Below are 55,953 nucleotides of genomic sequence, written 5' to 3' on the forward strand. Positions count from 1 at the left end.
GCCAATGTGCCTGTATTGATCGATCCAAAAGGGACTGACTTTGAACGCTACCGTGGAGCCACTTTATTAACGCCGAATATGTCCGAATTTGAGGCTGTGGTGGGAAAATGCCACAGCGAAAAAGATATTATTGAAAAAGGCTTAAAGCTGATTTCTGATATTAATTTAACCGCACTTTTAGTCACACGTTCAGAAAAAGGCATGACCTTATTACGCCCAAATCAACCAGCTTATCACTTACCAACCGTGGCCAAAGAAGTGTTTGATGTCACCGGTGCTGGTGATACCGTCATCAGTGTGCTTGCTACCGCTCTCGCAGATGGCCGTTCTTTTGAAGAATCTTGTTATTTAGCCAATATTTCTGCCGGTATCGTGGTGGGAAAACTCGGTACTTCTACAGTATCAACGGTGGAATTAGAAAATGCGATTCATGGCAGAACTTCTACTGGCTTTGGCATTATGAATGAAAGCGAACTCAAAACGGCAGTGCAATTAGCCAAAGATCGTGGCGAAAAAATTGTGATGACCAACGGTTGTTTCGACATTTTGCACCCTGGTCATGTTTCCTACTTAGAAAACGCCAGAAAACTCGGCGATCGCTTAATCGTTGCCGTGAACACCGATCATTCCGTTAAACGCTTAAAAGGCGAAACACGCCCAATCAATGATTTAGCCGGTCGCATGGCGGTACTCGCCGGCTTATCTTCTGTGGACTGGCTGGTTGCCTTTGATGAGGACACGCCACAACGTTTAATTGCTGAAATCTTACCTGATTTATTAGTTAAAGGTGGGGATTACAATCCTGAAGATATTGCGGGCGCCAAAGAAGTCTGGGCCAATGGCGGTGACGTTCAAGTCTTGAATTTTGAAAATGGTTGCTCCACCAGTAACGTCATTCAAAAGATCCAAGCGTTGAAAGATTAAGCAATTGAAAAGTGCGGTGAAAAAAGAACTTGTTTTTCACAAAATCTTTCTATATTATTACCGCACTTTTGAGAACAATCTCATTTTTCATATTTCAAATATGCGACTATAGCTCAGTTGGTTAGAGCACCACCTTGACATGGTGGGGGTCACTGGTTCGAGTCCAGCTAGTCGCACCATTTAACCCATTCATAACTCACCGTAACTAATCAAAAAACACAAATAAGCCCTTATTCAACGAGCTATTTCGTCGATTTAGATTATCGTAATCGCTCGGAATTGGTATTAACCATATCTAATCATGGATTTTAGTAGAATCTTTCTATTACTGCAAAAAATGCGTACTACTAAAAACAGGGAAAAGCCTTATCCTTTGTTCTTTAACAGCTCAATCACCTCTTTTAAAGCATTTATTTCACTGTCTTTTTGTTCCAGTAGTTTGTTATTTTGAACTAGAATTTCTTGACTATGTGATAACGATAATTTTAATTTCTCTATCTCAATCTGTAATAATGTTTCATTGACCCCCTGATATATTGATCCTAAAGGCGATTCAATTTGAAAACAGATATTCTTTTCTCCAGATGAAATCAGTTCAACAACATCAATGTCAAGAATTTGAGCTATTTTTTCTAATTTATCCAAGTAGAGTTTAGTTTCACCACGTTCAATTTTGGCATAACCATTTAAAGACATTTCCATTTTTTCAGCCATTTGTTCCTGTGACCAATCTTTTAACTCTCTGATTTTACGTATTTTTTCATTAACATTCATTATATACTCACTTTTAGGTTAATTAGCTCTACAAATCGTTGTGATAATGTACATTTTTTGTTGCTAGAATTCAATAAAATTTATATCTATAATAGCCAATAACTACAAATTCATTTATGGAGATTTCTTATGAGAGCACTTGCTAATGTCTTGTGGCACATTCCTTTTTTGGGCTTTCTAGACGCATTATTTTGTTTTTTTATTGGTTCTATTCTAACTATTACAGTTGTTGGGGCACCAATTGGTTTAGGGCTTATTCAATATTCTAAATTTTTATTATTGCCGTTCAAGTATGAAATGATCAAAAAATCGGATACTGATCTTGAATCAAATAAAGCGTGGAAGTTATATGGATTTTTGTTAAAAATCATCTACGTTCCATTTATTGGCTTACCTTTACTTTTAATCAGTATCATTCAAATTATAGCTTTGATCTTTTCAATTATTGGTATTCCTTGTGCTATTGTCCTTGCAAAATCATTAAGCACAATTTTTCAACCTGTTGAAAAAATTTGTGTTCCACGTTTGGTTGCTAATGCTATTCATCAGCATAATGCAGAAGAACAAATGAAAAAATATATCAAGGAGAAATAAATGAAAATCGTAAGATTAATTTTAACTGGTTTGTTTTTAATATCTATTTCATCAACTTCTATTGCCACAAGTTACCTTTCCGTCTTCAAATACGCAGTTTTAGAAAAAGCGACACCCGAAGATAGCAAAGAACTAACAAATCAAGTTAAAATTGAAGTAAAAGTTAAAAACACATCAAATTATCACGTGACTGGGCGTTGGGGTGCAACATATTATCCAGGTAGAGCGGAAAAATATATCAATGATTTTGATCGTTGTATGATTAAATTTGTCGCTAATTTTGCGGCTACAATGGATGACGCAATTTATGGTATTCGTGAATGTCAAATTAAAACCAATCAATTACCCCATCTAAATGCAAGATTTGAATAGGAGAATTTCAATGAAAAAATTAATTTTAGTCTCTACTTTGTTATCTACTGTTGCTATTCAAGCACATTCAAAATCCATTGATTTTGATAATAGTATGAATGGTGATTCTTTTTCTATCTCATATCCTAATGGGCTATTTTCTGACAAAGTTGAAAAATGTTTACGTGATGATGTGCAATATGATCCACCGCTAGATACCATGATTATTTCCACATTTAAGCATTGCGAAAAGAAAACTAAAGAAAATTTAACCAATGTTAAAAATAATAAAAACTTGAAGAGCGTAATTATTGTTACCCATTATTCCAATGAATCTGATGAAGAAACACCCCAATGTGCAGATTGGTGTACAAAAGCAATCACACTTCCACAGTTGCTTAAACAATAATATTTGGTCATAAAGTCTGCCCCCTACTTAATTGGTATTAGCCTAACTATTTAGGGGGCAGATCATCACCTCACGTTTTTATTCAATAGAATAATTAAGAACGTTTAACGCCTAACACAATATGTGAGGCTTTAATTAACGCACGTACTGGAGAACCCACCACAAGCCCAAGATTCTTGAGGCTAGTTTCAGTGATAATAGCCGTCAGTTCTACTCCACCTGCGGTTTTTACCGTCACTTCCGCATTCACTGCGCCATCGGTAACTTGTTGCACCACTGCATCAAATTGGTTGCGTGAAGATAAGATCAAATCGTTGTCAGTGGATAACATCACTGAGGGGGCTTTGAAAATCGCCACCACATCAGAGCCAACTTGTAAACCAAGATGCTGAGTACTTTCCGAGGTAATTGACGCCACTAATTTTTCGCCACTGGCTAAAGCCAGTTCGATCACATCCGTGGTGACGCCTGTTTTAATTTCTTGAACGGTTGCTTGAAGTTGGTTTCTTGCACTAATTGCCATAATTTTCCTTGTTAAATTAAAATAATAAATCACAAATTTCATTATAACGGAAAAATTTCACTTGAACATTATATATAAAAATATATAATGAATAAAAGATAATAAATTAGGTAGTAAAGTTTTGCGAGCTTCGTCCCACGTTGCTCGCTTTTTTTCTGCGGTTTAGCATTCGTGAACCATATTCACTTTAACGCTCAATCGCAAAACCTGAAAATGCTCGCTCGCCCTCATAAGCCTGGGTTAGCACACGACTAACCTCAGAAGAGGGTGAACCTTGATGGAGCCATTGCGCCATATCTTCAATCTGCTCTGGATTACCCTCTGCAACCACTAAAACGGCGCCATCAGATAAATTTTTCACATAGCCCCTAATGCCTAATTTCTGCGCTTGTAACAATGTATAAAAACGAAATCCCACACCTTGCACTCGTCCATAGACAGTAAATTGTATTTTTTCCATATATCCCTCTGTTATTTTTACAAAATATCAATTTTTTTGCATTCTGCTATTTCCATTTTAGCAAAATTAGCATAGCATATTAACAGTTACTTTAACCCATCCTATTTATTGAAAGGAGTAAATATGAAATTTCGTCTTGCGACCCTTACAGCCGTCGCATTATTCGCCAGTTCTGCCAGTTTCGCTGGCGTAGTGACGACCTCATCTAATCTGGATTTTCTCGCCATTGATGGGCAAAAAGCCAGTAAATCATTATTGAAAGATGTGCGTTCGTTTACAATTAACGATAACAATACCCATCAAGTGGTGGTGAGAGTATCGGAAATTGTGCGTGAGGGATCTGATCGTAGTTTATTTGAAAGCGATCCTATTGTGGTGACGTTCCAAGGTAGCAACGAAGATATTCAAATTTCTGCACCGCACTTAGGCACAGATCGTGATGCGGAACAATTTAAACAAAATCCAAGCATTACGGTAAAAACCGCCTCAGGTAAAGCCTTAACAGTGAAACAGGACTATTTAAAACAAGAAGGCTTTTTACCAGGCGTAAACTTAGTGGAGAATTTGTCTGAATACAATTCCTCTGGTGCTGTTGCTGCGGTGCCTGCCTTAGCCACCGCCACCTTGCCAGCCACCGTTGCTACTGTGGGTACAAATGGTAAAGTGCAAAAAGGTAAAGTAACCGTACAAGGTGAAAATGCGGCAGAGCAAATGTTGCAATATTGGTATCAACAAGCCGATAAAGAAACCCAACAACGTTTCTTAAATTGGGTGAAAAACCAAAAATAATCTTGCCTTGCGCATCTTCTCTCGCCCTGTACTTTCGTACGGGGCATTTGTCTTTGTTTACAGGAAAGCATTATGGCGTTTATCTTAAATATTCTCAATTTCGTCCTCGGTGGCTTTGCGGTGACACTCGGTTGGTTGGTGGCTACGGTGATCAGTGCGATATTGATTGTCACCTTGCCTTATACCCGTAGCTGTTGGGAAATCACCAAAATGTCTTTGGTGCCTTTTGGCAATGATATTGTGCATGTGAAATATTTAGAGCCTGCTCATTCTGGATCAGAGGTATTAGGTAAAGTCTTAAATATTGTATGGTTTGTGTTCTGCGGTTGGTGGCTATGTTTAATGCACATTTTTGTGGGCATTGGCCAATGTGTCAGTTTAGTTAGCATTCCAACTGGCCTAGCGCATTTTAAATTAGCGCCGATTTCCTTGTTCCCCGTCGGACAACGGGTGGTCAGCAAAGAATTAGCAGCGTTTGCTCGTCAGCAAGCAGCAGAGCGGGAATTTACCTTACGCCGTAATGCCTAAGGACAATAAGCGAACAAGGCGATCCTATGCAAAAAAAGGGACTTCAACTCAACAGTAAAATCATTGCCATCTTGCCGATTGCCATTGCGGTCAATCTGGCTTGTGTGTTGATCTGGTTATTGCAGATTACCGACCAAAGCATGCCGTTAATTTTAGGCGTGATTGCGGCCAGTTTGGTGGATTTAGATCACCGTTTATCTGGTCGCTTAAAGAATATTTTTTATACACTGATTGCCTTTTCCATTTCTTCCTTAGTCACCCAATATTTTCTCAATCAGGGCATTTGGTTTGTCCTCTCCATGACCGCCATGACCTTTGTATTCACCATGATTGGCGCAGTAGGACAACGTTATAGCACCATTGCGTTTGGCACTTTGGTGGTATCGCTTTACACCACCCTCGCTTATATACCAGACACGCCTTGGTATATTAATCCGTTAATGATTTTAGCCGGTACCCTGTTATATAGTGTAATTACCGTCACGGTACATCTTTGCTTTCCACACCGTCCCTTGCAAGAAAAAGTCAGTCGGGCATTTGTCGCCTTGGGGGCCTATTTGGATGCCAAAGCGGCATTTTTTGATCCTGATGATATTGAGCAGTTGGCAAACAAACAATTAACTTTAACCATGAAAAATAGCCAGTTAATTCAGGTGTTTAATGAATGTCGCACCGCACTATTTTATCGTATGCGAGATAATCACCGCTATTCTTACACCAGTAAAATGTGCCGTTATTATATGGCGGCGCAAGAAATCCACGAATGCGCCAATTCAAGCCATTTTGACTATAAAACCTTGGCCGAACAGCTTAAAAATGCCGATCTGATTTTTCGCATTCAACGCCTGTTAGAATTGCAAGCACAAGCCTGTCGAGACATTGCCCATGCCTTGCAAAAAGCCCAAGATTATCAACCACAAGCCCGTTTGGAACGCGCCATACAGGGGATCAGTCAATCCTTTGAATTATATGCGCAACAGCACCAAGATAATTCAGCATTACATCATATTAAAACATTGCTCGATAACTTGCATAATATTCATTGCCAACTGCAATCCCTTTCGCAACCTATACAAACACCTGAAACCCGCACGATTTACACCGAAAATATCACGGGGCTACGTCAAATTGTACGCCATATTGGCCGTCATTTTACCTTTCAATCCCAACTGTTCCGCCATGCCATGCGCTTGTCCTTGGTGGTGTTTTTCTGCTGTGCGTTGGTGGAATATTTTCACTTACAAGCGGATCGGGGCTATTGGATTTTGCTGACCATTATTTTTGTTTGTCAGCCCAATTATTCCGCCACCAAACTACGCCTGAAACAACGGATTATCGGCACCATTTTAGGGGTGATTGTGGGATCGCTATTGCCTTATATGACCTCAACTTTGGAGGCTAAATTGGCGGTGGTAGTGATCGCCAGTACGCTGTTTTATTTCTTCCGTAGCAATAATTACAGTTTCTCAACCTTTTTTATTACCATTCAAGTGTTGGCCAGCTTTGATATTATGGGATTCGATCTGTATGCCGCCTTGTTGCCTCGCTTAATTGATACCCTGATTGGTACTGCGTTGGCATGGTTTGCCGTGAGTTATTTGTGGTCGGATTGGAAATATTTGCAACTTGATCAGGTCAGCCAACAGGTGATCAAAAGCCAAGCTAATTATCTATTGCATATTATTAGCCATTTACAATTTGGCCGTGGCGACGATTTGAAATACCGTATTGTACGACGTGAGGCCCATGACAACTCAACAAGATTAAGCACCACCATCAGCAATATGAACAATGAGCCGAAAAAATACGCTCGCCATTTGCAACAAGGCTTTGAATTATTAAAATTAAACACCGCACTTTTAGGCTATATTTCTGCCTTGGGTGCCTATCGTGAGCAAATGCAAAAGCTCACGCAAGATGTCCTGTTTCTCAGTGAATTTTACCCTATTGCTAAGAAAATTATTCAGCTATTAGATAATTTGCCTAGCCTAAGTGCGGTACAATTTGAGGCACTTTTTCAGCAAATCGATCAAGGCATTAAAAACAGTCTGGCACAAACCAACGACACGCCAAGCCGTGCGGTATTTAATATGCCAATGCAACAGCTCAATTTAATGGCACAACTGTTGCCACCGCTTTATCACCTTGTACAAACACCGACAAATCAGGATCGCCCCAATGAAATTACTGCCGTTTAAACTAGTCTTATTCGGATTATACTTCAGCTTACCTCTTTTGGCTCATGCTGATTTGGCAGAACAACGTCAAATACAACGTGAAATCTATGGTAAAATTAATGAAATATTGAACCAGTCTAGCAGTCAACCGACCCAACAACTGGCGCAACAACTGCTAGAGCAAATTCAAGATTACCCGCTGTTCCCTTATGCGGAATATCGCTTATTGCAAGCCAACAAAACGCAATTAACTTTGGCACAAATTGAGGCATATCAGCCCCATCAACCCAATCCCAACTTTGCCGAACACTTAAAAAGCGACTGGTTAAAACAGCGTATCGCCAAACAAGAGTGGACAGAAATTTTAGCTCATGCGGATTCATTGCCGCAAGATACCGCAACACAATGTGTACTGTTACAAGCAGAAAATGCCACATCCTCTCAAATACAAACAACAGATAAAACTCACGAAAAAAACACCACACTTTCAGCACCAACCTTGCCCCAAAACAAACTCACAGCCCTCTGGCTTACAGGCAAATCCTTGCCTAGCCTATGCGATCCAATATTAGCCCAATGGCATGCGCAAGGCGGCTTAACTCCCGATTTAGCCAAGCAACGAGCGGTATTGGCTTTTGAGCAAGGTAATATCAATTTACTTAAACATTTGCAACAACAATTAACCGACGAGGCCAACCAACAATGGGTGGCGGGTTTAGTGTCATTACGCAACAATCCATTGGCATTCACCGATCCTCATGCAATGTTTGCGGTGCAAAACTTATCACCTGACAATGGGTTACATACACAAATTTTACTCGTGGCGGTGCCAGCTTATATTAAAAAATTGCCCGCCAACTCACTTGATCTCAGCCAACAATTATCCCAATTTGAAAAATGGGCAACTGCGTTTCAGCTTAATGGCAGCCAACTGACCGACTGGCAAAAAGCCTATTTAAGCCAATTTTTTGACAGTGAGAATGCAGAATTTCAACACTGGCGAGATACGCAGTTAACCCAATGGAAAGACGATAAACTCACTGAACGCCGCATTCGTCTGGCCATTCGTGAAAAAGCCGATCTTGCTCCTTGGCTAAATTTGCTTTCGGTATCTAGTCAACAAAAAGAAGAATGGCAATATTGGATTGCCCAACAAGCGGATCCTGAAAAAAAACAGCACATTTTAACCGCACTTTCTACCCAACGGAGCTTTTATGCCATGCTCGCAGCACAGGAATTGGGCATTCCTTACCAACCAGAAATGTTACACTTTACCTTAAATGTAGAAGAACCAACCCCCGTCACTACAAAGAAAACAAACGGTAAAGCCAAACAGGGAAAAGACGCAGCTACGCAACAGGTGGCAGAAAATCAAACCGTGGAAAAACGTTTCGCTAAGGTATTGGCTCGCATTACCGAACTGCGTTATTTTCATGATGACCGTAATATGAACAGCGAATGGGCGAATTTGTTAAAGCCGCTGTCACAAAACGACCAATTAGCCTTAGCCGATTATGCTGCCAAACAAGGTTGGTACGATCTCAGTGTGGAGGCGACCATTCAAGCCAAGGCTTGGGGCTATTTATCGCTACGCTTGCCTAATGCTTATCGTCAATGGTTTGATTTACACTTAAACGGCAAACAGATCAAGCGCACCTTTGCCATGGCCATTGCTCGTCAAGAAAGTGCTTGGCGCCCGAATGTCAGCTCCAGTGCCAATGCACGAGGATTAATGCAGTTATTGCCCACCACGGCCAAACTGACCGCACAACAAACCCAGTTGCCATATGGCGATGAACAGCAATTATTTGATCCTTTTTATAATATCATGCTCGGCACTGCGCATTTGCAGCAACTGTATGATAAATATGGTGATAATCGTATTTTGATTGCTGCCGCTTACAATGCAGGCGCCAACCGAGTAGATCGTTGGTTAGAAAAATCCAACGGCACCTTGACCATGGCAGAATTTGTGGCCGCCATTCCTTTTTATGAAACCCGAGGCTATGTACAAAATGTGTTGGCTTACGACAGCTATTACCAAATTTTGCAGCAACAACCCCAAATTTTGTTTTCCCAAACTGAGCAAGATCGTTTATACTAATATGCACTAGTTTAATAGTGTGGGAGTATAACATGTATATTAGCCGAAATATGGATCAGTGGCGTACCTTTATTCACACCTTGCGTCATGCGGTGGCACAAGGTAAGGACGAAGAATTACTCACCCTGTTGCTCACGGCGGACGAACGGGATGCGGTGGGATTACGTTTACAAATTGTCGCTCAATTACTGGATAAAAACATTCCACAACGGGAAATTCAGCAAAATCTCAATACTAGCGCCGCCACTATCACCCGTGGCTCCAATATGCTAAAATTAATGGATCAAGATTTCTTAGACTGGGTGAAACAACAAATTGATGAGCAACATCCTTAATCGATTATTTTCCCGCAAAAAATACCGCACCTCCCGCCCCACCTTATGCCAAAAGTGCGGTGGCTTTTTGTGGCGTTTTTTACTTGGCTTTCTCCTCCTCACCCTGTTATTACGTGTGATCCCGATTCCCACTTCGGCTTATATGCTCCAACAAAAATTGGGCCATTGGTTACATCTGGATTTTGATTATTCTGTTCAACAACATTGGGTCAGTCTTGAGGAGATTTCCCCCTATATGCAATTAGCCGTGATTGCAGCGGAAGATCAGCGTTTTCCCGATCATTATGGTTTTGATTTAAACGCCATTGAAAAGGCCATTGACCACAATCAAAGCTCCAATAAAATTCGTGGAGCCTCCACTATTTCGCAACAAACCGCCAAAAATCTGTATTTATGGCATGGCCAAAGTTGGATCCGCAAAGGCTTAGAAGTACCTGTAACGCTGACCTTAGAAACCCTGTGGTCAAAAAAACGAATTCTCGAAGTGTATTTAAATATTGCCGAATTGGGCGAGGGAATTTTTGGGGTGGAGGCCGCCAGTCAATATTATTTTAAAAAATCCGCAAAAAAATTAAGTAAAGAAGAGGCCGCTTTATTAGCCGCTGTGCTACCGAATCCCATTAGCTTTAAAGTGTTAAAACCGGGTCGCATGACCAAACGTAAACAAGTTTGGATTTTAAAGCAAATGAATGCTCTCGGAACAGGCTATTTGAAGAAATTGGATTAAAAAAATCTGGCCGTTCTGAGGAGCGGCCAGATTTTTAATAACATGAAAAAACTAAGCGTTGCAGCTTTCGCAAGCGGCTTTTAACATCCAAATGGTTTTTTCTTGTGTGCTGATATAGTCGCCCATTAATGCGACGGTACCTTCATCTTCAGCGTCGCCCGCTAAAGCTAAAATTTCACGTTGTTGTTGTAACAAAGTTTGAAACCCTTTTAATGTCCCTTGCAACGTGTCTTGTGCAGAGGTGGCATTTTTGTGTTCTTGAATGCGTGATTGGCTCAAGTATTCGCTGAACACATGCACTGGCGTATAGCCTAAAGTTAAAATACGTTCTGCGATTTCATCTACTTTTTCCACTAAATCATCATAGTATTCTTCAAATTTTTCGTGTAATGAGAAGAATTGTACCCCTTTGATATTCCAGTGATAGCCACGTACATTCATGTAAAATACTTGATAAGTGGCTAATAAGTTATTTAATTCTTGTGCAATTTTCGCTGAAGTTGCTTTATCTAAACCGATACTGTTTGTCATATTATTTTCCTTTTGTTAAGTGAATATTGATTGGTTGATGTGTGCATTATAGTTAGGATCAATAGATAGCACAAATCAATATAACAAATTAGTGTGATTATTTTTAACTATCAAAAATGAACATTCAATCGTTTAAATTAATTAATCTTGATAACCCACATCCTCTAAACTCGGATTTTCCGCCCCTTGGCGGGCCAATTCATCACAGATTTCATTCTCTCTATGTCCTGCGTGGCCTTTTACCCAACGCCATTGAATTTGATGTCGTTGAATAGCCTGATCTAATAATACCCATAAATCTTTATTCTTCACTGGCTTGCCTGTACTGGCTTTCCAATTGTTTTTTTTCCAATTAAAAATCCATTCGGTAATCCCCTTTTTCATATATTGACTGTCGCTCGCAATAATCACCGAGCAAGGTTCTTTCAAGCTATTCAACGCCTCAATCACCGCACGCAGCTCCATGCGGTTATTGGTGGTATTAAAATAGCCTTTCGACAGGGTTTTCTCATGCTGTTTATAACGCAACAAAACGCCAATGCCACCTGCACCCGGATTGCCTAAGCAAGAACCATCCGTAAAAATTTCAATTTGTTTTTGCATAAATCTGTTAAAATAAATCAATAAGAGCCAATATTCTAACAAAGATACAGAAATTATGACAATGAACATTGATACCAATCGCCAAATTGTACTGGATACCGAAACCACAGGGATGAACGAATTTGGTGCGCATTACGAGGGACATTGCATTATTGAAATCGGTGCCGTGGAAATGATTAACCGCCGTTTTACTGGACGCAAACTACATTTATACATTAAACCTGATCGTCCCGTGGATCCTGAGGCCATCAAAGTTCATGGCATTACTGATGATGACCTGAAAGATAAACCAGATTTCAACGCCGTTGCGCAAGAATTTATTGATTTTATTCGCGGTGCCGAATTGTTAATTCACAATGCCCCCTTTGATGTGGGCTTTATGGATTATGAATTTCGCAAACATCATTTAAATATCAAAACCGACGACATTTGTTTGGTCACCGACACCCTGCAATTAGCACGCAAACAATACCCAGGCAAACGCAACGGCTTAGACGCTCTCTGTGATCGTTTAAATATCGACAACAGCAAACGTACCTTGCACGGCGCCTTACTGGATGCGGAAATTCTAGGTGATGTTTATCTGGCCATGACAGGGGGGCAAAAAAATCTATTTGATGATGTGGAGAACGACAACCAGAACAATGTTCTCAATACCGCACAACAAACAAAAAGTGCGGTGAATATTCGGCAAGATTTGCCTGTTTTAATGCTGACAGAAGATGAAATTCAAGCCCATCAAGATTACATTAAGTTGATTAATAAAAAGAGCAAAGACAACTGCCTTTGGGTTAAACGGTTAAACCCTAGCCTAGAAAGTCCAGAAACCGTGCATTAATTAAGCAAGCAAATCAAAGATTGCAAAAAAGGGTTGACGGAACATTCATTCGCTATTATTATGCGTTTCACCAGTGCGGAGTGGTAGTTCAGCTGGTTAGAATACCTGCCTGTCACGCAGGGGGTCGCGGGTTCGAGTCCCGTCCATTCCGCCAACAAATTTTATTTTCATTTTAACTCCTATGATGCGGAGTGGTAGTTCAGCTGGTTAGAATACCTGCCTGTCACGCAGGGGGTCGCGGGTTCGAGTCCCGTCCATTCCGCCAACCTTTTAAGCACCTAGTTTTTTTAGGTGCTTTTTTATTGCTTATTTCTCATCTGTAATAAAATCCGCTATAATGTCAATAAATATAAAGACTCTCGTAGAGGCGGGCATATGTGTCCGCCCTTACAAATTCATATATTATTTAAGGTTTTTATGACTATAACAACAGAAATTACCCAACCCACTCCCGTGATCGCCCTTGTCGGTCGCCCAAATGTGGGCAAATCCACCCTATTTAACCGCCTTACTCGCACCCGTGACGCTTTAGTGGCAGATTTCCCCGGTTTAACTCGAGATCGCAAATACGGGCAAGCCCATGTGGCGGGCTTTGATTTTATTGTGATTGACACGGGCGGTATTGACGGCACAGAAGAGGGCGTGGAAGAAAAAATGGCCGAGCAATCGTTACTCGCCATTGAAGAGGCCGATATTGTGCTGTTTTTAGTGGATGCTCGAGCGGGTTTAACGCCAGCAGATATTGGCATTGCCCAATATTTACGCCAACGCCAAAACAAAACCACCGTGGTGGTTGCCAACAAAACCGACGGCATTGATGCGGATTCCCATTGTGCCGAATTTTATCAATTAGGACTAGGCGAAATAGCCCAAATTGCCGCCTCACAAGGTCGGGGCGTAACCCAATTAATTGAAGATGTACTTGCCCCATTCGCTGCTCAATTTAACGCCACCGAAACTGCGGTGGAAAATGACGAAGATACTGAAACAGAAAAAGACGAATGGGATAACGAATTTGATTTTTCTGATGAAAATGACACCGCACTTTTAGATGAAGCCCTTGAAGAAGAAAGCGAACAGCCTGAAAATAAAAACATCAAAATCGCCATTGTGGGTCGTCCAAATGTCGGCAAATCCACGCTAACTAACCGCATTTTAGGCGAAGATCGGGTGGTGGTGTATGATTTACCGGGTACCACAAGGGACAGTATTTATATCCCAATGGAGCGTGACGGGCAACATTACACCATTATCGACACCGCCGGCGTACGCAAGCGGGGCAAAGTGCATTTAACCGTGGAAAAATTCTCGGTGATCAAAACCTTACAAGCGATTCAAGACGCCAATGTCGTGTTGCTTACCATTGATGCTAGAGAGGGCATTTCCGATCAAGATTTATCGTTATTGGGCTTTATTTTAAATGCAGGTCGCTCATTGGTGATTGTGGTGAATAAATGGGACGGCTTAGATCAAGAAGTCAAAGATCGGGTCAAATCCGAACTGGATCGTCGTTTAGATTTTATTGATTTCGCCCGTGTACATTTTATTTCTGCCTTACACGGCAGTGGTGTAGGCAATTTATTTGAATCGGTGCAAGAGGCTTACGCTTGTGCCACCCAAAAAATGACCACTTCCCTACTCACTCGTATTTTACAAATGGCAACGGAAGAACACCAACCACCACTGGCAAATGGTCGCCGTATTAAACTCAAATACGCTCACCCTGGTGGCTACAATCCACCAATTATTGTGGTACACGGCAACCAAATGGATAAACTGGCTGACAGTTACAAACGCTATTTATCCAACTATTACCGCCGTAGCCTAAAAATTATCGGCAGCCCAATTCGGATTCAATTCCAAGAGGGCAATAACCCCTTTGCAGGCAAACGCAATACACTCACGCCGACCCAATTACGCAAACGGAAACGGTTGATGAAGTTTATTAAGAAGTCAAAACGGTAGGGAAACAAAAAAGTGCGGTGCAAAAAATTGACGTTTTTTGCACCGCACTTTTATCCAATCCACTTCACTTCACTCCTCCCTTTGCCGTGCGGCAATCCCATACATCAACAAACTCAACACATCTTTTAAAAATTGCTGTTCTTTGCCTTGATAACATTCGGCGAGTTCGGAATCACGTTTTAGTTCGTCCACTTTGCGGATAAAGACTTCTATCAGTAACACGGGGAAATCATCACGAATAATGCGATTTTTCTGTAATTGGGCGAAGAAATAGTGCATAAATTGGTATTTTTGCTGTTCTAGTTGAGCAAAAAATTCGGTGAGTTCTTTGTCCTTATGATGTTGCAAATCATACACCATGGGTTGCGAATAGAGTTTTGTCATGGCTTGTTTTTGCATGTCGAGCATGGCATGAATCACTTGATCGAGGGGCAATTTATCCACAATTAACTGTTCAAATTGTTGATTCATTTCAACAATTTGATCTAAGAAAAGTTGCTTGATTAACTCTCTTTTATTTTTGAAATATTTATAAAATGTCACTCGGCTAATGCCTGCTTGTTGGCAAATATCCCCTACGGAAACACGCTCCCAGCCATATTGAGAAAAAAGTCTTATTGTACAATTTTTAATCAAATCTTGTTTATCCATTTCCCCACCCTATTTGAAATATCACTGTTCCAATAAAAAAACATATAAATGATATAAATTATCATTTGCAAAATTACAAAATTTGTATTAAGTTTACAATATTCGTAATTATAAACGAAATTTGTAAACGTTAAATCTCAGATCAACTTTTCAGAAGGAACTTTAATTATGAGTAGATCATCTAAAACACATCCAATATTGCTTGTTGGTGTCTGTTCTATGGCGTTTAATCATACCGCACTTGGGGCAGAAAAGACAGTCAGCAATGAAAATCAATTAGAGCAAATTGTGGTGTCGGGCGAAAAATTTGAACGCTCTACCCACGAAACAAGCTCAAGCCTTGCGGTGCATACCGATAAAGATTTCAAAGAAAAAGCCAATCAAATTTCCATTGCCTCGTTATTGCAAAAAACGGCTAATATTTTAGATACGGGCGTAGGCAATGAGTTGCCGACCATTCGGGGGATTAACAGTGCTGGCGAAGCCACGGGCGGCGTGGCGTTTTTCGGTGGTTCTCGTCCACGTTTGAATGTGTCTATTGACGGGCGTTCTACCAATTACAACGAATTGGCGTTCGGTACAAAATCCTTGTGGGATATGAAACAGGTGGAAATTTATCGTGGTCCGCAAAGCTATGCACAAGGGCGGAATGCCATTGCAGGGGCAGTGATTATGACCTCCAACGATCCAACCAATGAATTTGAGGGAGCTGCCAAACTGAGTTTCGGTAATCAAAATTACCGCCAATATGCGTTGATGTTGTCAGGTCCATTGGTGAAAGATGAATTGTTATTCCGTTTGTCGGCGGAACGTCAAGGGCGGACGAGTTTTGCGGATATGCCGAGTTATGCCGAAGCTGGCGACCCACGCAAATTTAAAACCGATACCATTCGTGCCAAATTATTGTGGCTGCCGTCTGCTTTCCCTGATTTTTATGCAAAATTGACCTACAACTACATTGATTCTCGCTCACCGCAAGCCGAGGGAGCAAGTGGCACAGGGGAAATGCCGGTGTGGGAAAATTCATCACATCATTTTAGTTTAGACACAGGATTACAACTATCCGACAGTTGGAAATGGGAAAATAAAGTGTTATACACCAAATACACTAATGACCGCCTATCCGCTCCGCCAACACGACGAGGCAACCCTGCTTACCTTGAAGGACACGATATTCAAATTGAACCTGTATTCAAATTTAAATCTCCAGACAACCCTTATTCTGGTTTGATTGGGGCCTATTATTTCCAATCCAAACATGATGAATGGGTAGATATGCACCCACTTTATGGCGGCAGACATAACTTTGACGACAAAAGCACCACCAAAGCGGTTTTCGGCGAAATCACCTATTCGCAAGATTGGTTTGATGCCACCCTATCCGCTCGTTATGAACAAGAACACCATACTCGCCACGGCGGTAACAATCCGTTTGTGATTAATCGTGATAAAACTGATAAAGTCTTTTTACCGAAAATTGATGTGGCATGGAAACCAAACTCACAACATCGTTTAGGCGTGAAAGTGGGACGTGGCTATAACCCGGGCGGTGCGGCAGTTACCTTTTTCCCGCCGATTGTCAGCTATCAATACGATCCTGAATATGTGTGGAACTACGAGCTTTATCACCGTTGGTTAAGTTCTGATAAACGCTTTGAACTCAACACTAATGTCTTCTACAACCGCTATAAAGATATGCAATTACTCTATGGTAGCCAAATTGATAATGCTGAAAAAGCGATCACTTACGGGGCAGAAATGAGTTTAAATTGGCACGCCACTGAAAATTGGGATCTTTACGCCTCACTCGGTTTGTTAAGAACCAAAATTAAACAATATAGCCAACATCAAGCCTATGAGGGCAACAAATTAAGCCGTTCACCAAATTACACCTTGAGCCTAGGCACAAAATATACCTTGCCGAAAGGTTGGGAAATGGGCGTAGATGCACGTTTTACCGACGGTTATTACTCCAACACTAGCAACACGGCAACAGGTAAAGTGTCATCTTACGCCCATACTGATGCTTATCTAGCCTATAACTTCAAGCTAGGACGAGTGATGTTATTTGCTAATAATATCTTTAACGATCACTCCACTGTTTTTGTAGATCAATACACGGGAGCAAAACAATTACAACCCCGTTTATATGGTATTTCCACCGAATTACGCTTTTAACTAAGGGGAAAAAATGAGCATAAAACACGCGGAAATTTGCCGTCCAGTGGAAAAACAACTGCGTATTTCCATGCTATTGGCGAGCCTCGCCCAACTGATGAAATTATTAATTTGGTTGTTAATGATTGGCATTGTGTACGACGTGGGACAGCAACAATTTCCGCTGTTTTATTTGCTCGGTTTGTTTGTGCTGACGGTATTACATTACAGTTGTAAAATCAAAGCTCACGATCAATCTCATTATTCGGCGTTCCAACTGGAAAAAATCTTGCGTGAACGTTTATCCCAAAAAATCGGTAGCCTGCCATTGGGCGAAGTGCAAACCATGGGATCGGGGGCATTATCCAAAGTCTTAATTGATGATGTGCAAGCACTACATGCTTTTGTCGCTGATGCACCGCCCTTAAAAGCGGAAGCCTACAGCACGCCGATTTTTGTCTTGCTCGCCCTCAGTTGGCTGAACTGGCAATTTGCCTTGTCGGTATTATTGTTCTGTTTAGCCATGTTGTTCATTTTGAAACTCATGATGTCCCGTAGCCAACCTTTTCGCCGTCAATATGGATTGGCGTTAACCCAAGTGAATCGTGCCATTATTGAATATGTGCAAGGCATGGCAACGGTTCGCACCTTTGATGCGGGCGAAAGTTCCTACGGACGTTTTCAACAGTCGCTGATTCACTTTAATCAGGTCATCCAAACCTGGTTGCAGTCCATGAAATGGGCGGCTCGCCTCAACCGTATTTTGTTTACACCCATGCCAATTATGATTTTCCTGCTCGCTTTCGGCACAATGTTATATTGGCAAGGCGTGATTTCCATTTTTACTTTGTTTGCCTTTTTTGTGCTAGCCACGGGCTTAATTGAAACCATGCACCCTTATATGGGCTTGTTTCATTTAATGGAAAAATCCCGTGCCTCCATTGAACGGATTAACGACATTGAAACTATGGCAAGTTTACCCGTGAGTGATAATCCACAATTACCGAGCCACTTTGATATTGCGTTTAAAGGGGTTAATTTTGCTTATGAAACAGAAAAAACTCTCGAAAAAAACACCGCACTTTTAAATAATATGAGCTTTTCCGTGCCACAAAATAGCTTTACGGCGATTATCGGCGAATCGGGTTCAGGCAAAACCACCTTGCTTAGTTTATTGTTACGATTTTGGGATGTCAGCAGTGGTGAAATCTGTATTGGTGGCGTGAATATTAAACAAATTGCCCCTGAACAATTAATGTCGCTGTGTTCCGTGGTGTTTCAGGATAATTTTTTATTTTCAGGCACGATTGCGGAAAATATTTGTTACGGCTTAGACAAGGTGTCGGAACAGGACATGATCAACGCTGCCCAACAAGCCCATATTCACGATTTTATTATGAGCCTGCCACAAGGTTATCAAACCTCCGTAGGCGAACGTGGGCAACTGCTGTCAGGCGGACAAAAACAGCGTTTGACCATTGCCCGTGCCTTTTTGCAAAATCGCCCGATTTTGCTGTTAGACGAACCCACTGCGTATTCTGATGTGGAAAATGAACTCAAATTAATGCAAGCGTTTAAAAACTTAATGCACAACAAAACCGTGATCATGGTGGCACATCGGTTAAATAATGTGGTCAACGCCGATCAAATTATTTATCTGCAAAAAGGGCAAATTGTGGCACAGGGAACACATCAAGATTTGCTTGAGCAATCTGCCGTTTATCAGCAATTATGGCAATCTTACCAACAAGCCAGCCATTGGGTTTTAGGGGCGAGTTTGGAGGCAACCCCATGAAATTAGACCATTACATTAACCAAGACACCTTTCACAGCAAAGATCTGCGAACCTCTTTGTTGCATTTATTGAATAGCGCTGCGGATCAAAAAGGAAAACTACTTATCGGCTTGGGCTTAACCGCCATTTCCGCCTTACTGTTTGGGGTAGCCATTGCCCTACTCTATCCGTTTTTTCTTAGCCTAGAACAAGCGGATAAAACGCAACCCTATGCTTATTTGGGCGTTATCATGCTGTTATTATTGCTCGCCATGTTGTTACGCATGCAAGCGGAAACCTACGACACCAAAGGCTATTCTCATTTAGCCGTGTATCAATTACGCACCGAACTGGGCGAAAAACTCCGCCGTGTGCCGTTGATTATTTTGAATGCCTTGCGTTCAGGTGAAATTAATGCGGTGTTGGTGCAAAGTATCAACGAAGCGGCAAATTTCGCCTTTATGTTGATGACGATTATTCTGTACGCCATGCTGATTCCCTTGGGAACGGCGATAAGCCTGTGCTTTTTTGAGGGCGGTTGGCGATTCGCCCTGTTGATTGTGCTGATTTTCCCGTTAATTATTCCCCTTTATTTATGGCGTAGAAAAGCCTTTCGGCGAGGGTTCAGCATTTTAGCCGAGGCCAATAGCAAACTCAAAGGCGAGGCGGTGGAATTTACCCAAGGGTTGACGGTGCTGAAATCCACCTTGCAACTGGCGGACAAACAAAATCTGTTTAATCAAGTGGCGCAAGATGTGGCAGTGATTCAACGTATCGGCACGAAAAAAGGCGAAATCCCCAATTTGATTATCACCTCCACCGTACAATTCGGCTTGCTGGTGATTTTATTGCTCGGGGCGATTTGGGTGACCACAGGATCGGTGCATTGGTTAATGTTAGCCACCGTGATGGTGATGATTGCCCGCATTGCGGATGTATTGAATTTCTTTGTGCAAATGGCATCGTTGCTGGAAATTTTTATGATCAGCAGTGAAAAATTACAAGCCTTAATGAGCCTGCCCGAACTGCCTGAACAAACGGCAGAAACTTTGCCAACAAATTATGATATTCAATACGAACAGGTCAGTTTTACTTATCCAACGCAAAAAAGTGCGGTGTTAAATCAGATAGATTTCACCTTGCCCGAAAAAACGCTGACGGCTTTTGTGGGCAGTAGCGGTTGTGGCAAAAGCACCTTGTTAAAATTATTGCTCCGACATGGCGATCCTGAACAAGGGTGCATTAAAATTGGTGGCATGGATATTCGCCACATGAGCCAAAGCCAGTTAATGAGACTAATTTCCGTGGTGTTTCAAGATGTGTATTTGTTCCAAGACAGCATTTTGAACAATATTCGCATGGCAAAACCTGATGCCGATGACGACACCGTCATTGAAGTCGCCAAACTTGCCCAATGCCACGACTTTATTATGCGACTTCCACAAGGCTATCACACCCAAGTTGCTGATATTGGCACGAATTTTTCAGGTGGTGAAAAACAACGTTTAGCCATTGCCCGAGCGATTTTAAAAGATGCCCCGATTTTGATTTTAGACGAACCCACCGCCGCACTGGACACCTATAACGAACTCGCTGTACAACAAGCCTTGAATGCCTTGGTCAAAGACAAAACCATTTTGATTATCGCCCACCGCTTATCCACCATTGTGGCAGCCAACCAGATTTATGTGTTGGATAACGGCGGCATTGCCGAACATGGCACACATCAGGAATTATTAGCCCAACAAGGCATTTATGCCGATTTTTGGCGGAAACAGGTTAAGGAATAAGGATACAAAAGATGGAGAATACTCTGAACAACAATAGACAATGTAGTTGGCAAGAATGGGCGTTATTGTTTAACGCCTCTAATTTTAAATTTATTATTATCAGCTTTTATATGATCGGGCTGATTACGGTGTTAAAAGACCAAAATATGGATCTCAAATTGATTAGCTGGATTTATTTATTATCTATTTTTGAAGTGATTAAAGTGGTCATCACGCCGTTATTGGAAAAATTTTATCTTAAATCGGTCGGCAAATTTAAAACATGGTTATTGTTGTCCAGCGGTTTGTTATTTGTTTCCTTTTTATGGCTGTATTTTATTGATCCACAACAGAATTTTGGTTTATTGATGTTAATCTGTGCTTGTTTAAGCCTAATGAGTGTCATCTTCGGCTGTGCTACTTTAGGCTTAACCGTGATCCTGCTGCCTGAAAATCAACGTGGCTACGGCGGGGTTTTCCAAATTATCGGCACAAGATTAGGCAGAATGCTTGGCGGTGGCTTATTTTTGTTTATTTATCAACATTATGGCTGGAATATGGCGATTTTATTTATTTGCCTGTTTTCCTTAATCGTATTTCTGCAAGTGCTATTTTATCGGGAAACCAATACAGAAACCATTTCCGCCAACCAATACAGCCTCGGCTTTTTCTTTAAACGCTTGATCCAATTTTGGAAAGCACCGAATACGGGCTATGCGTGGCTAGTGATTTTATTCCTCTCTTGCGTGCCTTACAGTCTGCTCGCCAGCAGTTTTGTACCCAAACTTTCCAGCCTAAACTGGCAACCGCAACAAATCGGCTTTATGTTGAGCATTGTGATTCCTGTGGTGTCCATTATTTTCACCCCGTTAAGTGTGCCGTTACTGAAAAAACTGTCCCGCCGAACCCTGTTAACATGGGGCTTATTTCTACAAATTCCCGTGGTACTCAGTTTCTATTTTGAGGACTCTTTAATCTATCAGGATTATTTGTTCTCCTTGCCGATTATTTTGTTAAGTGCAGGATACAGCATTTTATTCGCCTTGCTATTAACCATGTTAATGGACAAAGCCGTGTTCCCAACCGTGGACACTGCCTTGCAATTCACCATGATTTTATTAGGTACTTATATCAGTGGATTTTTCTCTCTCCGATTAATTGATGTGATTGATTATCATGGGGTTTATTTGATTGCTACGCTGTTTGCGGTGGCGGTTTGGTGGTTGGCGTATAAGAAATATGATCAATAAAAACGCAAAAATTTTAACCGCACTTTTAATGAGATAGTAAAAAAGTGCGGTTTTTTTCATTAATTTTTTGTACGATATTTCAAATAACTCAACACAAACACCAACACCGCTACGTCCCCCACAGCCGATCCTACAAATCCAATATTTGCCAATCCCCAATGTTGCATGACTTGATTACCCACTAACGCCCCTGTGCCAATCCCAATATTATAAATCCCAGAGAAAATGGAGGTAGCAACATCAGTGGCATCGGGGGCTAACTGCAATACTCGCATTTGTAAGCCCAAAGTCATGGCGGATATGCCAATACCCCAGATGAAGATTTGCACGAACAGTAAGGTAACATAATCGCTCACAAGGTAAAAAGTAAGCAATGCGCTGGTGATAATGGTAAGTGCCACGATTACAAAACCCGTTGGGAAAAAACGATAAAGACGGCTGAATAAAAAACTGGCGATAAAGCCTGCCACGCCAAAAACTAACAAAATCAAGGTGGCTGTATTCTCACTTAACTGACTGATATTCATCACAAAAGGTTCAATGTAACTGTAAGCGGTGAAATGGGCGGTGACAATCAACATCACCACAATATAGGTCGCAATTAACAACGGGCGTTTTGCTAATAACGGTAAACTTGACAAGGAACCCGCATTTCGGCTCGGTAAACGTGGTAATAAATTTGCTAATACCAACATGATCGCAAATGCCACCACACCAAGCACCGCAAAAGTGGCTCGCCAACCTAACCATTGACCAATAATTCGCCCTATCGGCAAACCTAATACCATGGCCATAGCCGATCCCATAGCAATCATACCAAGCGCTTGGGTTTGTTTGCCTTTTGGGGCCACTCGCATGGCCATGGCCACGGAAATTGACCAGAAGATGGCATGAGCAAAAGCAATGCCCATACGTGCCAACAATAGGATCCAATAATTCCAAGCTAACACGGATAACACGTGGCTTGCTACAAATAACACAAAGACTTTGAGCAATAAACTTCGCCGTTCTAATTTTGCAGTGGCTAACATTAACGGCAAGGAGGCCAAAGAGACGATCCACGCATAAACCGTGATCATCAACCCCGTTTCTGCCACCTCCATGGCAAAACTATTGGCAATGTCTGATAACAAAGCGACGGGTACAAATTCGGTGGTGTTAAACACAAAAGCAGCAAAGGCCATGGCCACCACACGAAAATAGCCGATACGTTCGGCTTGTTTAGGGGATAACATTATTTTAATTTCTCTTTAATGAAATTTTTGAGCTGATCACGGAAATTGCGCTGAATGTCTACTTTGTATTCTGGCGACTGGCAGTTACCAAAAAAATGCACGGGCAATGCCAACGATTGATAGCGAGGATCAGGGCTATGAATAGCCGCATTAAAATCACAACGATTTTGGCTGAACTCCACCCGACCTTGCGTATTCAACACAAAATAACGATGTTGAATTTTAGCTTTTTCCACTTGAAGAAAACTCGGTTGCCAGTGAAATTTAGCCAGTGCAAAATCAAATGACGTATCCATATTTTGACTGTTTTCATCAAAATTAACTGGTACATATTGACTAATCAAGGTCAAAATATTGACGCCTTTCACTTTGCCATCTACGACTTCAATATAAAAATCCCCTTGCTTAGGTAACCATTCATCAGAGATTAAGCGCATATCGACATTGGCTCGTCCAATAGTCAATTCGGGAATATTAAAAGCGGTTAGCCAATTTTCCAAGCCTAAATTTTTGCCATTGGCTGACCACACATATTGATCTTGCTGCTTATCCAATACCAATAATAGACTGGCTTGATCTGCCTGCCGTTCGGCGTTGAACCTTATGGTTAAATCCACCTGACGGTCAATATCGGTTTGAATTTTATCCCATTTAATCTGATTAAAGGTTGGCTGAATCAAGATAAGCTCATCCTGTTGAGGCTGAAAAATCAACTCACCTTGCTCGGCGTGGAATACTAATTTATCTTGATTAAACAAGCGTTTATTCTGCAAGTTTAATTGGCTATCTAAATCGGAAAAATGGATTTGATTGGACGCTACGGAGAATTTCGAATTGAGCGTAATGTGATCCTGTTGTGCAGTTTTTGCCGATAAATGGATCTTAACATTCGGCAACCTGAGTTGATTTTCTTGAACAGATTTTAGCCAAATAGATAAATCTTGCAAAGAAAGCGGTGCCTCAGGGTGAAGTTGTACATCTAGCGCCGTTAAATCAGGGGACGCCAACTGATGATAAAATAACTGCCCTTGCTCTAGCTGAAAAGCCTGTAAATTCATTTCCCCTTGCAACAAATGCCATAGACTCAATTCAGCACGTAAAGATCGTGCCAAAAGTTGCTGATTTTCGCCAAAAACATAGCGAACATCCTTTAATTCTACGGCAACAGGTGGGAAAAAATGAAATTCAACTTGACGGCTTTGCACCGCATTTTCCGCTAAAAGTGCGGTGAATTTTTGCTCTATTTTTCCCTTTTGCACATAAAGCAAAGTAAAAAACGCAAAAATTGTCAAAAAAAGTACCGCACTTATTTTTTTTAGCATGGCGTTAATCCTGATTAATACGGCTCGCCACCGCACTTTGTTGATGTTTATATTTGGCATCTTCACGACTCGTATAAGGGCGAGCCGCAGGGCCACTTAGGATCTCAAAGCTCAAGGCGCCAATCACCATATTTGGACGTAACGCAAGAGGAAGTTTGCCTGAATTGTAAAATTCCAACACAATTTTCCCCTCCCAACCGGGGTCGATACGGTGCGCCGTGACATGCACCATTAACCCTAAACGCGCCAAGGAAGAACGCCCATCTAACCAACCGATCACATTGGCAGGCAATTTCACACTTTCCAAGGTGGTGGCCAAGGCTAACACACCAGGGTGCAAATAAAAAGCCTCACCCTCGCCGATAATAATTTCATCACTCATGACCAAATCCAGTTGAGCCGCCACTTCTTCTTTTGGGCCACTCACATCAATAAAAGGCGCACTATGTTCACGAAACACACGGAATGAATTGCCCAACCGCACATCAATGGTGGCGCCGTTAATTTTGCTGTTATCTGGACGTGGCGTTAAGGAAATCACGCCCTCATCAAGGTATTTTTCAATATCGGTATCACATAATCGCATCTGGTTTGCTCCTATTTCCCTAATAAATTCAGAATTTGTGCTTTTAGCATGTTGATGGCGACCCGATTTTTACCGCCACGAGGAATGACCACATCCGCATATTGCTTGGACGGTTCAATAAATTGCAAAAACATTGGTCGCACGGTTTTACGATATTGCTCAATCACTGATTCCATCGAGCGTCCACGCTCCACCATATCTCGCTGTAAACGGCGGATAAAACAAATATCCAACGGCGTGTCCACAAACACCGACATAGACACTTCCCTACGCACATTTTCATCTGTCAATAATAAAATGCCCTCTAAAATCACGATCTTTTTCGGGGTAAAATGTGTCACCTTTTGCGTTCTGGTATGCTCCACATAGCTATACACGGGAATATCCACCGCTTGCCCCGCTTTCAAGGCTTGCAAATGTTCAATGAGTAATGCTCTATCCATGGAATTAGGATGGTCATAGTTGGTTTTAATGCGCGTTTCAAAATCTAAATGACTTTGATCCTTGTAATAACTGTCCTCCGCAATAATGCCAATATCCTCACAACCCAATTCTTCACACAGCTCTTTATGAACCGTAGAGGCAATCAGACTTTTCCCCGAGGCAGAGGCACCCGTAATAGCAATAATAATGCAATTTGAATTTTCAGACATAGTAATCTCGACAATGAAATGATTGCGTTGATTATAAAGAAAAATGACGGTATTTAACAGTTTTCAACCGCAGTTTTATGGCAAATTTATAGATTATCTACAAGGAAAAGGGCAAGTATAATACAAGGTGGTATGTATTAAATGCAAAAAAGGAACAATTTTATCGAAAAATTGTTCCTTTCTTTTATGTAATATTGATGAGTTGATTAGTGATATTGTTTACCAATATTAAAGGTCAAGGTTGCATAATGTTTCGCCACTTGACATTGCGCTAGATCTTTAAATGGTACTTCATAGGTCACTTGTGCTTTCCAAAAACCTTGACGCAATGGAATAATATTCACTGTGCCATCGTCTAAAGTCACATCAGAAAAGGCTTGCGCCTCCACTTTGTGGGTTTTGGTGTTATCTGCCGTATCAAAGCCATCAAAGGTAGCGGTTAACGTCACGTTTGGCAAAGGTTCGCCACGATAAAGCACTTTCACTTTAAACAAATCGCTTACATTGATATTGGCTGGATTATCCATTGGCACGATTTCTAATTCATGACCGACTTGCTTAGTAATCACATCCACCGCCGCACTTTCATGTCCAACGTTAACAATGTTTTTACCGTACATAGAAGTCAACTCGCAATAGGTGGCATTTGGTGTGTCTTTCATATCCGCTTGTTTCCAGCCCTCTGCATTTTTTGACCAGAACGTTGGTTTATATTCTGCCGCCACGATATAACTGCCATCTTGTACGGCTTTTTCTGTTTCAAAATGGTAGTTATGTTCACCTTTTTGGACTAATTTTTGTTTGCCTTGCGCCGTAAATAAGGTCACACCACGATCAAAAAAGTGTAACCGTTTTTCAGGAATTTGCTCTAAGGCAGGAAATTCACCATAGCCCAGATCAGCTTTTAAAATATCGCCACCATGGGTATGATCAGTCTGCATCCAAACTCGATGCGCTTGTGCGGAAACCGCAAGAGAACATAATAATGTCGCTAATAGTACTTTTTTCATAGAATACCTATTGTGAAAGAATGAATAAATGGGTTACTTATTTTTTTATAAAAAAGAAGTGGCAATATTAACGGATTGAGAGAAGCTTGTAAAGGAAATTTAACAAGAAAATGGATTTCACACAGACAGATTAATTTTTCATACAAAAAAAGGGCATACGCCCTTTTCTGATAAAAAAATTGCTTATTTAAAAACATTATTTAACACTGAACCGATATCCCGTGCCAATTCATTATTCGCACTCGGTGCTTGAGTTTGGCTAGTTTGGGTGGGTTGATTTAATAATTGCCCTAATAAATCCCCTAATCCACCTTGTGATCCAGTGGTTTGGCTAGCTTGCTGTCCGCCTAATAGGCTACCTAATCCACCAAGAAGATCATCTAAACCGAAACCGTTATCTTGTTGTGAGGCTTGTTGTTGAGATTGTTGGGCTTGTTGCACGATCGTTTCCGCACTCACACCGCCCTCACGGCCATTTGGGGTTAACATATCAATCACTTGTGGCAAGGCCTGTGAAAGAATATCCTGTGCTTGTGTTTTATCCACTCCCGCTTGTTCTGCGACCTGATTCAGGGTATCTTCACCAAATACATCACTGACTTGTTCCGCATCAAGGCTTTTATTTTTGCCCGTACCAATCCATGAATTCAGTAAATCTTCCAAACCGCCTTTTTGCAGTTGGTTAAAAATCCCTTCCATGCCACCTTGTTTTTGTAATAATGCACCTAACACTGAGGTAATCACTGAGGCGCTTGAGCTGTTTGCACTGCCGCCAATCACGTTGCTTAATACTGAACCAATAATTTTGTCTAACATAATATTCCTTATCATCAAAAAGAAAGGATAGAGAATGTTCTCTATCCGTCGTTGCTTTGACCTGAGCATCAGCTAAAAGTTCGCCATCAGACCAAAGAATAAAACTAGCCTAAAATTGACCGCACTTTTTCAAGGTCTTCTGGCGTATCCACCCCCACCGCAGGTACTTCTTTTGCCAGTTCCACATGAATACGTTCACCATGCCAGAGTACCCGTAATTGCTCAAGGCTTTCAATTTGCTCTAATGCAGTCGGTTGCCATTGCACATATTGCTGGATAAACCCTGCACGATAGGCATAAATGCCAATGTGGCGTAAATAGTGCGGTTGTAATTGAAGTTGTTTTTCTTGAAGTTCACCTTTTTGTAACAAAGCAAACTGATCCCGATCCCAAGGAATCACCGCACGAGAAAAATACAACACATAGCCGTTTTTGTCGGTGATTACTTTTACCGCATTCGGGTTAAACAACTCTTCGGGGGAGTCTATTTTCACCGCAAGGCTTGCCATATTGACTTGATATTTTTGTAAGTTTTCTGCCACCTGTTGCACAATGACAGGCGGAATTAAAGGTTCATCCCCTTGAATATTGACGATAATTTCATCAGCAGGCAAGCTCAATTTTTGCACCACTTCTGCCAAGCGTTCTGTGCCTGAATTGTGTTTTTCCGAAGTCATGCACACCTCGCCACCGAACTGCTGCACCGCTTGTGCCACTAGCTCGTTGTCCGTTGCCACAATCACACGGCTCGCCCCCGATTGTTGGGCTTTTTCCCACACATGTTGAATCATAGGTTTGCCCGCAATGTCTGCCAACGGTTTACCAGGTAAGCGGCTGGAGGCAAAACGGGCGGGAATAATTACGCTAAAATTTGTCATGTTTTATCCTTAATTAAACGCATAATGTGATCAAAAAGTGCGGTGATTTTTTGCGGTGTTTTTGTGGTAGCGGATATTTCTGCCTCAACGGGCACATACCACCAATTTTTTTGTGCAAATGCACCGCACTTCACGGCATCTTTTTCGGTCATTAATAGAGGTTGTTCTGGATCAAAACCAGTAAATAATGTGGCTTGATAGGCTTGATGATCGACAAAAGGTTGAGTATGGGTGAGCTGAATATTTAAACCCTGTAACATAGTAAAGAAACGTTTTGGATTACCAATACCGGCCATGGCTTGTGCCTGTTTTATTTCACTTAATAAACGTTTTTCACCCGTCACTAAATTAACGGCATAATGCGGAACAAGCATCATCACCGCATCAGAGTAACCATTCTCTGCCCCATTTGTAATGACAATATCGACATTTTTTAATCTGCTCGCTGTTTCACGTAATGGGCCAGCGGGTAATAATAATCCATTACCGAGTCCTCGTTCGGCCTCCATCACCACGATTTCGATATCTCGTTGTAATTTATAATGTTGCAGACCATCATCACTGATAATCACCTCACAAGGGTATTTTTCTAATAATAATTCAATCGCCTGTTGACGATTAGGCGAGATACAAACTGGTGCACCCGTTCGTTTGGCAATTAATAAAGGTTCATCACCCGATTGAATGGGATCATCATCAGCACTGACTAAGCGTGGATAATGATCAGATTGGCTACCATAACCACGAGAAATCACACCGCACTTTATTCCCTTTTCTTGCAACTGTTCCACAAGCCAAATCGTCACGGGGGTTTTGCCATTCCCACCGATACTTAAATTGCCGACGATAATGACGGGAACGGGAGAACGATAGGATTTTAAAATCTTCGATCTAAATAAAAAACGACGCAAACCACTGATTAAGCCAAAAAGCCAAGCCAGTGGTAATAAAAGATAAGCAATTTTGGAGTGGGTATACCAAAAATTCATTATTTATCCTATGTTTTAATGCGAAAACTGCATAGCATGTAATTGTTTATACGCCCCGCCCTGCTCTAAAAGATCTTCATGACTGCCTCGTTCTTTCACCTCACCATGCTCAATCACCACAATTTCGTCAGCCTTTTCAATGGTCGACAAGCGGTGGGCGATCACTAAAACCGTACGATCTTTTTGTAATTCTTCTAAGGCTGATTGAATGGCACGTTCCGATTCTGTATCCAATGCTGAGGTCGCTTCATCTAAAATCAATACTGGCGAATTACGCAATAAAGCACGTGCAATGGCCAAGCGTTGACGTTGACCGCCGGATAAACTCGCCCCATTTTCACCAATTACTGTATCTAAACCATTCTCCAATTTATCAATAAATTCCATAGCATGTGCAGCATGTACAGCGTCAATAATTTGTTGACGACTGTATTTCTCCGTGGCGGCATAAGCAATATTATTCGCCACGGTATCATTAAATAAATGCACTTGTTGCGACACGACGGAACATTGCTGACGTAAATTGGCGAGTTTATAATCTTGAATATTCACGCCATCCAGTAAAATCTCGCCTTGATCAATGTCATAAAAACGAGTTAATAAATTAGCAACCGTGGATTTACCCGATCCAGAGCGCCCCACTAAAGCAACGGTTTTACCTGCTGGAATACGTAAAGAAAAATGATTCAATGCCTTGTCTTCTTTGCCTTGATAAGTGAAACTTACCTGTTTAAATTCCACTTCACCTTTCGCCCGATCCACTTCATAGCTGCCACTGTCTTTTTCGGTGTCTAAATCCAAAAATTCAAACAACGTTTGACAAGCCGCCATACCACGTTGAAATTGCGAATTGACATTGGTTAAGGATTTCAAAGGGCGCATCATCGCCATCATGGACGAAAACACGACTGTAAACGACCCTGCAGTTAAATGTTCACTCATCACTTCAGGAAACGTCGCCACATAAAGCACCGCAGATAAAGCAAAAGAGGCAATAAGCTGTACCACACCATCAGAAATACCGTCAGCAGACACAATTTTCATCCCTTTGCGTCGCATATCGTTGCTGACTTCATTAAAGCGTTGTTCTTCCACCGGTTGACCACCGAAAGACAACACCACTTTATGCCCTTTTAACATTTGTTCCGTAGTGGTGCTTAAGGCTCCCATGCTGTCTTGAATATTACGGCTTAATTGGCGGAAAATTTTAGAGACGAGACCAATCAGTACACCGATAATCGGCGCTAAGACGAAAAGCACAATAGATAGCTGCCAACTAGTATAAATCATCACCACAAAGAGCGAAATTAAATAAGTCCCCTCACGCACAATGGTCACTAACGCACTAGACGACGAACTGGCAACCATTTCACTGTCGTAGGTCACGCGAGAAAGTAAGCGACCGGTTGGATTTTGGTCAAAATAACTCACTGGCATAAACATAAGATGTTTAAACAAACGGCGACGTAAGGTCATTACCACTTTGCCTGAAACCCAAGATAAACAATAGCTTGCAATGTAATTGGTAACGCCACGAAACAGCACAAACACCACCACCAATACGGCCATTAATTTGAGAAAATCATGATCCGCTTCGCCAAAACCACGATCCAATAAAGGTTTTAATAAATAAATTAACCCCGAATCCACCAACGCATTTAATACCAGAGCAATGGCTGCCACAATTAATCCCGCTTTGAATACACTAATGGTCGGCCATAGGCGTTTAAAGGTTTTGAATACCGAAATATCTTTTTCTTTCATAATCACATCTTCATTTAAAAAGTTGTTGGCATTGTACAATTTTTTTCAGCATTATCCAACTTAATCCCCCTGTTGAGCAGTAATAATCTGCTGATACCAAGGACTAAACGCATTTCTGGCAGTGGCAATTTTTGTGTTATCCCCATAGAATCGTACTGAAATTTGCCCCGAAACTGCGGTATTATACACCGCACTTTGCACTTGTTCTAAATGGGCTATCACACTGGTATGGGGGAATTTCCACTGATTCCATCGCCCACTTGAAATCAAGGCAATATCAGGTTGAATCCGTTCAACAAAATCCGCTCCCGTTGACGTTTTACTGCCATGATGACCCACTTGTAGTAGCTCAATTTTGGGCAATTGTGGCATAAGACGTCGCTCCGTAGCCAAATCGGCATCCCCTGTTAACAAGACGCTATGCTCCCCTTGTTGCACCAATAACACACAAGAATCGGCATTTTCTGCTCGAACAACCGGTTTTTCAGGCGATAACGCTTGAATATCTATTCCTTGCCATTGCCAATGCGCCCCTTGTTGACAAAAAGTGCGGTGATTTTCGTCATAGTTTTTCGCCGAAGGTGTAATCAGTTGGCTATGCGGAAAGGCTTTTAATATCGCCGTAGCGCCTCCCGCATGATCGTTATCATCATGACTAAGAATCACATAATCTAAGGCAATACCTTGCCGTTGCAAATAAGGAATAATTTCCAATTCCGCCATGGAACCGCCTTGCCAACTAGCGCCGGTGTCGTACAAAATCCCCCGCTGATTTTTCACGATTAAGGTTGATAACCCTTGTCCCACATCCAAGGTGTCCACTTGCCAATCGGGTTGCTGTCCGCCACGCCATATCAATGATAGGCTCAATAGCCCAATTAGACCACAACCGCCCAGTTGAACAAGCCGATATAAATGAGGGGGCAACGGACTACGCGAGGCAAACGATAATCCTAAGGGCCGAGATAATGAACTGAACGGCTTTATTGGGACGAGTTTTCTCGGGTGATAAAGCCAATAAACACTTCCCATGATGCCGACAAGCAAAATCAGACAGCAATACTGGATTTGTGAATCAGATAAGCCAATCCAACTATGTTGAAAATAGGCTAATAACTGAGTAATGCTATCCGCTAACCTATCCGCCCATTGCCAACTATTAAGGCCACCGCCAGTCAATACCGCCAACAATACCAATGGCACCAACAAAAAGCTATACAAAGGCACCGCAATAAGATTGGCGACTAAACCTTGTAAAGAAAATCCACCAAAGAACGCTAATTGAACAGGGGTAAAAAAACAAAATAACCCCAGTTGTAAATGAAACAAGGCTAAAATCCACCGCACTTTTGAGGAAATGGGTTGCCCTCGCCAAAGCAGTAAATTCAACGGAAATAAGCGATACCACAAAATCAAACAAGCCACCGCACTGGCCGACAGCCAAAAACTGGTAGATAAAACCATTAATGGATCACTTAACAGCAATAAGGCTATCACCAAGCAATACAACTGCCACGGCGTACAATAGCCTCGCAAAATACGCAGTAAAATGATCACGGATAAAGCTAAACTGGCACGAAAGGTCGGGATCGCCAATCCCGCTAAATTGGCATAAAATAATGCCAACAGCAAGCCGCAAAGTAACGGAAATATCGGCCGAATCCATCGCGTAGGCAATACATATTGCAACGCTCGCCCTAGCCAAAAGCCTAACGCCATGGCAAGCCCAATATGTAACCCAGAAATGGCGATTAAATGCGCAGTATTGGTTTGTTGGTAAATTTTCCACGTCGTGGGTGTTATCCACGCTCGCTCACCAAAGCCTAAAGCCAATAATAAACCTTGTTGAGATAAATCTTGGGTTTGCACCATGCTGTTGACGAGGCGTTGTTCTCGCCAGGAAAAATCTTGGGCTATTTTCACCGCACTTTTGATATTCGCAACGGCCTGAATATGGTTCGCCATATACCATTTTTGCCGCTCAAATCCCCCATTATTTAAACGTGAAGAAATAGGTTTTACGGCCAATGTGCCTTGCCATATCTCCCCAATTTGAGGCGTTTCTGCCACATGCCAATTCACATAAATCCGCCTTGCGGGCTGAGATGATGAGGGCGCCGTCTGGACAATTAACGAGGTGTATTCTCCCTGATGTTGAATAGCCTTGATTTGAAATTGAGCCTGTATTTTTTGTAACGGAACTTCCGCCTGTTGCAAGGCTTGTGTGGCGGTGAAATGGGCATAACCAATAAAGATCGTCATCATCAAGGCGCTGTTTAGCCACGTTTTAAGCCAGTCTAAACAACGTCGTCCGCTGATGATGGCTAGAGCCAATCGACCACCTAACAACAAGACAAATAGGATCATACTTGCTTGCCAAGAAAGCAAATAATCACGAGGTAAAAAAGACAAAGACAACACCGATAAAATCGCATAACCACTGATTTTATCAATTCTTATCTGAGGGCGTAATTTAAAAAAATTCTGCATTTTTCACCGCACTTTTGAGCTTTTTCACTATTTTTCTTGTATTGAACCAAGAATAAACGATACCGCTTTCAAGCCTACGCTAAAAAATCAAAAAGCCTAAATAATTTATTTCATTTTTGGAATGGAGATCACATTTTTATGTAAAGACTGTGTAAAGATCGCCTTGTTTCAGTAATTTTATTTGCTTATTTTAGCAACTTCTGGTATTTATAACGCCTTTAAAATTACCCCCCATTAATTTTCGGGGAATCACTTAAGGTGTTTGACGTCGCTAGATGGATCGCTCAGACAGAATATTATTGATTGGAGAACAACATGACAAACACGAATAAAGCCTCTTTAAGCCTTTTAGCCTTAGCAGGCGTGTCGCCATATCAAGAAGAAAAAAATGAAGAATACATGAATGAAAAACAAATCGTTCATTTCCGTAAAATTTTACAAGCATGGCACGACCAGATTGTCGGTGAGGCGAGCCGTACCGTAAACCATATGCGAGATGAGGCCTCTAATTTCCCAGATCCCGCAGATCGTGCGACCCAAGAAGAAGAATTTAGCTTAGAATTGCGTGCCAGAGATCGTGAACGCAAATTGATGAAAAAAATCGAAAATACTTTAAAAAAATTAGATACGGAAGATTTTGGCTACTGCAATTCATGCGGTGTCGAGATTGGTATTCGCCGCTTAGAGGCTCGTCCAACAGCCGATCTTTGTATTGATTGTAAAACATTAGCCGAAGTGCGTGAAAAACAAATGGGATTTTAATCAACATTCCCTCACAGGCTAGGCTATACAGAATAAACGTCGGACGTAATGAAATACGTCCGTTGATTTTATTCACAAAATCTTTTATTTACGGAGTTTATTATTTTAACGTACATAAAAAACTTGTTTGGTAAACATTCAAAGCAAGCTCAACCAAACAACACAGAACGACCACAACCGAAACGAACAGTACACACAAACAAGAAATCGGTAAGCACTAAACGCCATGCCAATGCAATGATCAAGGCAAGTCAAGTGGCTATTCATGCTCGATTGTTTAGTAAAAATGCCCTAAGCGTGGTCGAAAAACTGAATCGCCAAGGCTACGAAGCCTATATTGTCGGTGGCTGTATACGAGATCTGTTATTAGGTAAAGTACCGAAAGATTTCGATGTGGCCACCAATGCTCGCCCCGAACAAGTGCAAGCCATTTTCCAACGCCGTTGCCGTTTAGTCGGACGCCGTTTCCGTTTAGCCCATATTATGTTTGGGCGAGATATTATTGAAGTCGCCACATTCCGTGCCAATCACGAAATCAAACACTCCGAACAACAAGCGAAACAAAATGATGATGGCATGATTTTACGGGATAATGTTTACGGGACATTAGAACAAGACGCAGAACGCCGTGATTTTACCGTAAATGCGCTTTATTATAGCCCTAAAGACAATGTCATCTACGATTTCTATCAAGGCATTGACGATCTGAAAGCGGGGAAATTACGCCTCATCGGCGATCCTGTCACTCGCTATCAAGAAGATCCCGTACGCATGTTGCGAGCCATTCGTTTTATGGCGAAATTAGATATGTTTTTGGACAAATCCAGCGAAACGCCGATTGTCGAACTTGCACCGCTGTTGAAAAATATCCCGCCCGCTCGTTTATTTGATGAAAGTTTGAAATTATTACAAACTGGCTGCGGTGAAAAAACCTATCATTTATTACGTCAATACGCTTTATTTGAGCAACTGTTCCCTGCGCTGCTCCCTTATTTTACCGAAAAAGGCGACAGTTTAGCGGAACGCATGATGATTCATTCGGTGAAATCCACCGACGAACGTATCGCTGATAATTTACGGATTAACTCCGCATTCTTATTTGCGGCATTCTTTTGGTATCCGTTACGTGAAAAAGTCGATACACTAAAAAATGAGGGCGGATTAAATAACCACGACGCCTATGCGTTAGCCGGAAATGAAATCATGGACGTATTGTGCCGTGCCCTTGCTGTACCACGCCGACATACGGGCGTCATTCGTGAAATTTGGATGTTGCAATTACAGCTTGCCAAACGTTCGGGCAAATTCCCTGAACGCACCATGCAACACCCGAAATTCCGTGCGGCTTACGACCTATTAGCCATGCGTGCGGAAATTGAGGGCGGAGAAAGCATTGAATTGGCCAAATGGTGGCATGAATATCAGTTCAGCAATACCGAACAACGTATTGCATTAATCAAAGAGCAAAATAAAAATGCGCCAAGACCAAAAAAACGTTATGCCCGCAAACGTTCGCCGAAAAAGGACTAACCTATGGCCATTGCATACATTGCCTTAGGCAGTAATTTAAATCAACCGGTGCAACAACTGAATGCAGCGATTCAGGCTATGGCGGTTTTACCTCAAACCCAAGTGCTAGCGGTCAGTTCATTTTACCGTAGTAAACCACTCGGGCCACAAGATCAACCCGATTATATTAATGCTGTGGCAAAAATCCAAACGGCATTGGAACCGCTCGCCTTATTAGATGCCTTACAGCACATTGAAAATCAACAAGGTCGAGTACGTTTACGTCATTGGGGCGAACGCACTTTAGATTTAGATATTTTACTTTATGGTCAACGGGTTATTCAGTCAGAAAGACTGACTATTCCCCATTATGATATGCAAAATCGAGAGTTTGTGATGATTCCACTGTATGAAATTGATAGCGATTTAATTTTACCCGATGGAGTGAAGTTATCCGACCTGATGAAAAATATCAAAAATAATCAAATGGTGCTTGTAATTCAAAATAAATAAGCTATAATGGTTTCCATCTTAAGTAATCCCTAGTGCTTAAGGTAACTTCACTTAGTTGTGATTCCAAAACAAGTGAAAATTTTGTTCATAAATCCTAAACATCCCTAATGAAAATGCAACTGAGAAGTTGCATTTTTTTCTTTAAAATTCCTGAAAAATCCTCTGTTACCTTTAGATTTTTCCTATAAAAAAACACATAAAACTGCTAGAATAAAATATATTTTCTTAGATTTTTATATATTATGGCATTAATCAGTTTAACCAACGGCTACCTTTCTTTTAGCGATCACCCTTTGCTTGATCATTGCGATCTACATATTGAACCAAACGAACGGGTGTGTTTAGTGGGGCGAAATGGCGCAGGCAAATCTACCCTACTCAAAATTCTGGCTGGCGATACTGTGATGGATGATGGCAAATTGCTGTTAAACCAAGATTTGATCGTTTCTCGTTTAGAACAGGATCCGCCACGCACCGCAAGCGGTAATGTGTTTGATTATGTGGCCGAGGGAATTGGGCATTTAGCCGATTTATTGAAAGAATATCATCATTTATCCACGCAATTAGAACGGGATTATAGCGAAAGCCTACTCAATCAACTCGCCAACGTGCAAGCTAAATTAGAACACGCTAACGGCTGGCAATTTGATAATAAAATCAAGGAAGTGTTAATTAAACTCCTGCTTAATCCTGAAACCAAATTATCCGATTTATCGGGCGGTTGGCTACGTAAAGCTGCACTGGCTCGGGCATTAGTGTGTAATCCTGATGTGTTATTATTAGACGAACCCACCAACCATTTGGATGTAGATGCGATTGAATGGTTAGAAGAATTTTTACTGGAATTTAAAGGCAGTATCGTATTTATTTCTCACGACCGTTCTTTTATTCGCAAAATGTCAACACGTATAGTGGATCTTGACCGAGGAAAACTCGTGTCTTATTCCGGTGATTACGACACTTATCTCACCACCAAAGAAGAAAATCTGCGCGTGGAAGAATTGCAAAATGCCCTATTCGATAAAAAACTCGCTCAAGAAGAAGTCTGGATTCGGCAAGGCATTAAAGCTAGACGTACACGTAATGAAGGACGAGTACGTGCCTTAAAAGCCTTGCGAGAAGAACGCCGTCAACGCCGAGATCAGCTTGGCACAGCAAAATTACAGCTCGACCAATCTAGCCGTTCAGGCAAAATTGTGTTTGAACTCGAAAACGCCAATTTTGAGATTGACGGTAAAAAATTGCTCTCCAATTTTAGCACCAATATTATGCGGGGCGATAAAATTGCTTTAGTGGGTGCCAATGGTTGTGGAAAAACGACTTTTATTAAACTATTACTCGAACAACTTAAACCCACTTCAGGAAAAATCCGTTGTGGCACCAAATTAGACATTGCCTATTTCGACCAATATCGAGTGGATCTTGATCCCGAAAAATCTGTTATGGATAATGTGGCAGACGGCAAGCAAGATATTGAAGTCAACGGCATTAAACGCCACGTGTTAGGCTATTTACAAGATTTCTTATTTCCACCCAAACGAGCCATGACCCCAGTCAAAGCCTTGTCAGGAGGTGAACGCAATCGCTTATTGTTGGCAAAATTATTATTAAAGCCGAATAATTTATTAATTCTGGACGAACCAACTAACGATTTAGATGTGGAAACACTTGAATTATTAGAAGAAATTCTCGCTGATTATCAAGGCACGCTACTCATCGTCAGCCACGACCGTCAATTTATTGATAACGTCGCCACCGAATGTTATATGTTTGAGGGCGAGGGCGTATTGAATAAATATGTGGGCGGTTATTTTGATGCCAAACAGCAACAAGCAAATGTGTTGGTTCAAAAAGCGTTAAATGGCTCGGTGAAAACCGCTGAAAAAACAGAAAAAACTGCGGTGCAAAATCCGAAAGTTTCTGAAAAACCGAAAAAACAAGCCACCAAGCTGTCTTACAAAGAACAACGTGAATTGGAACAATTACCGCAACAATTAGAAGAATTAGAACAAAAAATTACCGCACTTCAAACAGAAGTCGGCAGCCCTGAATTCTTCCAGCAGGATCACAGTTATACTAGCGAAAAATTGCAAGAATTAGCGGATTTGGAAACGGAATTGGAGCAAGCGTTTGAGCGGTGGGAAGCGTTGGAGGAAAAGAAAAATGCAAACATGGCTTGATTGGAAACAACAACATCGTTATAAAATTCAACATATCGCTGGATATGAAGAAAAATTCGTTGATAATGTGTTAAGCAAAATTGATTTAATTTCACCTGAAGATGTAATTCCACAATATCATTTTATCGATCATAAAGGTGGAAATCGTTATGTGGATTTCGTTATTAAAATTCATCAAGGTAATAAAATAACTTTATTGCCCATAGAACTAGATGGCAAAACAAAGTTTGAACAATATGCAAGTTTCAATGATACACTTGAACGACAAAATGATTTAATTAAGCAATTTGGCTGTTTATTACGTTACACTAACTTAAAAATGCTTAACCAACCTGAAAGCATTATCAATGAAATTACACAGTATATTCAAGATACAATAAACAAAAAAGACACTGCTGAATTACAACGAAAAAACTATGAGCAGTACAAACAAAGCATAGAATCTAGACTTGCTGAGATCAATCAAAAAATTTCAGATTTAACCACACCTAATAAAGAATTAGAAACACTAAAAAATAAACAACAGCAAACAGAGAAAGAATTAAAACACATTCATTCAACAATAACAAAATTACATAGCACAGATATGACATCAAATAAAAAGTGGACTATTCCTTTATTCTCTATTTGCTTTGCTATTTTAGCTGGAATATGGATAACCAATTATTTTGTTCAATCTACACAAACAAAAGATGAAATAACAAAGGATTATATTTATGCAAGTGAATCTGCAAAATATCTAGGTGAAGAGAAAACTGTTTGTGGTCAGATTGTTGAAATAAAATCTTTTGCTAAAGGTGTTTTCGTCAACCTAAATAAACCCTACCCTAATCAAGATTTAACTATCGTTATATGGGAAGAAGACTTGGTAAATATTGGCACTCAATTTTTAACAGAGATCAACAATAAAAATTATTGTGCCAAAGGTATTTTACAAGAATATAAAGGGCAAATAAGATTAAAAATAACTCAGTTTAATCAATTGAAAAAATGGGAGAAATAAAATGAAAAATGTTCTTTTTGCATTGACTTTTATTAGCACTACTATTATGGCAGCTGAATATCCTATTGAAACATATAAAGCAGGACTTTATCTCAATCAGGAAACCACAGTTTGTGGACGAGCTGTTGAAGTAACAAAAGGTAAAAAACAAACTTTTATTAATATTGATGGAAAATATCCAAATCAAAAAATTACATTTTTAATTTGGGATAGTAACCTAAGTGAATTTTTAAATAAATATTCTTCTCTTTCAACATTAACAAATGAACGAGTATGTGCTAAAGGTAAAATTATAAAATATAAAAAACAATTCCAAATTATTGTGAATGAAACTAAAAATATGTGGGTTAAACCTTAAATAAATTATGACCGAAAAACAATACGACTCAATAAACATTCAGGTACTCAAAGGCTTAGAACCTGTGCAGGTTCGCCCAGGGATGTACACCGATACCACTCGCCCAAATCATTTAGGGCAAGAAGTGATTGATAATAGCGTGGACGAGGCTTTAGCGGGTTACGCCACCAAAATTGAAGTGATTTTACACAAAGATCAATCCCTTGAAGTGACCGACAACGGTCGGGGTATGCCTGTGGATATGCACCCGACGGAGAAAATGTCAGGTGTTGAAGTGATTCTCACCAAACTGCATGCGGGCGGTAAATTTTCCAATAAGAATTATGAATTTTCAGGCGGTTTACACGGCGTGGGGATTTCGGTGGTGAATGCCCTGTCGGAACGGGTGGATGTGACCATTAAACGCAATGGCGAAGTCCATCATATCGCTTTTGCCAATGGCGAAAAAGTGGAAAACTTAACCGTGACAGGCAGTTGCGGTCGGCGCAATACAGGGACAACGGTACACTTTAAACCGAATCCAAAATACTTTGACAGTGATAAATTCTCTGTTTCTCGCTTGCGACATTTATTGCGAGCCAAAGCAGTACTCTGTTCGGGGTTGGAAATCAAATTTATTGATAAGGTCAACGGCACGGAAGATACTTGGCTTTATCAAGACGGACTCTCCGATTATTTAAGCGAGGCGGTCAATGGCTTTACGGCTCTGCCTGAAACGCCTTTTGTGGGCGAATTTAAAGGCAATTCGGAGGCGGTGGCGTGGGCGTTGTTGTGGTTGCCTGAGGGCGGGGAATTACTGGGCGAAAGCTATGTGAATTTGATCCCGACGATTTTGGGCGGAACGCACGTTAATGGCTTACGACAAGGCTTATTAGATGCCATGCGTGAATTTTGCGAATTTCATAATCTGTTGCCACGCAATGTCAAACTCACGGCTGATGATTTGTGGGATCGCTGTGCTTATGTGCTGTCACTGAAAATGCACGATCCGCAATTTTCAGGGCAAACCAAAGAACGGCTTTCTTCTCGACAAAGTGCAGTGTTTATTAGTGGCGTAGTGAAAGATGCGTTCAGCCTTTGGCTCAATAACAATGTAGAACAAGCCAAAGCCTTGGCGGAAATGGCGATTAGCTCGGCCCAAAAACGGCTGAATGCAGCAAAAAAGGTGGTGCGTAAAAAACTCACGTCAGGCCCTGCGTTACCGGGCAAATTAGCGGATTGTTCGCAACAAGATTTAGATCGCACGGAGCTGTTTTTGGTGGAGGGCGACTCTGCGGGTGGTTCAGCCAAACAGGCTCGTAATCGGGATTATCAAGCCATTCTTCCTTTGCGTGGTAAAATTTTAAATACTTGGGAAGTGGCGTCCGATCAGGTGTTAGGATCGGAAGAAGTGCATAATATTGCAGTGGCACTCGGGATCGATCCTGATAATGATGACTTGAGCCAGTTGCGTTATGGCAAGGTGTGTATTTTAGCGGATGCGGACAGCGACGGCTTGCATATCGCTACCCTACTTTGTGCGTTGTTTTTACGCCATTTCCCGAAATTGGTGCAAGAGGGACATGTGTTTGTGGCCATGCCACCGTTATATCGCATTGACTTGGGTAAAGAAGTCTATTACGCCTTAGACGAAAGTGAAAAAGACGCTATTTTAGATCGTTTAAAAGGCAAACGTGGTCAACTGAATGTACAGCGTTTCAAAGGGTTGGGTGAAATGAACCCGAGCCAATTACGAGAAACCACCATGGATCCGAATACTCGCCGTTTAGTGCAGTTAACCTACAAAGAAGATGACGAAAGTGCGGTGGAAAAAGAAGATGTTTTACCGAATGATACCTTTGAATTAATGGATATGTTACTCAATAAAAAACGAGCAGATGATCGCAAAAACTGGTTGCAAGCCAAGGGCGATCAGGTGGATTTAACGGTGTAAAATATAACCCCCTCTCCCTCTGGGAGAGGGTTGGGGTGAGGGTTATTACGTAATTTTACCCTCACCCTAGCCCTCTCCCAAAGGGAGAGGGAACGGGAACAAAATATGACTGAAAATAACAATATCAACTACGAGGGCATTGAACAAATGCCACTGCGGACTTTTACGGAAAGTGCCTATTTAAATTATTCCATGTATGTGATTATGGATCGTGCCTTACCTTTTATCGGCGACGGTCTAAAACCGGTACAACGGCGGATTATTTATTCCATGTCGGAACTGGGCTTAAACGCCAGTGCGAAATATAAAAAATCTGCTCGCACCGTGGGGGACGTGTTGGGTAAATTCCATCCGCACGGCGACAGTGCCTGTTATGAGGCCATGGTATTAATGGCACAACCCTTTTCTTATCGCTATCCTTTGGTAGATGGACAAGGCAACTGGGGGGCAGCGGACGATCCGAAATCCTTTGCGGCTATGCGTTATACGGAATCTCGTTTATCCAAAATTTCCGAAATGTTGCTCGGTGAATTAGGGCAAGGTACGGTAGATTATCAACCGAATTTTGATGGCACCCTGCAAGAACCACAATATTTGCCCGCTCGCCTACCGCATATTTTGCTCAATGGCACAACGGGGATCGCTGTCGGTATGGCAACGGATATTCCGCCCCATAATATCAATGAAATTGCCGACGCTTGCGTGATGTTATTAGATAATCCGAAAGCCACCCTTGACGATCTCTTAACTGTCGTGCAAGGCCCTGATTTTCCAACAGAGGCCGAAATTATCACGCCGAAAGCGGATATTCGTAAAATCTATGAACAAGGGCGTGGTTCAATCAAAATGCGTGCGGCGTGGAAAAAAGAGGATGGTGAAATTATTATTACCGCTGTGCCACATCAATCATCACCGACCAAAATTCAAGCCCAAATTGCCGATCAAATGAATAGCAAGAAATTGCCTATGTTGGAAGATATGCGAGATGAGGCGGATCAGGATAATCCTGTGCGAATCGTGCTTGTGCCACGTTCTAACCGTGTGGATGTAGATGCGGTAATGGCACATTTATTTGCCACCACGGACTTGGAAAAATCTTATCGAGTGAATATGAATATGATCGGTCTGGATCATAAACCGGCGGTGAAAGGATTAGTGCAAATTCTCACGGAATGGTTGCAATTCCGTCGTACAACGGTTACCCGTCGTTTACAACACCGTTTGGATAAAATTTTAGCTCGTTTGCATATTTTAGCCGGTTTGATGATCGCTTACTTAAATATTGATGAAGTGATTGAGATTATCCGCCACGAAGATGAACCTAAGGCGGAATTAATGGCTCGCTTTAATTTGAGTGATGAACAAGCGGAAGCCATTTTGAACTTGCGTTTACGTCATTTAGCCAAATTAGAAGAACAAGAATTACAAGCGGAACAAGATAAACTCGCAGAAGAACGTGAACAGTTAGAATTGTTACTGGGTTCTGAACGCCGTTTAAATACCTTAATTAAAAAAGAAATTCAGCAAGACGCTAAAACCTACGCCAGCCCACGCCGTTCACCATTAATTGAACGAGCCGAAGCCAAAGCCATTTCAGAAAGCGAAATGTTACCTGCTGAAGCGGTTACCGTAATTTTATCAGAACAAGGTTGGGTGCGTTGTGCTAAAGGTCATGAGATTGATGTGACAGGGTTAAGTTATAAAGCAGGGGACAAATATCTTGACCATGCACAAGGTAAAAGCAATCAGCCGGCGGTGTTTATCGACAGCACCGGACGGAGCTATGCGTTGGATCCACTCAGTTTGCCATCTGCTCGTTCGCAAGGCGAACCGTTAACCGGTAAATTAACCTTACCAACAGGTGCAAATGTAACGCAAGTCTTAATGGAAAATACCGATCAAGCCTTGTTAATGTCATCCAGTTCAGGCTATGGTTTTATCTGTCAATTTGAGGATTTGGTTGCTCGCAACAAAGCCGGTAAAGCGGTGATCAGCTTGCCTGAAAATGCCAATGTGTTACCGACCAAAATTTTGCAAAAAAACACCGCACTTTTGGTGGCCTTAACCCAAGCTGGACGCATGCTCATTTTCCCTGTGGCAGACTTGCCGACCCTTGCGAAAGGAAAAGGAAACAAAATCATCACCATTTCTGGTGCAGATTTGAAAGCAGGCAAAGACAGTTTAGTGAAATTATTGCTGATTTCAGAAAACGCCAGTTTGGTGTTCCATTCAGGTAAACGCAAAATCACGCTAAAACCAGAAGATTTGCAAAAATTCCGTGCCGAACGAGGCAGAAAAGGCTCCAGTTTGCCACGAGGCTTGCATAGTGGCGTAGAAATAGACGTGATTGAGCCGGCGGAATAGCGCAAAGAACGACATAAACACAAAATAGGGGAAATTTTCTCCTATTTTTATTTTCAAAACCGATAAATTTGTTTTAGAATAAGACATTATTCTTACGCCATGTTTAGACCAATGAAACTCAATTTTCCAACCATATTAACTATTTTTCGGGTGATTCTGATCCCATTCTTTATTATTGCGTTCTATTTACCCGCTGAATGGACAAATATTGTGACCACGGCGATCTTTTTTGTGGCCTCTATCACCGATTTATTTGATGGCTATTTAGCACGCAAATGGAAACAAACCACTCGTTTTGGCGCCTTTTTAGATCCTGTGGCGGATAAGGTTATTGTTTCCGCTGCCTTAATTTTGATCGTGGAATATTATCATGCCTTTTGGATTACCATTCCCGCTATTGTGGTGATATCCCGAGAAATTATCGTGTCCGCCTTGCGTGAATGGATGGCCGAAGTGGGCAGTCGAGCTAAAGTTGCCGTGTCTTGGATTGGCAAGGTCAAAACCACCGCACAAATGTTGGCATTGGGTGGTTTGTTATGGCGTTATAACAGCCTTATGGAATACGCTGCGATTGCCTTACTCTACGTGGCCGCCATTTTAACGATTTGGTCTATGTTGCAATATTTACATGCGGCCAAAGAACCGCTCTTGCAAGATCATGATAATGAATAATAGGGAGACATTTTCTTAGAGATCATTCCGCTTGTTTATAAAAGCATAAGAAATCGATTCAAAATTAACCGTTTGAATTTATTATTTAAAATAACATTTGACTCAAGTTATAAAATCCGTAAAATGCACAACCGTTGAAAGCAATTAGCCGAAAACAAAGCGGGAATAGCTCAGTTGGTAGAGCACGACCTTGCCAAGGTCGGGGTCGCGAGTTCGAGCCTCGTTTCCCGCTCCAATTTAAACCTAGCAAAAGTTAGGAAATGCGTTTAGCCCGAGTGGCGGAATCGGTAGACGCAAGGGATTTAAAATCCCTCGCCTTTCGGGGCGTGCCAGTTCAAGTCTGGCCTCGGGCACCATTTAAAGCAACATGAAAACAATATAATGACAGCTTAAGCCTGTCTTTTTTTATGCCTCTCACTCCTCTATTCATCTCTATCGGTGGCTAATTCCAAGATTTTTAAAATCACCTGCACGGCACTTTCCATGCCCTCAAGGGTAATCAGTTCGTGAATACTGTGAAAATTATAGCCACCGGTAAAAATATTCGGACAAGCTAATCCTTGTTCGGCCAACCATGCACCATCCGTGCCACCACGAATCGGTTTATGATGAGGTTTAATTCCGCATTCTCGCATAGCTAAATCGGCTAACTCAATGGATTTTGGTACTTTACTCACGCAGTTATACATATTTTTATAACTGTCTTGGATCGTCACTTGAATCGGTGGCGAAAGCTGTTTTTGTTGGTTGAGTTGATTCACCAATGACACAAGCAAGGCTTTACGTTGTTCAAAATGTGCATTATCAAAATCCCGAATTAAGTAATGTAATTCTACCCCGTTGACATCCCCCACAAATCGGTTTAAATGGAAAAAACCTTGTTTATCCGCCGTTTTTTCTGGCACCTCGTCAGCGGGTAATAATTGTTGAAACTCACAGGCCAAGGTTAACGCATTGACCATTTTATCTTTGGCATAACCCGGATGAATGTTGCGACCAGAAATACGAATTGTCGCACTGGCCGCATTAAAATTTTCGTATTCCAATTCCCCGACGGCGCCACCATCAATGGTATAGGCCCAATCACAGGGGAATTTGTCCAGCGCAAAAAATTGCATACCTAAACTGATTTCTTCATCAGGGGTAAATGCCACACGAACATTGCAATAAGGCTGATTGCTCTGTTTTAAGCGAAAAAGTGCGGTCATAATTTCGGCAATTCCCGCCTTATTATCTGCGCCAAGCAATGTGGTGCCATCCGTGACAATCAAGGTTTTGCCCACTAATTTGTGCATAAACGGAAACATGACAGGGCTAATAAATTGTTCACCAAGGCCTAACGCCACATCACCGCCACGATAATTGACAATCACTTCTGGTTTGACATTTTTACCACTGCAATCTGGCGACGTATCTAAATGCGCCAATAAGCCGATAGTGGGCGCGTTGGTCACATTGCTTGGCAAATAAGCGGTTAAAATCCCATGTTCAGAAAGTTGAATATCTTGCAATCCCAAGGCTTGTAGTTCTTGCGCCAAATATTTGGCTAATTTCAGTTGACCCGGTGAGCTCGGTGAATATTTTGCCCCAATTTTGGCTTGCGTATCAAATGACACATAGTTTAAAAAACGCTCCAATAAATCATGATGATATTCCGCTGTTGACATGGTTTTCTCCCTTAATCTTTCTCTTTTTTTGATTATGCAAAAACCCCATTCAATACGCAATTTTTTTCACAAATTTATGCACGAAGTTTTATCTATATCAATTTTTAGGCATTTATTGGGTAACCACTGAAAAAAATTGGCGAAAAAAGGCATTATTTCCTTTTCATTATGCCCCAATCGCTATATCATAAGGGCTTATAAAATTCGGTGCTTGCTTATGCGTTTAAGTGAGTGTTGTGGTTCTATTTAACTAATCCATATTAGTTTTTCAGGGAGAAAACCAAAGCTAGTGGAAAAAACGACTAACCCTATCGTTTTGGAAGAAACGCCAAAACCCATTGTTGAGTTACGTTCTCTTACAAAATCCTATGGTGATAACACCATTATCCAAGATTTCAATCTCACCATTAATAACGGTGAATTTATCACGATTCTAGGCCCTTCAGGCTGTGGTAAAACCACGGTTTTACGCTTAATTGCGGGCTTTGAAGAAGTCAACGGCGGCCAAATTATTATTGACGGTGAAGATGTGACCCATATTCCCGCCGAACAACGCCATGTCAATACCGTGTTCCAAAGCTATGCGCTCTTTCCACACATGACCATTTTTGAAAACGTGGCATTTGGATTGCGTATGCAAAAAGTCCCTGAAGCAGAAATTAAACCCCGTGTACTGGACGCCTTGCGTATGGTGCAATTGGAAGACATGGCGGAACGCAAACCAAGCCAACTTTCCGGTGGTCAACAACAACGTATCGCCATTGCCCGTGCGGTGGTGAATAAACCGAAAGTCTTATTATTAGACGAATCCTTGTCTGCATTGGATTACAAGTTGCGTAAGCAAATGCAGAATGAATTAAAATCTTTACAACGTCAATTAGGCATTACCTTTATTTTCGTGACCCACGATCAGGAAGAAGCCTTAACCATGTCTGATCGCATTATTGTGTTAAGAAAAGGCAATATTGAACAAGACGGTTCACCACGAGAAATTTACGAAGAACCGCGTAATTTATTCGTGGCGAAATTTATTGGCGAAATCAATATTTTTGACGCCACTGTGTTACACCGTGTGGATGAAAAACGTGTAAAAGCCAATGTAGAAGGTCGCATTTGTGATATTTATGTGGATCAAGAAGTGCATGAGGGGCAAAAACTCAAAGTATTGTTACGCCCTGAAGATGTGTTGCTTGAAGAACTGGATGAAAATGAACAATCTAGTGCCATTATCGGTTACATTCGTGAACGTAACTATAAAGGCATGACCTTGGAATCCACCGTTGAATTAGAACATAACGGCAAAATGGTACTGGTCAGCGAATTCTTTAATGAGGACGACCCAAATATCGATCACTCCTTAGATCAAAAAGTGGCGGTGACTTGGATTGAAAAATGGGAAGTGGTATTAAACGATGAAAATGATCACCAATAAATTCCAAAAGGTTACGGTCGGCATTATTTTTGCGTGGCTGATTTTCTTTGTTTTTGCACCGAACTTTCTTGTCTTTTTGGTGAGTTTTTTAAGCAAAGATTCCAGCAATTTCTATGCGTTGCCGTTTACCTTTGAAAACTACACTCGACTATTCGAGCCGTTATATGGCACCGTGGTGTGGAATTCCTTGTATATGTCAGGCATTGCCACGATTTTATGTTTGGTGATCGGCTACCCGTTCGCCTTTATCATGACAAAAATCAAGGAGAAATACCGCCCACTGTTGATGTTCCTGTTGGTGTTGCCATTTTGGACCAACTCATTGATTCGTATTTACGGTATGAAAGTGTTCCTTGGGGTAAAAGGCATTTTAAACAGCTTGTTATTATCCATTGGGATTATTAGCGAACCGATTCGGATTTTAAATACCGAAATTGCGGTGATTATTGGCTTAGTTTATTTGCTGTTACCTTTTATGATTTTGCCACTCTACTCGGCTATTGAAAAATTAGATCTTCGCCTATTAGAGGCGGCCAAAGATTTAGGTGCCAATGGATTCCAACGTTTTGTGAAAATCATTATTCCATTGACCATGCCAGGGATTGTCTCTGGTTGCTTACTGGTATTACTGCCTGCCATGGGAATGTTCTATGTAGCAGACTTATTAGGCGGGGCAAAAGTCTTGTTAGTGGGTAACGTGATTAAGAGCGAATTCTTGATTTCTCGTAACTGGCCATTTGGTTCGGCGATTAGTATTGGCTTAACCATTTTAATGGCGTTATTAATTTTCGTTTATTATAAAGCGAATAAATTACTGAATAAGAAAGTGGAGCTAGAATAATGGGTCGTATCCTACGTAGTGGTTTTATGTTGGTGGTATATGCCTATTTGTATATCCCCATCGTGATTTTAGTGGGTAACTCGTTCAACGGTGACCGTTATGGGTTAAGTTGGAAAGGGTTTACTTGGAACTGGTATGAGCGTTTATTTAACAATGATACGTTAATTCAAGCGGCGATTCACTCGGTCGTCATTGCCTTTGTGGGTGCGACTTTGGCCACCATTATCGGTAGCTTAACGGCTATTGCTTTATACCGTTATAAATTCCGTGGAAAACAAGCGGTCAGCGGTATGTTGTTTGTGGTGATGATGTCCCCCGATATCGTCATGGCGGTGTCTTTATTGGCCTTGTTTATGATTGTGGGCATTTCATTAGGTTTTTGGTCGCTATTACTCGCCCATATCACCTTCTGTTTACCTTATGTGGTGGTCAGCGTGTTCTCTCGCTTAAAAGGTTTTGACTTGCGTATGCTTGAAGCCGCTCGAGACTTAGGCGCCAGTGAAGTGACGATTTTGCGTAAAATTATTTTACCCCTCGCACTGCCTGCGATTATTTCAGGTTGGCTATTAAGTTTCACCCTATCCTTAGATGACGTTGTGGTGTCCTCTTTCGTCAGCGGTGCAAGCTATGAAATTTTACCATTGAAAATCTATTCCTTGGTGAAAACGGGTGTCACCCCTGAAGTGAATGCCCTCGCCACGATCATGATTGTACTTTCCTTGTTATTAGTGGTGATCGGTCAGTTGATTAATAAGAAAGAGAAAATATAGGCAAAACCTAGAGAAAGCCTAGACAAAACCAACGTTTCAACATAAAATAGCGCCCGACCCGAAGCTAGTCTCTAGCCCAAAGTCAGGCGTTTTTTTATGTCTTTCTATTTGAAAAAATAAAAAGCGGATACTCTTACTTACTCTCAACGGAGAAAATCTTAAATGAAAAAATTAGCAGGTCTTTTCGCAGTTAGCTTAGTCGCTGTTGCTTTGACTGGTTGTAACGATAAAGAAACCAAAACTGAAACTTCTGCAGCCCCTGCGGCCACCCCAGCAGCAAGCGAAGATAAAGTGGTCAATCTTTATACTTGGACGGAATATGTACCAGATGGTTTATTAGACGAATTTACCAAAGAAACCGGTATCAAAGTTAACGTATCAAGCCTTGAATCTAACGAAACCATGTATGCCAAAGTGAAATTACAAGGTGCAGGGGCTGACGGTTACGATGTGATTGCACCGTCAAACTATTTCGTGTCAAAAATGGCACGTGAAGGGATGTTAAAAGAGTTAGATCACAGCAAATTACCAGTGATTGCGGAACTCGATCCGGATTGGTTAGACAAAGACTACGACAAGGGTAACAAATACTCTTTACCACAATTATTAGGTGCACCGGGTATTGCCTATAACGTCAAAACCTACAAAGGATCTGATTTCACTTCTTGGGGTGATTTATGGAAACCTGAATTTGCCGGTAAAGTGCAATTATTAGATGACGCGCGTGAAGTGTTTAATATTGCCTTAGTGAAATTAGGTAAAAATCCAAATACCACCAACCCAGATGAAATCAAAGCCGCTTACGAAGAATTATTGAAATTGCGTCCAAACGTACTTTCTTTCAATTCAGACAACCCAGCGAACTCGTTTATTTCTGGCGAAGTTGAATTAGGTCAATTATGGAATGGTTCTGTACGTATTGCCAAAAAAGAATCACCAGATACCATTGATATGGTGTTCCCGAAAGAGGGGCCAGTATTATGGGTTGATACTTTAGCGATTCCTGCTAATGCCAAACACCCAGACGCCGCACACAAATTAATTAACTATATGTTAAGTGAAAAAGTGTCTGAGCAATTAACTTTAGAAATTGGTTATCCAACCTCTAACTTAAAAGCAAAAGCGAAATTACCCGCAGAGATCACCAACGATCCGGCCATCTACCCAACGGCTGACGTCTTGCAAAAATCTTACTGGCAAGATGATGTTGGCGAAGCGGTTGAATTATATGAAAAATATTATCAAGAGCTAAAAGCAGCGAAATAATATTGCGGAATTTGATAACTTAAAAAAGTGCGGTGATTTTCACCGCACTTTTTGTTTATCTCAAACAACCCCAAACATAAAATAAATTTCTCTCATTCACATAATTTTGCTTGCGTAGGGATTAAAATGAATATATATTCATAATAAATGAATAAATATATAAAATACCCCAAAGGAAGATATTATGCACAGCTCCGAATTAGTCCAATGGTTTCGTCAATCTACCCCTTATGTCAATATGCACCGTGGTAAAACGTTTGTGATTATGCTTGATGGGGATACGATTGCGAGTACAAATTTTATTAATATTATCAGCGATATTCGTTTATTACACAGTTTAGGGATCAAATTAATCATTGTGTTTGGTGCGAGAGTGCAAATTAATGAATTGCTTTTACAACATCAGATTAAACCACAATATCATAAAAATATTCGGATTACCGATCAAAAAACCCTTGATTTGGTCAAGCAAGCGGTGGGAAAACTGAATTATGATATTACTTCAAGACTGTCAATGCGACTTCCCCATTCGCCTTTACTCAATGTGGTCAGCAGTAACTTTATTCTAGCACAACCCATTGGCGTGGACGATGGTGTCGATTATTTATTAAGTGGTAAACTCCGCCGTATTGAAGTAGAAAATATTCAACAACAGTTAGATCGTGATGCGATCGTGTTAATCGGACCTATTGCCCCCTCCGTGACGGGAGAAAGTTTTAATCTGCCCTTTGAAGAAATTGCGACACAAGTTGCGATTAAAATTAAAGCCGAAAAACTGATTGGCTTTAGTGCCACACAAGGGATTTTAGACCCACAAAAACAAACCATTTCGGATTTATTACCACAAGATGCCGTTGAATATCTGCAAGAATTTATTCACAACGATCTTTATCACAGTTCCCAAGCTCGCTTTCTACAAGCTGCCATTGATGTTTGCCGTGCAGGGGTTAAACGTTCGCATCTATTAAGTTATGAAGAAGACGGTTCATTATTGCAAGAATTATTTACCCGTGACGGTGTGGGAACACAGCTTTCAATGGATAATTCAGAAGATATTCGCATTGCCACCGCACGTGATATACCAGGTTTACTTGAATTAATTCACCCATTAGAACAACAAGGTATTTTAGTCAAACGCTCTCGTGAACAATTAGAAATGGATATTGAAAAATATACGATTATTGACCGAGATGGTGTCATTATCGCTTGTGCTGCATTAAATGTTTACCAGCAGGAAAAAATGGCTGAAATGGCTTGTGTCGCTGTTCACCCTGATTATCGTAACTCCTCTCGTGGTGATATTCTATTAGAAGCCATTCAAAAACGAGCAAAAAATTTAGGCATTGAAAAATTATTTGTTCTCACGACCCGAACCGTTCATTGGTTTCAAGAACGAGGATTTAGCGTCGCCAATGTAGAAGATCTGCCACAGGAAAAACGAGAACATTATAATTACCAACGGCGGTCTAAGATTTTGATTCAGGATTTAGCCCTGCACTGACGTACAGGGTTATAATAGTAACGATGCTCCGCATCTTTTATAGTACTGAGTAGTTACACCATGCTTAACCCACAAAATGTCGCTGTGATTTCGTTTCATCACGGCTTAATATCAAACGGTGGTAATTTTCAAAACGCACGGGGTGAATTTTGCCTTGTTCAACAGCTTCTCGTAAGGCACATTGCGGATCGTCTAAATGCTTACAATCACGGAATTTGCAAGTGCCGAGAAAATATTGAAATTCACGATAACCCAGCGTAATTTGCTCGGGTTCTAAATGCCATAAACCAAATTCTCGAATACCCGGGCTATCAATCAGATTCCCCCCTTGTGGCAAATGATATAAACGTGATGAAGTGGTGGTATGTTGTCCTAAGCCTGAGTTTTCACTCACCGCATTGGTTACCGCATTGACTTCTGGCATAATTTGATTGACCAGACTGGATTTCCCTACCCCCGATTGCCCGACAAAAATAGAGGTGCCAGAAGCTAAAAGTGCGGTTAATTTTTGCATATTTTTACCCGTTTGGGCGGAAATCATCAGAGTTTGATAACCAATATCTTGGTAAATTTTTAGCTGTTGTTCTGCTTCCGCCAGTGCCGGCTCAGAAAGCAAATCCACTTTATTTAACACAATCACTGCTGGAATATTCGCCGTTTCGCAAATCACTAAATAACGGTCAATAATATTCAATGATAGGGTTGGCAACACGGCAGACACAATAATAATGCGATCAATATTGGCTGCCATGACTTTTAAACCATCATAATAATCAGGGCGAGCCAGTTCATTTTGACGGGGTTGCACCGCTTCAATCACGCCACTAATCCCTTGTAATTGCGCCAGCCCTTTACGCCAAATGACCCGATCCCCCACTACCACGCTCGCCAACGTGCGGCGTAAATTACAACGGAAAATATGGCCTTGTTCATCTTCCACATCCGCGTGCATAGAATAACGGGTTACCACCACCCCATCTTGCGTATCCCCTAGCATATCATCTTGCCAATCTATTTGTTTTTTCTGCTGGCGTTGATGACGATCTAAGGCTTTTGCATTATTACGATGAATACGCCGTTTTTGGTTTTGGGTCAATTTTTGCTTTGCCAATGAGATTTCCTTAAAAGTGCGGTGATTTTTCTATCTATTTTATAATTGGGAATTTTGCTACAATAGCACAAATTCAATATAGGATACTTGATATTATGCCACAAGATAAAGAAAATCTCATTTGGATCGATCTAGAAATGACAGGATTAGATCCCGAAAAAGAACGAATTATTGAAATCGCCACCATTGTCACGGATAAAAACTTAAATATCCTTGCCGAAGGTCCTGTTTTAGCGGTTAAGCAATCTGATGAATTATTAGCCAAAATGAGTGATTGGTGCGTGAAAACCCATACAGAAAATGGCTTAATTGAACGCGTCAAAACCAGCAAGCTCACCGAACACGCGGCCGAATTACAAACTCTTGATTTCTTAAAAAAATGGGTACCGAAAGGCCAATCCCCTATTTGTGGCAATAGCGTGGCACAAGATAAACGCTTTTTATTTAAATATATGCCCGATTTAGCCGATTATTTCCACTATCGTTATTTGGATGTCAGCACACTCAAAGAACTGGCTCGCCGTTGGAAACCTAAAGTGTTAGAGGGATTTAAAAAAGAAAACACCCATTTAGCGTTAGATGATATTCGGGAAAGTATTAAAGAACTCGCTTATTACCGTGAACATTTTATTAAATTAGATTAGAATTTCTACAAACAAACAGAAAATAAAAATTTCTGCTTGCACGACAGAAATTTTTTCTTATAATAAGACCTGTTTTCGACATATTGCATGTCGCTCTGCGGGAATAGCTCAGTTGGTAGAGCACGACCTTGCCAAGGTCGGGGTCGCGAGTTCGAGCCTCGTTTCCCGCTCCAAATTTTAAAGGACGCTTTGAGCGTCCTTTTTTATGCTTGAAATCTTAATAAAGCTACTGTTCAAAAAACTGAATGGTTTCTTTAGAAATCTTACCTCTTTCCTCATATCCCACACTGTCACAGCTCAGTTTCTTTTTAGAAAATTTCAGAGATGTTTGAGCACTAGCATTACCTGAACCTGAGTCTTCAACCAGATATAAGTTTTTTCCGCTTTTCAATGTCAATTTATAAAAAAGTGCTGAGTATCGATATTCATAACAAATTTGTTTTAAAATCTCAATTTTGACATCATTTGGGCTGAGTTCTAATAGTTTATAAAAATTTGTACGTGTAAAATTTAGCACTGAACTAAACTTCAAATTTAATGTTGGACGAGTTTTATCATCAGTATCAACACTCCCGATGACCTCAGAATAACGATTTTTATCACTGAACAATTCTTTATTGTACCAAGAAAAAATATCACTGTTGACCAAATTAACATCCAACTTAAGGTTAGGCCAATCATCTGTATATTGTCTTTTAAAATATTGCTCAAATTCTACACTATTATTGCTAGTTGCTAATTTTTCATAGGTTTCATAATCCGGCATCTTGGAATCTTTTAAAGCCGATGTTAAAAATTGGCTCGCTTCAGCACAACTACTTAATAACATAGGCAAGGCAAGCCATAAAACAGATTTTTTCATAGAACACTCCTTTATCAATCACGTTTATTTATATTTCGAATAATATAGTTTTAAACAACTTTTAATACTTTGTTTAAACCCACCAATATCATCAATCAGGCATTTATTGCTTGTGCAAGAAAGCGCATATTCGACTTTATTAAGTTCATTAAAATTACGGAAAGAGACTTGAACATTGCCATTGGGTAAGGTTCGGTATTCAATCGTACGTTTGATTTCCTGCTTATCATAATCTTGCGCACTAATAATAGGATCAAAATCAATACAACTTTCACCAATTTTCTTTGCTACTCGGTCATCCCAATCTATTACTTTTTTAAAGTCAGCTGTCGCCAATTTATAATAATTCGGCCGTTTATCACTAAATAAAGGCTGATAAATTTTCTTAACTGTTGCAATTTTTAGATCATCGATGGAGGCTTGAGCAGAAATTGCCAATCCCGCCAATGCTAATGCAATCATAGCTTTCTTCATGTTGAAACTCCTATTCATTATTTTTATATACAGAGGTGTTTTAGTTGTTATGTCAATAACAACTAAAAGGATTATAATCCTTGCGAAAATTGACTATTTTTCAATCTAATGTAGG

The 55,953-nt window shown here is 41.0% G+C and carries 51 protein-coding genes and 6 tRNA genes (1 of these 57 cut by a window edge); 37 read left to right on the top strand and 20 right to left on the bottom strand.

Annotated elements, in window-relative coordinates:
* Both hldE and ACTG7Q_RS05835 read left to right on the top strand, forming a co-directional pair.
* A protein-coding gene (gene hldE, locus ACTG7Q_RS05830; RefSeq protein ID WP_439241836.1) for a bifunctional D-glycero-beta-D-manno-heptose-7-phosphate kinase/D-glycero-beta-D-manno-heptose 1-phosphate adenylyltransferase HldE crosses the window boundary here: on the top strand, positions 1-924 show its 3' portion. 507 nt of this gene lie to the left of the window's left edge; 924 of the gene's 1,431 nt are visible here — the last part of the coding sequence; its start codon lies beyond the left edge, outside the window; it ends in the stop codon at positions 922-924.
* A 102-nt stretch (positions 925-1,026) separates the two neighbouring features.
* Positions 1,027-1,103 (top strand) — tRNA-Val (locus tag ACTG7Q_RS05835).
* 187 nt (positions 1,104-1,290) lie between these two features.
* Here the strand turns inward: ACTG7Q_RS05835 and ACTG7Q_RS05840 are convergent.
* Entirely contained in the window at positions 1,291-1,698 is a 408-nt protein-coding gene (locus ACTG7Q_RS05840; protein WP_439241838.1) for a helix-turn-helix domain-containing protein, read from the bottom strand.
* Between the two features lie 129 nt (positions 1,699-1,827).
* On the opposite strand from ACTG7Q_RS05840, the gene ACTG7Q_RS05845 reads away from it, so the two are divergent.
* Genes ACTG7Q_RS05845 through ACTG7Q_RS05855 form a run of 3 tightly spaced genes read left to right on the top strand, consistent with a single transcriptional unit; the run spans position 1,828 to position 3,052 of the window.
* The gene (locus ACTG7Q_RS05845; protein WP_439241840.1) at positions 1,828-2,292 is read left to right on the top strand and encodes a YccF domain-containing protein; all 465 of its coding nucleotides are present in this window, start codon (positions 1,828-1,830) and stop codon (positions 2,290-2,292) included.
* Complete coding sequence (locus ACTG7Q_RS05850; RefSeq protein WP_439241842.1) at positions 2,293-2,664, top strand: hypothetical protein; 372 nt, start codon at positions 2,293-2,295, stop codon at positions 2,662-2,664. It abuts the gene before it with no gap.
* Between the two features lie 10 nt (positions 2,665-2,674).
* Positions 2,675-3,052, top strand: coding sequence for a hypothetical protein (locus ACTG7Q_RS05855; protein WP_439241844.1), 378 nt, complete (start codon positions 2,675-2,677; stop codon positions 3,050-3,052).
* Between the two features lie 94 nt (positions 3,053-3,146).
* Here ACTG7Q_RS05855 and ACTG7Q_RS05860 read toward each other — a convergent pair whose 3' ends face one another.
* Both ACTG7Q_RS05860 and ACTG7Q_RS05865 read right to left on the bottom strand, forming a co-directional pair.
* Positions 3,147-3,575 carry a TOBE domain-containing protein gene (locus ACTG7Q_RS05860; RefSeq protein ID WP_439241846.1) on the bottom strand — a complete coding sequence of 143 codons (429 nt, stop codon included), beginning with the start codon at positions 3,573-3,575 and terminating at the stop codon, positions 3,147-3,149.
* Between the two features lie 187 nt (positions 3,576-3,762).
* On the bottom strand, positions 3,763-4,035 hold the full coding sequence (locus ACTG7Q_RS05865) for an acylphosphatase (RefSeq protein WP_439241848.1): 273 nt from the start codon (positions 4,033-4,035) through the stop codon (positions 3,763-3,765).
* A gap of 123 nt (positions 4,036-4,158) precedes the next feature.
* Between ACTG7Q_RS05865 and ACTG7Q_RS05870 the strand changes: the two genes are divergently transcribed.
* The 6 genes from ACTG7Q_RS05870 (at position 4,159) to mtgA (ending at position 10,695) form a co-directional block, all read left to right on the top strand.
* Positions 4,159-4,824 (top strand): curli polymerization inhibitor CsgI-related protein, encoded by a 666-nt coding sequence (locus tag ACTG7Q_RS05870; RefSeq protein WP_439241850.1) that lies wholly within the window; start codon positions 4,159-4,161, stop codon positions 4,822-4,824.
* A gap of 72 nt (positions 4,825-4,896) precedes the next feature.
* Complete coding sequence (locus ACTG7Q_RS05875; protein ID WP_439241852.1) at positions 4,897-5,352, top strand: YccF domain-containing protein; 456 nt, start codon at positions 4,897-4,899, stop codon at positions 5,350-5,352.
* 26 nt (positions 5,353-5,378) lie between these two features.
* Positions 5,379-7,550: a YccS family putative transporter gene (gene yccS / locus ACTG7Q_RS05880; RefSeq protein WP_439241854.1), complete on the top strand. Its 2,172-nt coding sequence runs from the start codon at positions 5,379-5,381 to the stop codon at positions 7,548-7,550.
* Positions 7,531-9,633, top strand: a complete 2,103-nt coding sequence (locus ACTG7Q_RS05885; protein ID WP_439241856.1) for a transglycosylase SLT domain-containing protein — start codon at positions 7,531-7,533, stop codon at positions 9,631-9,633. The genes yccS and ACTG7Q_RS05885 overlap by 20 nt, the downstream gene beginning before the upstream one ends.
* 32 nt (positions 9,634-9,665) lie before the next feature.
* Positions 9,666-9,968: a trp operon repressor gene (trpR, locus tag ACTG7Q_RS05890; protein WP_439241858.1), complete on the top strand. Its 303-nt coding sequence runs from the start codon at positions 9,666-9,668 to the stop codon at positions 9,966-9,968.
* On the top strand, positions 9,952-10,695 hold the full coding sequence (mtgA, locus tag ACTG7Q_RS05895) for a monofunctional biosynthetic peptidoglycan transglycosylase (RefSeq protein ID WP_439241860.1): 744 nt from the start codon (positions 9,952-9,954) through the stop codon (positions 10,693-10,695). The genes trpR and mtgA overlap by 17 nt, the downstream gene beginning before the upstream one ends.
* Before the next feature lie 51 nt (positions 10,696-10,746).
* On the opposite strand, the gene ACTG7Q_RS05900 is transcribed toward mtgA, so the two are convergent.
* Together ACTG7Q_RS05900 and rnhA are read right to left on the bottom strand one after the other, a co-directional pair.
* Positions 10,747-11,226, bottom strand: coding sequence for a Dps family protein (locus tag ACTG7Q_RS05900; RefSeq protein WP_439241862.1), 480 nt, complete (start codon positions 11,224-11,226; stop codon positions 10,747-10,749).
* Positions 11,227-11,367: 141 nt separating this feature from the next.
* The gene (gene rnhA, locus ACTG7Q_RS05905) at positions 11,368-11,829 is read right to left on the bottom strand and encodes a ribonuclease HI (RefSeq protein ID WP_439241864.1); all 462 of its coding nucleotides are present in this window, start codon (positions 11,827-11,829) and stop codon (positions 11,368-11,370) included.
* A 55-nt stretch (positions 11,830-11,884) separates the two neighbouring features.
* Here rnhA and dnaQ point away from each other — a divergent pair, with 55 nt between their 5' ends.
* The 4 genes from dnaQ to der all read left to right on the top strand — a co-directional run bounded on the left by dnaQ (position 11,885) and on the right by der (position 14,632).
* The gene (dnaQ, locus tag ACTG7Q_RS05910) at positions 11,885-12,667 is read left to right on the top strand and encodes a DNA polymerase III subunit epsilon (RefSeq protein WP_439241866.1); all 783 of its coding nucleotides are present in this window, start codon (positions 11,885-11,887) and stop codon (positions 12,665-12,667) included.
* Between the two features lie 77 nt (positions 12,668-12,744).
* Positions 12,745-12,821, top strand: a tRNA-Asp gene (locus ACTG7Q_RS05915).
* A gap of 34 nt (positions 12,822-12,855) precedes the next feature.
* A tRNA-Asp gene (locus tag ACTG7Q_RS05920) sits at positions 12,856-12,932 on the top strand.
* 152 nt (positions 12,933-13,084) lie between these two features.
* Positions 13,085-14,632: a ribosome biogenesis GTPase Der gene (gene der, locus ACTG7Q_RS05925; RefSeq protein WP_439241868.1), complete on the top strand. Its 1,548-nt coding sequence runs from the start codon at positions 13,085-13,087 to the stop codon at positions 14,630-14,632.
* A 69-nt stretch (positions 14,633-14,701) separates the two neighbouring features.
* On the opposite strand, the gene ACTG7Q_RS05930 is transcribed toward der, so the two are convergent.
* Entirely contained in the window at positions 14,702-15,283 is a 582-nt protein-coding gene (locus ACTG7Q_RS05930) for a TetR/AcrR family transcriptional regulator (protein ID WP_439241870.1), read from the bottom strand.
* Between the two features lie 168 nt (positions 15,284-15,451).
* Between ACTG7Q_RS05930 and ACTG7Q_RS05935 the strand changes: the two genes are divergently transcribed.
* Genes ACTG7Q_RS05935 through ACTG7Q_RS05950 form a run of 4 tightly spaced genes read left to right on the top strand, consistent with a single transcriptional unit; the run spans position 15,452 to position 22,233 of the window.
* The gene (locus ACTG7Q_RS05935) at positions 15,452-17,461 is read left to right on the top strand and encodes a TonB-dependent receptor (protein WP_439241872.1); all 2,010 of its coding nucleotides are present in this window, start codon (positions 15,452-15,454) and stop codon (positions 17,459-17,461) included.
* A gap of 13 nt (positions 17,462-17,474) precedes the next feature.
* Complete coding sequence (locus tag ACTG7Q_RS05940) at positions 17,475-19,235, top strand: ABC transporter ATP-binding protein (protein ID WP_439241874.1); 1,761 nt, start codon at positions 17,475-17,477, stop codon at positions 19,233-19,235.
* Positions 19,232-21,004 carry an ABC transporter ATP-binding protein gene (locus ACTG7Q_RS05945; RefSeq protein WP_439241876.1) on the top strand — a complete coding sequence of 591 codons (1,773 nt, stop codon included), beginning with the start codon at positions 19,232-19,234 and terminating at the stop codon, positions 21,002-21,004. Before ACTG7Q_RS05940 ends, ACTG7Q_RS05945 begins: the two co-directional genes overlap by 4 nt.
* Before the next feature lie 11 nt (positions 21,005-21,015).
* Entirely contained in the window at positions 21,016-22,233 is a 1,218-nt protein-coding gene (locus ACTG7Q_RS05950) for an MFS transporter (protein WP_439241878.1), read from the top strand.
* 59 nt (positions 22,234-22,292) lie between these two features.
* Here ACTG7Q_RS05950 and ACTG7Q_RS05955 read toward each other — a convergent pair whose 3' ends face one another.
* The 10 genes from ACTG7Q_RS05955 to ACTG7Q_RS06000 form a co-directional block, all read right to left on the bottom strand.
* The gene (locus tag ACTG7Q_RS05955; RefSeq protein WP_439241880.1) at positions 22,293-23,468 is read right to left on the bottom strand and encodes a sugar transporter; all 1,176 of its coding nucleotides are present in this window, start codon (positions 23,466-23,468) and stop codon (positions 22,293-22,295) included.
* Positions 23,468-24,790, bottom strand: a complete 1,323-nt coding sequence (locus ACTG7Q_RS05960; protein WP_439241882.1) for a hypothetical protein — start codon at positions 24,788-24,790, stop codon at positions 23,468-23,470. Before ACTG7Q_RS05960 ends, ACTG7Q_RS05955 begins: the two co-directional genes overlap by 1 nt.
* Before the next feature lie 4 nt (positions 24,791-24,794).
* The gene (gene dcd / locus ACTG7Q_RS05965; protein WP_439241884.1) at positions 24,795-25,376 is read right to left on the bottom strand and encodes a dCTP deaminase; all 582 of its coding nucleotides are present in this window, start codon (positions 25,374-25,376) and stop codon (positions 24,795-24,797) included.
* Positions 25,377-25,387: 11 nt separating this feature from the next.
* The gene (gene udk, locus ACTG7Q_RS05970; RefSeq protein ID WP_439241886.1) at positions 25,388-26,029 is read right to left on the bottom strand and encodes a uridine kinase; all 642 of its coding nucleotides are present in this window, start codon (positions 26,027-26,029) and stop codon (positions 25,388-25,390) included.
* Positions 26,030-26,235: 206 nt separating this feature from the next.
* Complete coding sequence (locus ACTG7Q_RS05975; protein ID WP_439241888.1) at positions 26,236-27,039, bottom strand: DUF4198 domain-containing protein; 804 nt, start codon at positions 27,037-27,039, stop codon at positions 26,236-26,238.
* Between the two features lie 183 nt (positions 27,040-27,222).
* On the bottom strand, positions 27,223-27,855 hold the full coding sequence (locus ACTG7Q_RS05980) for a YidB family protein (RefSeq protein ID WP_439241890.1): 633 nt from the start codon (positions 27,853-27,855) through the stop codon (positions 27,223-27,225).
* Positions 27,856-27,959: 104 nt separating this feature from the next.
* Complete coding sequence (gene kdsB / locus ACTG7Q_RS05985; RefSeq protein ID WP_439241892.1) at positions 27,960-28,733, bottom strand: 3-deoxy-manno-octulosonate cytidylyltransferase; 774 nt, start codon at positions 28,731-28,733, stop codon at positions 27,960-27,962.
* Complete coding sequence (gene lpxK, locus ACTG7Q_RS05990) at positions 28,730-29,722, bottom strand: tetraacyldisaccharide 4'-kinase (RefSeq protein ID WP_439241894.1); 993 nt, start codon at positions 29,720-29,722, stop codon at positions 28,730-28,732. Before lpxK ends, kdsB begins: the two co-directional genes overlap by 4 nt.
* 15 nt (positions 29,723-29,737) lie before the next feature.
* A complete protein-coding gene (msbA, locus tag ACTG7Q_RS05995) occupies positions 29,738-31,486 on the bottom strand; it encodes a lipid A ABC transporter ATP-binding protein/permease MsbA (RefSeq protein ID WP_439241896.1) in 1,749 nt (582 codons plus the stop codon).
* Between the two features lie 60 nt (positions 31,487-31,546).
* Positions 31,547-33,976, bottom strand: coding sequence for a DNA internalization-related competence protein ComEC/Rec2 (locus ACTG7Q_RS06000; RefSeq protein ID WP_439241898.1), 2,430 nt, complete (start codon positions 33,974-33,976; stop codon positions 31,547-31,549).
* A gap of 315 nt (positions 33,977-34,291) precedes the next feature.
* Here ACTG7Q_RS06000 and dksA point away from each other — a divergent pair, with 315 nt between their 5' ends.
* The 11 genes from dksA (at position 34,292) to ACTG7Q_RS06055 (ending at position 45,626) form a co-directional block, all read left to right on the top strand.
* Positions 34,292-34,738, top strand: coding sequence for an RNA polymerase-binding protein DksA (gene dksA, locus ACTG7Q_RS06005; protein ID WP_439241900.1), 447 nt, complete (start codon positions 34,292-34,294; stop codon positions 34,736-34,738).
* Between the two features lie 237 nt (positions 34,739-34,975).
* The gene (pcnB, locus tag ACTG7Q_RS06010) at positions 34,976-36,268 is read left to right on the top strand and encodes a polynucleotide adenylyltransferase PcnB (RefSeq protein WP_439241945.1); all 1,293 of its coding nucleotides are present in this window, start codon (positions 34,976-34,978) and stop codon (positions 36,266-36,268) included.
* 3 nt (positions 36,269-36,271) lie between these two features.
* Positions 36,272-36,760, top strand: a complete 489-nt coding sequence (gene folK / locus ACTG7Q_RS06015) for a 2-amino-4-hydroxy-6-hydroxymethyldihydropteridine diphosphokinase (RefSeq protein ID WP_439241902.1) — start codon at positions 36,272-36,274, stop codon at positions 36,758-36,760.
* A gap of 242 nt (positions 36,761-37,002) precedes the next feature.
* The gene (locus tag ACTG7Q_RS06020) at positions 37,003-38,940 is read left to right on the top strand and encodes an ABC transporter ATP-binding protein (protein WP_439241904.1); all 1,938 of its coding nucleotides are present in this window, start codon (positions 37,003-37,005) and stop codon (positions 38,938-38,940) included.
* Complete coding sequence (locus ACTG7Q_RS06025) at positions 38,924-39,943, top strand: hypothetical protein (protein WP_439241906.1); 1,020 nt, start codon at positions 38,924-38,926, stop codon at positions 39,941-39,943. Before ACTG7Q_RS06020 ends, ACTG7Q_RS06025 begins: the two co-directional genes overlap by 17 nt.
* Before the next feature lies 1 nt (position 39,944).
* The gene (locus ACTG7Q_RS06030) at positions 39,945-40,301 is read left to right on the top strand and encodes a hypothetical protein (protein WP_439241908.1); all 357 of its coding nucleotides are present in this window, start codon (positions 39,945-39,947) and stop codon (positions 40,299-40,301) included.
* 7 nt (positions 40,302-40,308) lie between these two features.
* Entirely contained in the window at positions 40,309-42,234 is a 1,926-nt protein-coding gene (gene parE / locus ACTG7Q_RS06035; RefSeq protein WP_439241910.1) for a DNA topoisomerase IV subunit B, read from the top strand.
* A gap of 105 nt (positions 42,235-42,339) precedes the next feature.
* Positions 42,340-44,598, top strand: a complete 2,259-nt coding sequence (gene parC, locus ACTG7Q_RS06040; RefSeq protein ID WP_439241912.1) for a DNA topoisomerase IV subunit A — start codon at positions 42,340-42,342, stop codon at positions 44,596-44,598.
* A gap of 111 nt (positions 44,599-44,709) precedes the next feature.
* Positions 44,710-45,270, top strand: coding sequence for a CDP-diacylglycerol--glycerol-3-phosphate 3-phosphatidyltransferase (gene pgsA, locus ACTG7Q_RS06045; RefSeq protein WP_439241914.1), 561 nt, complete (start codon positions 44,710-44,712; stop codon positions 45,268-45,270).
* Positions 45,271-45,429: 159 nt separating this feature from the next.
* Positions 45,430-45,505, top strand: a tRNA-Gly gene (locus ACTG7Q_RS06050).
* Positions 45,506-45,539: 34 nt separating this feature from the next.
* Positions 45,540-45,626 (top strand) — tRNA-Leu (locus ACTG7Q_RS06055).
* A gap of 66 nt (positions 45,627-45,692) precedes the next feature.
* Here ACTG7Q_RS06055 and pepT read toward each other — a convergent pair.
* Positions 45,693-46,937, bottom strand: coding sequence for a peptidase T (gene pepT, locus ACTG7Q_RS06060; RefSeq protein WP_439241916.1), 1,245 nt, complete (start codon positions 46,935-46,937; stop codon positions 45,693-45,695).
* A gap of 310 nt (positions 46,938-47,247) precedes the next feature.
* Between pepT and potA the strand changes: the two genes are divergently transcribed.
* The 5 genes from potA to argA all read left to right on the top strand — a co-directional run bounded on the left by potA (position 47,248) and on the right by argA (position 52,747).
* Positions 47,248-48,369 (top strand): spermidine/putrescine ABC transporter ATP-binding protein PotA, encoded by a 1,122-nt coding sequence (gene potA, locus ACTG7Q_RS06065; RefSeq protein WP_439241947.1) that lies wholly within the window; start codon positions 47,248-47,250, stop codon positions 48,367-48,369.
* Positions 48,350-49,210, top strand: coding sequence for a spermidine/putrescine ABC transporter permease PotB (gene potB / locus ACTG7Q_RS06070; RefSeq protein ID WP_439241918.1), 861 nt, complete (start codon positions 48,350-48,352; stop codon positions 49,208-49,210). Before potA ends, potB begins: the two co-directional genes overlap by 20 nt.
* Positions 49,210-49,980, top strand: a complete 771-nt coding sequence (gene potC, locus ACTG7Q_RS06075) for a spermidine/putrescine ABC transporter permease PotC (RefSeq protein ID WP_386692969.1) — start codon at positions 49,210-49,212, stop codon at positions 49,978-49,980. Before potB ends, potC begins: the two co-directional genes overlap by 1 nt.
* 162 nt (positions 49,981-50,142) lie before the next feature.
* Positions 50,143-51,246, top strand: a complete 1,104-nt coding sequence (locus tag ACTG7Q_RS06080; RefSeq protein WP_439241920.1) for an extracellular solute-binding protein — start codon at positions 50,143-50,145, stop codon at positions 51,244-51,246.
* 184 nt (positions 51,247-51,430) lie between these two features.
* Positions 51,431-52,747: an amino-acid N-acetyltransferase gene (gene argA, locus ACTG7Q_RS06085; protein WP_439241922.1), complete on the top strand. Its 1,317-nt coding sequence runs from the start codon at positions 51,431-51,433 to the stop codon at positions 52,745-52,747.
* Positions 52,748-52,811: 64 nt separating this feature from the next.
* Here the strand turns inward: argA and rsgA are convergent, their stop codons facing one another.
* Entirely contained in the window at positions 52,812-53,858 is a 1,047-nt protein-coding gene (gene rsgA, locus ACTG7Q_RS06090) for a small ribosomal subunit biogenesis GTPase RsgA (RefSeq protein WP_439241924.1), read from the bottom strand.
* 95 nt (positions 53,859-53,953) lie between these two features.
* Here rsgA and orn point away from each other — a divergent pair, with 95 nt between their 5' ends.
* Positions 53,954-54,502 carry an oligoribonuclease gene (orn, locus tag ACTG7Q_RS06095; protein WP_439241926.1) on the top strand — a complete coding sequence of 183 codons (549 nt, stop codon included), beginning with the start codon at positions 53,954-53,956 and terminating at the stop codon, positions 54,500-54,502.
* Between the two features lie 97 nt (positions 54,503-54,599).
* Positions 54,600-54,675, top strand: a tRNA-Gly gene (locus ACTG7Q_RS06100).
* A gap of 53 nt (positions 54,676-54,728) precedes the next feature.
* Here the strand turns inward: ACTG7Q_RS06100 and ACTG7Q_RS06105 are convergent.
* Positions 54,729-55,364: a hypothetical protein gene (locus tag ACTG7Q_RS06105; RefSeq protein ID WP_439241928.1), complete on the bottom strand. Its 636-nt coding sequence runs from the start codon at positions 55,362-55,364 to the stop codon at positions 54,729-54,731.
* Between the two features lie 24 nt (positions 55,365-55,388).
* Positions 55,389-55,838, bottom strand: coding sequence for a hypothetical protein (locus tag ACTG7Q_RS06110; RefSeq protein ID WP_439241930.1), 450 nt, complete (start codon positions 55,836-55,838; stop codon positions 55,389-55,391).
* Positions 55,839-55,953 lie beyond the last annotated feature (115 nt).

The organism is Lonepinella sp. BR2474, assembly GCF_051851555.1.
GTDB lineage: Bacteria > Pseudomonadota > Gammaproteobacteria > Enterobacterales > Pasteurellaceae > Lonepinella.

What these genes read in the sequence shown, in the direction of transcription:
- ACTG7Q_RS05840 (WP_439241838.1), bottom strand. Translation starts at nt 1,698, where the DNA reads ATGAATGTTAATGAAAAAATACGTAAAATCAGAGAGTTAAAAGATTGG.
- ACTG7Q_RS05845 (WP_439241840.1), top strand. Translation starts at nt 1,828, where the DNA reads ATGAGAGCACTTGCTAATGTCTTGTGGCACATTCCTTTTTTGGGCTTT.
- ACTG7Q_RS05850 (WP_439241842.1), top strand. Translation starts at nt 2,293, where the DNA reads ATGAAAATCGTAAGATTAATTTTAACTGGTTTGTTTTTAATATCTATT.
- ACTG7Q_RS05855 (WP_439241844.1), top strand. Translation starts at nt 2,675, where the DNA reads ATGAAAAAATTAATTTTAGTCTCTACTTTGTTATCTACTGTTGCTATT.
- ACTG7Q_RS05860 (WP_439241846.1), bottom strand. Translation starts at nt 3,575, where the DNA reads ATGGCAATTAGTGCAAGAAACCAACTTCAAGCAACCGTTCAAGAAATT.
- ACTG7Q_RS05865 (WP_439241848.1), bottom strand. Translation starts at nt 4,035, where the DNA reads ATGGAAAAAATACAATTTACTGTCTATGGACGAGTGCAAGGTGTGGGA.
- ACTG7Q_RS05870 (WP_439241850.1), top strand. Translation starts at nt 4,159, where the DNA reads ATGAAATTTCGTCTTGCGACCCTTACAGCCGTCGCATTATTCGCCAGT.
- ACTG7Q_RS05875 (WP_439241852.1), top strand. Translation starts at nt 4,897, where the DNA reads ATGGCGTTTATCTTAAATATTCTCAATTTCGTCCTCGGTGGCTTTGCG.
- yccS (WP_439241854.1), top strand. Translation starts at nt 5,379, where the DNA reads ATGCAAAAAAAGGGACTTCAACTCAACAGTAAAATCATTGCCATCTTG.
- ACTG7Q_RS05885 (WP_439241856.1), top strand. Translation starts at nt 7,531, where the DNA reads ATGAAATTACTGCCGTTTAAACTAGTCTTATTCGGATTATACTTCAGC.
- trpR (WP_439241858.1), top strand. Translation starts at nt 9,666, where the DNA reads ATGTATATTAGCCGAAATATGGATCAGTGGCGTACCTTTATTCACACC.
- mtgA (WP_439241860.1), top strand. Translation starts at nt 9,952, where the DNA reads ATGAGCAACATCCTTAATCGATTATTTTCCCGCAAAAAATACCGCACC.
- ACTG7Q_RS05900 (WP_439241862.1), bottom strand. Translation starts at nt 11,226, where the DNA reads ATGACAAACAGTATCGGTTTAGATAAAGCAACTTCAGCGAAAATTGCA.
- rnhA (WP_439241864.1), bottom strand. Translation starts at nt 11,829, where the DNA reads ATGCAAAAACAAATTGAAATTTTTACGGATGGTTCTTGCTTAGGCAAT.
- dnaQ (WP_439241866.1), top strand. Translation starts at nt 11,885, where the DNA reads ATGACAATGAACATTGATACCAATCGCCAAATTGTACTGGATACCGAA.
- der (WP_439241868.1), top strand. Translation starts at nt 13,085, where the DNA reads ATGACTATAACAACAGAAATTACCCAACCCACTCCCGTGATCGCCCTT.
- ACTG7Q_RS05930 (WP_439241870.1), bottom strand. Translation starts at nt 15,283, where the DNA reads ATGGATAAACAAGATTTGATTAAAAATTGTACAATAAGACTTTTTTCT.
- ACTG7Q_RS05935 (WP_439241872.1), top strand. Translation starts at nt 15,452, where the DNA reads ATGAGTAGATCATCTAAAACACATCCAATATTGCTTGTTGGTGTCTGT.
- ACTG7Q_RS05940 (WP_439241874.1), top strand. Translation starts at nt 17,475, where the DNA reads ATGAGCATAAAACACGCGGAAATTTGCCGTCCAGTGGAAAAACAACTG.
- ACTG7Q_RS05945 (WP_439241876.1), top strand. Translation starts at nt 19,232, where the DNA reads ATGAAATTAGACCATTACATTAACCAAGACACCTTTCACAGCAAAGAT.
- ACTG7Q_RS05950 (WP_439241878.1), top strand. Translation starts at nt 21,016, where the DNA reads ATGGAGAATACTCTGAACAACAATAGACAATGTAGTTGGCAAGAATGG.
- ACTG7Q_RS05955 (WP_439241880.1), bottom strand. Translation starts at nt 23,468, where the DNA reads ATGTTATCCCCTAAACAAGCCGAACGTATCGGCTATTTTCGTGTGGTG.
- ACTG7Q_RS05960 (WP_439241882.1), bottom strand. Translation starts at nt 24,790, where the DNA reads ATGCTAAAAAAAATAAGTGCGGTACTTTTTTTGACAATTTTTGCGTTT.
- dcd (WP_439241884.1), bottom strand. Translation starts at nt 25,376, where the DNA reads ATGCGATTATGTGATACCGATATTGAAAAATACCTTGATGAGGGCGTG.
- udk (WP_439241886.1), bottom strand. Translation starts at nt 26,029, where the DNA reads ATGTCTGAAAATTCAAATTGCATTATTATTGCTATTACGGGTGCCTCT.
- ACTG7Q_RS05975 (WP_439241888.1), bottom strand. Translation starts at nt 27,039, where the DNA reads ATGAAAAAAGTACTATTAGCGACATTATTATGTTCTCTTGCGGTTTCC.
- ACTG7Q_RS05980 (WP_439241890.1), bottom strand. Translation starts at nt 27,855, where the DNA reads ATGTTAGACAAAATTATTGGTTCAGTATTAAGCAACGTGATTGGCGGC.
- kdsB (WP_439241892.1), bottom strand. Translation starts at nt 28,733, where the DNA reads ATGACAAATTTTAGCGTAATTATTCCCGCCCGTTTTGCCTCCAGCCGC.
- lpxK (WP_439241894.1), bottom strand. Translation starts at nt 29,722, where the DNA reads ATGAATTTTTGGTATACCCACTCCAAAATTGCTTATCTTTTATTACCA.
- msbA (WP_439241896.1), bottom strand. Translation starts at nt 31,486, where the DNA reads ATGAAAGAAAAAGATATTTCGGTATTCAAAACCTTTAAACGCCTATGG.
- ACTG7Q_RS06000 (WP_439241898.1), bottom strand. Translation starts at nt 33,976, where the DNA reads ATGCAGAATTTTTTTAAATTACGCCCTCAGATAAGAATTGATAAAATC.
- dksA (WP_439241900.1), top strand. Translation starts at nt 34,292, where the DNA reads ATGACAAACACGAATAAAGCCTCTTTAAGCCTTTTAGCCTTAGCAGGC.
- pcnB (WP_439241945.1), top strand. Translation starts at nt 34,976, where the DNA reads ATGATCAAGGCAAGTCAAGTGGCTATTCATGCTCGATTGTTTAGTAAA.
- folK (WP_439241902.1), top strand. Translation starts at nt 36,272, where the DNA reads ATGGCCATTGCATACATTGCCTTAGGCAGTAATTTAAATCAACCGGTG.
- ACTG7Q_RS06020 (WP_439241904.1), top strand. Translation starts at nt 37,003, where the DNA reads ATGGCATTAATCAGTTTAACCAACGGCTACCTTTCTTTTAGCGATCAC.
- ACTG7Q_RS06025 (WP_439241906.1), top strand. Translation starts at nt 38,924, where the DNA reads ATGCAAACATGGCTTGATTGGAAACAACAACATCGTTATAAAATTCAA.
- ACTG7Q_RS06030 (WP_439241908.1), top strand. Translation starts at nt 39,945, where the DNA reads ATGAAAAATGTTCTTTTTGCATTGACTTTTATTAGCACTACTATTATG.
- parE (WP_439241910.1), top strand. Translation starts at nt 40,309, where the DNA reads ATGACCGAAAAACAATACGACTCAATAAACATTCAGGTACTCAAAGGC.
- parC (WP_439241912.1), top strand. Translation starts at nt 42,340, where the DNA reads ATGACTGAAAATAACAATATCAACTACGAGGGCATTGAACAAATGCCA.
- pgsA (WP_439241914.1), top strand. Translation starts at nt 44,710, where the DNA reads ATGAAACTCAATTTTCCAACCATATTAACTATTTTTCGGGTGATTCTG.
- pepT (WP_439241916.1), bottom strand. Translation starts at nt 46,937, where the DNA reads ATGTCAACAGCGGAATATCATCATGATTTATTGGAGCGTTTTTTAAAC.
- potB (WP_439241918.1), top strand. Translation starts at nt 48,350, where the DNA reads ATGAAAATGATCACCAATAAATTCCAAAAGGTTACGGTCGGCATTATT.
- potC (WP_386692969.1), top strand. Translation starts at nt 49,210, where the DNA reads ATGGGTCGTATCCTACGTAGTGGTTTTATGTTGGTGGTATATGCCTAT.
- ACTG7Q_RS06080 (WP_439241920.1), top strand. Translation starts at nt 50,143, where the DNA reads ATGAAAAAATTAGCAGGTCTTTTCGCAGTTAGCTTAGTCGCTGTTGCT.
- argA (WP_439241922.1), top strand. Translation starts at nt 51,431, where the DNA reads ATGCACAGCTCCGAATTAGTCCAATGGTTTCGTCAATCTACCCCTTAT.
- orn (WP_439241926.1), top strand. Translation starts at nt 53,954, where the DNA reads ATGCCACAAGATAAAGAAAATCTCATTTGGATCGATCTAGAAATGACA.
- ACTG7Q_RS06105 (WP_439241928.1), bottom strand. Translation starts at nt 55,364, where the DNA reads ATGAAAAAATCTGTTTTATGGCTTGCCTTGCCTATGTTATTAAGTAGT.
- ACTG7Q_RS06110 (WP_439241930.1), bottom strand. Translation starts at nt 55,838, where the DNA reads ATGAAGAAAGCTATGATTGCATTAGCATTGGCGGGATTGGCAATTTCT.